Annotated in this window: 47 protein-coding genes and 1 tRNA gene (2 of these 48 only partly in view); 13 read left to right on the forward strand and 35 right to left on the reverse strand. The window is 38.8% G+C overall.

Annotated features, from left to right (window positions below):
- Positions 1 to 1,399, forward strand: partial view of a bifunctional 23S rRNA (guanine(2069)-N(7))-methyltransferase RlmK/23S rRNA (guanine(2445)-N(2))-methyltransferase RlmL gene (gene rlmKL / locus AC1M9L_RS02305; RefSeq protein WP_481591224.1) — the 3' portion only. The gene continues 806 nt to the left of window position 1, outside the view; only the last 1,399 of its 2,205 coding nucleotides appear in the window; the start codon falls outside the window, past its left edge; the stop codon is at positions 1,397 to 1,399.
- A gap of 49 nt (positions 1,400 to 1,448) precedes the next feature.
- On the opposite strand, the gene AC1M9L_RS02310 is transcribed toward rlmKL, so the two are convergent.
- The 5 genes from AC1M9L_RS02310 to clpB form a co-directional block, all read right to left on the reverse strand.
- Positions 1,449 to 1,883 (reverse strand): hypothetical protein, encoded by a 435-nt coding sequence (locus AC1M9L_RS02310; RefSeq protein WP_481591225.1) that lies wholly within the window; start codon positions 1,881 to 1,883, stop codon positions 1,449 to 1,451.
- A gap of 99 nt (positions 1,884 to 1,982) precedes the next feature.
- Entirely contained in the window at positions 1,983 to 3,125 is a 1,143-nt protein-coding gene (locus tag AC1M9L_RS02315) for a GNAT family N-acetyltransferase (protein WP_481591226.1), read from the reverse strand.
- Positions 3,126 to 3,135: 10 nt separating this feature from the next.
- Positions 3,136 to 4,659, reverse strand: a complete 1,524-nt coding sequence (locus AC1M9L_RS02320; RefSeq protein WP_481591227.1) for a GH3 family acyl-acid amido synthetase — start codon at positions 4,657 to 4,659, stop codon at positions 3,136 to 3,138.
- Positions 4,659 to 5,495, reverse strand: a complete 837-nt coding sequence (locus tag AC1M9L_RS02325; protein WP_481588431.1) for a hypothetical protein — start codon at positions 5,493 to 5,495, stop codon at positions 4,659 to 4,661. Before AC1M9L_RS02325 ends, AC1M9L_RS02320 begins: the two co-directional genes overlap by 1 nt.
- Before the next feature lie 204 nt (positions 5,496 to 5,699).
- The gene (gene clpB / locus AC1M9L_RS02330) at positions 5,700 to 8,276 is read right to left on the reverse strand and encodes an ATP-dependent chaperone ClpB (protein ID WP_481591228.1); all 2,577 of its coding nucleotides are present in this window, start codon (positions 8,274 to 8,276) and stop codon (positions 5,700 to 5,702) included.
- Positions 8,277 to 8,718: 442 nt separating this feature from the next.
- Here clpB and AC1M9L_RS02335 point away from each other — a divergent pair, with 442 nt between their 5' ends.
- Positions 8,719 to 9,207, forward strand: a complete 489-nt coding sequence (locus tag AC1M9L_RS02335; RefSeq protein ID WP_092766120.1) for a rhodanese-like domain-containing protein — start codon at positions 8,719 to 8,721, stop codon at positions 9,205 to 9,207.
- Positions 9,208 to 9,271: 64 nt separating this feature from the next.
- Here the strand turns inward: AC1M9L_RS02335 and AC1M9L_RS02340 are convergent, their stop codons facing one another.
- The gene (locus AC1M9L_RS02340) at positions 9,272 to 9,697 is read right to left on the reverse strand and encodes an OsmC family protein (RefSeq protein WP_180027588.1); all 426 of its coding nucleotides are present in this window, start codon (positions 9,695 to 9,697) and stop codon (positions 9,272 to 9,274) included.
- A gap of 149 nt (positions 9,698 to 9,846) precedes the next feature.
- Here AC1M9L_RS02340 and crp point away from each other — a divergent pair, with 149 nt between their 5' ends.
- Entirely contained in the window at positions 9,847 to 10,560 is a 714-nt protein-coding gene (crp, locus tag AC1M9L_RS02345) for a cAMP-activated global transcriptional regulator CRP (RefSeq protein WP_035265881.1), read from the forward strand.
- A 159-nt stretch (positions 10,561 to 10,719) separates the two neighbouring features.
- Entirely contained in the window at positions 10,720 to 11,769 is a 1,050-nt protein-coding gene (locus AC1M9L_RS02350; protein WP_180027586.1) for an NADP(H)-dependent aldo-keto reductase, read from the forward strand.
- Positions 11,770 to 11,885: 116 nt separating this feature from the next.
- Here AC1M9L_RS02350 and AC1M9L_RS02355 read toward each other — a convergent pair whose 3' ends face one another.
- The 5 genes from AC1M9L_RS02355 to gap form a co-directional block, all read right to left on the reverse strand.
- Entirely contained in the window at positions 11,886 to 12,662 is a 777-nt protein-coding gene (locus AC1M9L_RS02355) for a M48 family metallopeptidase (protein WP_481591229.1), read from the reverse strand.
- A gap of 102 nt (positions 12,663 to 12,764) precedes the next feature.
- On the reverse strand, positions 12,765 to 13,073 hold the full coding sequence (locus tag AC1M9L_RS02360) for a hypothetical protein (RefSeq protein WP_481591230.1): 309 nt from the start codon (positions 13,071 to 13,073) through the stop codon (positions 12,765 to 12,767).
- Positions 13,074 to 13,210: 137 nt separating this feature from the next.
- On the reverse strand, positions 13,211 to 14,530 hold the full coding sequence (locus AC1M9L_RS02365; protein ID WP_035265875.1) for an adenylosuccinate synthase: 1,320 nt from the start codon (positions 14,528 to 14,530) through the stop codon (positions 13,211 to 13,213).
- 70 nt (positions 14,531 to 14,600) lie between these two features.
- Positions 14,601 to 15,767: an ATP phosphoribosyltransferase regulatory subunit gene (locus tag AC1M9L_RS02370; protein WP_035265874.1), complete on the reverse strand. Its 1,167-nt coding sequence runs from the start codon at positions 15,765 to 15,767 to the stop codon at positions 14,601 to 14,603.
- Between the two features lie 227 nt (positions 15,768 to 15,994).
- Positions 15,995 to 17,026, reverse strand: a complete 1,032-nt coding sequence (gene gap / locus AC1M9L_RS02375) for a type I glyceraldehyde-3-phosphate dehydrogenase (RefSeq protein WP_481588434.1) — start codon at positions 17,024 to 17,026, stop codon at positions 15,995 to 15,997.
- Between the two features lie 368 nt (positions 17,027 to 17,394).
- Between gap and alaS the strand changes: the two genes are divergently transcribed.
- The 3 genes from alaS to csrA all read left to right on the forward strand — a co-directional run bounded on the left by alaS (position 17,395) and on the right by csrA (position 21,933).
- Complete coding sequence (alaS, locus tag AC1M9L_RS02380) at positions 17,395 to 20,088, forward strand: alanine--tRNA ligase (protein WP_481591231.1); 2,694 nt, start codon at positions 17,395 to 17,397, stop codon at positions 20,086 to 20,088.
- Between the two features lie 65 nt (positions 20,089 to 20,153).
- Positions 20,154 to 21,434, forward strand: a complete 1,281-nt coding sequence (locus AC1M9L_RS02385; RefSeq protein WP_092766113.1) for an aspartate kinase — start codon at positions 20,154 to 20,156, stop codon at positions 21,432 to 21,434.
- A gap of 244 nt (positions 21,435 to 21,678) precedes the next feature.
- Positions 21,679 to 21,933 (forward strand): carbon storage regulator CsrA, encoded by a 255-nt coding sequence (gene csrA / locus AC1M9L_RS02390; RefSeq protein ID WP_035265869.1) that lies wholly within the window; start codon positions 21,679 to 21,681, stop codon positions 21,931 to 21,933.
- 66 nt (positions 21,934 to 21,999) lie between these two features.
- On the opposite strand, the gene rnhB is transcribed toward csrA, so the two are convergent.
- On the reverse strand, positions 22,000 to 22,566 hold the full coding sequence (gene rnhB / locus AC1M9L_RS02395; RefSeq protein ID WP_180027870.1) for a ribonuclease HII: 567 nt from the start codon (positions 22,564 to 22,566) through the stop codon (positions 22,000 to 22,002).
- Positions 22,567 to 22,632: 66 nt separating this feature from the next.
- A complete protein-coding gene (locus tag AC1M9L_RS02400; RefSeq protein WP_481591232.1) occupies positions 22,633 to 23,013 on the reverse strand; it encodes a hypothetical protein in 381 nt (126 codons plus the stop codon).
- Positions 23,014 to 23,216: 203 nt separating this feature from the next.
- On the opposite strand from AC1M9L_RS02400, the gene AC1M9L_RS02405 reads away from it, so the two are divergent.
- Positions 23,217 to 23,774 carry a cytochrome b gene (locus AC1M9L_RS02405; protein WP_481591233.1) on the forward strand — a complete coding sequence of 186 codons (558 nt, stop codon included), beginning with the start codon at positions 23,217 to 23,219 and terminating at the stop codon, positions 23,772 to 23,774.
- 12 nt (positions 23,775 to 23,786) lie between these two features.
- Here AC1M9L_RS02405 and AC1M9L_RS02410 read toward each other — a convergent pair whose 3' ends face one another.
- The 14 genes from AC1M9L_RS02410 to efp form a co-directional block, all read right to left on the reverse strand.
- A complete protein-coding gene (locus AC1M9L_RS02410) occupies positions 23,787 to 24,110 on the reverse strand; it encodes a hypothetical protein (protein ID WP_481591234.1) in 324 nt (107 codons plus the stop codon).
- A 130-nt stretch (positions 24,111 to 24,240) separates the two neighbouring features.
- Entirely contained in the window at positions 24,241 to 25,239 is a 999-nt protein-coding gene (locus AC1M9L_RS02415) for an adenosine deaminase (RefSeq protein WP_481591235.1), read from the reverse strand.
- 72 nt (positions 25,240 to 25,311) lie between these two features.
- Positions 25,312 to 26,631 (reverse strand): NCS2 family permease, encoded by a 1,320-nt coding sequence (locus AC1M9L_RS02420; protein WP_481589776.1) that lies wholly within the window; start codon positions 26,629 to 26,631, stop codon positions 25,312 to 25,314.
- A gap of 451 nt (positions 26,632 to 27,082) precedes the next feature.
- Positions 27,083 to 27,199: a hypothetical protein gene (locus tag AC1M9L_RS02425; RefSeq protein WP_092766106.1), complete on the reverse strand. Its 117-nt coding sequence runs from the start codon at positions 27,197 to 27,199 to the stop codon at positions 27,083 to 27,085.
- 235 nt (positions 27,200 to 27,434) lie between these two features.
- Positions 27,435 to 29,639, reverse strand: a complete 2,205-nt coding sequence (locus AC1M9L_RS02430; protein ID WP_481591236.1) for an OsmC domain/YcaO domain-containing protein — start codon at positions 29,637 to 29,639, stop codon at positions 27,435 to 27,437.
- Between the two features lie 235 nt (positions 29,640 to 29,874).
- Entirely contained in the window at positions 29,875 to 32,106 is a 2,232-nt protein-coding gene (locus AC1M9L_RS02435; protein WP_481591237.1) for an NADP-dependent isocitrate dehydrogenase, read from the reverse strand.
- 565 nt (positions 32,107 to 32,671) lie between these two features.
- Positions 32,672 to 32,748 (reverse strand) — tRNA-Val (locus tag AC1M9L_RS02440).
- Between the two features lie 26 nt (positions 32,749 to 32,774).
- A complete protein-coding gene (locus AC1M9L_RS02445) occupies positions 32,775 to 34,787 on the reverse strand; it encodes a transglutaminase TgpA family protein (RefSeq protein WP_481591238.1) in 2,013 nt (670 codons plus the stop codon).
- A gap of 29 nt (positions 34,788 to 34,816) precedes the next feature.
- Complete coding sequence (locus tag AC1M9L_RS02450) at positions 34,817 to 35,722, reverse strand: DUF58 domain-containing protein (protein ID WP_481591239.1); 906 nt, start codon at positions 35,720 to 35,722, stop codon at positions 34,817 to 34,819.
- 10 nt (positions 35,723 to 35,732) lie between these two features.
- Complete coding sequence (locus AC1M9L_RS02455) at positions 35,733 to 36,692, reverse strand: AAA family ATPase (RefSeq protein ID WP_035265922.1); 960 nt, start codon at positions 36,690 to 36,692, stop codon at positions 35,733 to 35,735.
- Between the two features lie 98 nt (positions 36,693 to 36,790).
- On the reverse strand, positions 36,791 to 37,807 hold the full coding sequence (locus tag AC1M9L_RS02460; RefSeq protein ID WP_481591240.1) for a 2-dehydropantoate 2-reductase: 1,017 nt from the start codon (positions 37,805 to 37,807) through the stop codon (positions 36,791 to 36,793).
- A 125-nt stretch (positions 37,808 to 37,932) separates the two neighbouring features.
- Positions 37,933 to 38,235 (reverse strand): YbdD/YjiX family protein, encoded by a 303-nt coding sequence (locus AC1M9L_RS02465; protein WP_481588442.1) that lies wholly within the window; start codon positions 38,233 to 38,235, stop codon positions 37,933 to 37,935.
- A complete protein-coding gene (locus tag AC1M9L_RS02470) occupies positions 38,232 to 40,325 on the reverse strand; it encodes a carbon starvation CstA family protein (protein ID WP_481588443.1) in 2,094 nt (697 codons plus the stop codon). Before AC1M9L_RS02470 ends, AC1M9L_RS02465 begins: the two co-directional genes overlap by 4 nt.
- A 170-nt stretch (positions 40,326 to 40,495) precedes the next feature.
- The gene (efp, locus tag AC1M9L_RS02475; protein ID WP_035265851.1) at positions 40,496 to 41,065 is read right to left on the reverse strand and encodes an elongation factor P; all 570 of its coding nucleotides are present in this window, start codon (positions 41,063 to 41,065) and stop codon (positions 40,496 to 40,498) included.
- 347 nt (positions 41,066 to 41,412) lie between these two features.
- On the opposite strand from efp, the gene epmB reads away from it, so the two are divergent.
- Genes epmB through AC1M9L_RS02490 form a run of 3 tightly spaced genes read left to right on the forward strand, consistent with a single transcriptional unit; the run spans position 41,413 to position 46,406 of the window.
- A complete protein-coding gene (epmB, locus tag AC1M9L_RS02480) occupies positions 41,413 to 42,429 on the forward strand; it encodes an EF-P beta-lysylation protein EpmB (protein WP_481591241.1) in 1,017 nt (338 codons plus the stop codon).
- 12 nt (positions 42,430 to 42,441) lie between these two features.
- Positions 42,442 to 44,199, forward strand: coding sequence for a GTPase (locus AC1M9L_RS02485; RefSeq protein ID WP_481591242.1), 1,758 nt, complete (start codon positions 42,442 to 42,444; stop codon positions 44,197 to 44,199).
- Complete coding sequence (locus AC1M9L_RS02490; RefSeq protein WP_481591243.1) at positions 44,196 to 46,406, forward strand: EAL domain-containing protein; 2,211 nt, start codon at positions 44,196 to 44,198, stop codon at positions 46,404 to 46,406. The genes AC1M9L_RS02485 and AC1M9L_RS02490 overlap by 4 nt, the downstream gene beginning before the upstream one ends.
- A 55-nt stretch (positions 46,407 to 46,461) precedes the next feature.
- Here the strand turns inward: AC1M9L_RS02490 and rpmE are convergent, their stop codons facing one another.
- The 4 genes from rpmE to AC1M9L_RS02510 form a co-directional block, all read right to left on the reverse strand.
- Complete coding sequence (rpmE, locus tag AC1M9L_RS02495) at positions 46,462 to 46,686, reverse strand: 50S ribosomal protein L31 (protein WP_004971624.1); 225 nt, start codon at positions 46,684 to 46,686, stop codon at positions 46,462 to 46,464.
- Positions 46,687 to 46,902: 216 nt separating this feature from the next.
- Entirely contained in the window at positions 46,903 to 47,874 is a 972-nt protein-coding gene (locus AC1M9L_RS02500; protein ID WP_180027567.1) for a bile acid:sodium symporter family protein, read from the reverse strand.
- Positions 47,875 to 47,972: 98 nt separating this feature from the next.
- Positions 47,973 to 48,374, reverse strand: coding sequence for a lactoylglutathione lyase (gene gloA / locus AC1M9L_RS02505; protein WP_180027566.1), 402 nt, complete (start codon positions 48,372 to 48,374; stop codon positions 47,973 to 47,975).
- A gap of 9 nt (positions 48,375 to 48,383) precedes the next feature.
- Positions 48,384 to 50,561 carry an AmpG family muropeptide MFS transporter gene (locus tag AC1M9L_RS02510; protein WP_481591244.1) on the reverse strand — a complete coding sequence of 726 codons (2,178 nt, stop codon included), beginning with the start codon at positions 50,559 to 50,561 and terminating at the stop codon, positions 48,384 to 48,386.
- A 183-nt stretch (positions 50,562 to 50,744) separates the two neighbouring features.
- Here AC1M9L_RS02510 and AC1M9L_RS02515 point away from each other — a divergent pair, with 183 nt between their 5' ends.
- Positions 50,745 to 53,363, forward strand: a complete 2,619-nt coding sequence (locus tag AC1M9L_RS02515) for a Lon protease family protein (RefSeq protein WP_481591245.1) — start codon at positions 50,745 to 50,747, stop codon at positions 53,361 to 53,363.
- Positions 53,364 to 53,420: 57 nt separating this feature from the next.
- Here AC1M9L_RS02515 and grxD read toward each other — a convergent pair whose 3' ends face one another.
- The gene (gene grxD / locus AC1M9L_RS02520; protein WP_092766094.1) at positions 53,421 to 53,762 is read right to left on the reverse strand and encodes a Grx4 family monothiol glutaredoxin; all 342 of its coding nucleotides are present in this window, start codon (positions 53,760 to 53,762) and stop codon (positions 53,421 to 53,423) included.
- Between the two features lie 161 nt (positions 53,763 to 53,923).
- On the opposite strand from grxD, the gene AC1M9L_RS02525 reads away from it, so the two are divergent.
- Positions 53,924 to 55,135, forward strand: coding sequence for an acetylornithine/succinylornithine family transaminase (locus tag AC1M9L_RS02525; protein ID WP_481591246.1), 1,212 nt, complete (start codon positions 53,924 to 53,926; stop codon positions 55,133 to 55,135).
- 53 nt (positions 55,136 to 55,188) lie between these two features.
- Here the strand turns inward: AC1M9L_RS02525 and AC1M9L_RS02530 are convergent, their stop codons facing one another.
- The 3 genes from AC1M9L_RS02530 to surE all read right to left on the reverse strand — a co-directional run.
- Positions 55,189 to 56,121 (reverse strand): LysR family transcriptional regulator, encoded by a 933-nt coding sequence (locus AC1M9L_RS02530; protein ID WP_481591247.1) that lies wholly within the window; start codon positions 56,119 to 56,121, stop codon positions 55,189 to 55,191.
- Positions 56,122 to 56,224: 103 nt separating this feature from the next.
- Positions 56,225 to 57,064: a peptidoglycan DD-metalloendopeptidase family protein gene (locus tag AC1M9L_RS02535; protein ID WP_179998373.1), complete on the reverse strand. Its 840-nt coding sequence runs from the start codon at positions 57,062 to 57,064 to the stop codon at positions 56,225 to 56,227.
- 128 nt (positions 57,065 to 57,192) lie between these two features.
- Positions 57,193 to 57,671: the 3' portion of a 5'/3'-nucleotidase SurE gene (gene surE / locus AC1M9L_RS02540; RefSeq protein ID WP_035270482.1), read on the reverse strand. 292 nt of this gene lie beyond the right edge of the window; 479 of the gene's 771 nt are visible here — the last part of the coding sequence; the start codon falls outside the window, past its right edge; the stop codon is at positions 57,193 to 57,195.

Here is a 57,671-nt window from a genome sequence, read left to right on the forward strand (position 1 = left end):
TCCAAAATTCTATGCCTTTGACGCAGATTGGGAAGCAGTAAAAGCAACCAAAAATAATATCCGCGCTGCAGGATTTGAGGCATTGCTAGATCAAATTCAAATAGAAGAGCGCACCCTTTCTGATTGGCCAGATTTTAAGGCAGAAGGTAAATCTGTGGTCGTTGTCACTAACCCACCTTATGGTGAGCGTCTTGGTGATAAAGGCTCTAGCCGTTCATTCTATCTTGGTCTATCTGGCTTACTTCAAAAGAACTTTGCCAACCAAACTGCCGCAGTTATTGCAGCTCAAATTGAACAAGCAGACGTGTTGGCATTTAGCGAAACTCAAACGCTTCGCTTAATGAATGGTAAGCTACCTATTTATATTCGCTCAGGTAAGATTAAGCCACCTGTTGTGACACAACCTTTCTTAGCCAATTGGCAACCACTTCTATTCGATAAAATTGAAGGTGCTGAAGATTTTACAAATCGTTTGCAAAAGAATATGCAGAATTTGAAAAAATGGGCTGTAAAAGAAAATATCTATTGTTTGCGAATTTATGATGCTGATCTACCAGACTTCAATGTCGCCGTAGATCTATATGGTGACCGATTGCATGTTCAAGAATATGCCCCACCAAAATCAATCCATCCTGAAAAAGCGAAAAAACGTTTTAATCTTGCTTTACAAGCAATCCGTGCTGTCACAGGTTTAGGTCGCGATGCCATTTTTATCAAGACTCGTGCTCGTCAGGAAGGTAAAAACCAATACACCAAACAAAGTACTGCCTCTAAACGCTTTATCGTTCAAGAAGGCAAAGCGAAAATTTTGGTTAACCTGACAGATTATTTGGATACTGGCCTTTTCCTCGACCATCGCCAAATTCGCTTACGCATCGCTGCTGAAGCAAAAGGTAAACATTTCCTTAATCTATATAGTTATACCTCAACTGCAAGTTTACATGCTGCGTTAGGTGGTGCTGCGAGCACGACCAGTGTCGACCTTTCAAATACTTATTTGAACTGGTCTAAAGAAAACTTTGTCTTAAATGGTTTAACGGTTGATCATGCTGACCAACAACACCAGTTCTTTGCCAGTGATTGTTTTGAATGGTTAAAAGAAGGTCATGAACAATATGACTTGATCTTTATCGATCCGCCAACGTTCTCGAACTCTAAAAAATTCCATGGTACGTTTGACGTTCAACGTGATCACTTATCCCTGATTAAACGTGCAATGAATCGTTTAACCACTGGTGGTACGCTGTATTTCTCAAATAACTATCGTGGTTTTGAATTAGACGACGAAATCAAAGCGTTTTATGACATTGAAGAACTCACCCATGAAACAATTGGTCTAGACTTTAAACGTAATACTAAAATTCATCGTTCATGGAAAATTAGACACCTTCAAGCCTAATGATTAGAGAGCTTGACCAATAAAAACAGGGCAATTCGTTTGCCCTTTTTTATTTTCTTAAATTTTTTGAAGGTGAATATTCCTTTGTCACAGTAATGGTTGGATCTGTTGAAACATAGACAGTACGTGGTAGCGTATCATAAGGATAATACGTCAGTGGTTTAATGGTTTTGCTAATCTGCTCAGGATCTGCTTTTTTGCTCAATTCAAAATCAGAAACTGCATTTGAAACCAATTGCTTCTGATTAAATTCTTCTGCTTGAGTCTGAGCCAAATGTTGTTGATTTTGTATTTGTACCTCAGCGCTCTGTGATACTTCTTTTTTTAATTCTTGCACTAAATTTTCATTCAAATTCTGATCAATCACTTGCTGTTCGATGAGTTCAGATTCATCTAATTGCTGTGCAGTTGCCCATTGGAAACCACACATCAGCATGCTAGAAATTAAAATTGACCGTCGAAAAGTAACACTTATAAATTCCATTTTTTATCTCGAGAATTATTATTGTAATTTTATTTATATATTTATTAATTACAGCTAATCAAGTGCGTTCACCCGCATTCCGATGAACGCACTATATTCTTAAATACGACTCACTTCAAAGTAAGAGTATTTAGAACGATCAATCACGTCATAGGGTTTACTTTCATAACTATGAAGCGTGTGAACTGCTTTCATTTTATGTGATGAACACTGCTCTAGAACTTGCTTACGTGGATCATTCTCAACAACTGTCACACAAAATGATGTTTTACCCTGAGCCTTCACTAATGTGTTGACATTGGTCAGCATAAACTTTAGTACGTCTAACGCACTTGGATCACAGAGGAAACTATGCGTCATGAGATAATCAAAGGATTGCCCTTCTTTGGGAAGCGTTAACTGTCCAGTAATACGAGCATAAGTGTTATAGACAGGTTTTAACAGTTTTAACGTTGTAGAATAACTCGCCACTTTAGTTTGTTTGAAATCTTTTTGATCCCACAAACCAAATAAACCTACGATTTTATGATCTGAATTGAGCACTAAATGAAAGTCTTCTAATCTCAGCCCATACCAAAAAGGATGATTAGCTTCCAATAACTGTCTAAAGTCATAATCAGGTAAAAAATTATAATGGGAAGCCATGTCTTGTATAAAACCATTGACCGCATCAATCTTATCTATAGTCATTGTTTCAAGGCGAAGTTCAGCAGACTGCTTAAACTTAGGCACCTTAGAAATGGTAAAAGTGGTCATCGAATCAAAGATATAAGGTAAAGCATATCCTTCTCTTTCACGATGCATCATATTACGAGCTACTTTATTATCTTCTAAAATCACACTTTGAAAGATAATTTCACGAGGGAAACATTCAAAAATGTATTCCATAAATACATTAAACGCTTTTTTACCCCGAGCTGTAAGTTTGATTCGTAAATCTGATACATAGCGTAATTGTTCAGTGACGCCATTGATCCAATACGATTTCCAACCGATGTTCATCATGGCAATAATTTGATCAGGCTGATCTTGATGTACGACAACCAAAATTTCAGGCTTATTATATTGTGCATGTGTAGCACGAAAATAACTCGGTTTCCGCTCAAATGAAATCACCATACCGTTACTCGGCATACTTTCAGAAATCAGCTCAATCAATTGAGGATCATCTTGCTCCGCAGCATAACGTAGATAAAATTCAGGCGAGGTTTTTGATCGATATAGTAAATTTTGCTCTGTCATTTTTAAATTCTTAAATAAATTTCATTTTCTTCAACGGTTCTGGCTTGATATTCCCCTCAATCATGCCATTGCGCATTGCGATTGTCTTATATTCATGCCATGCATCTTCCACATGCATCACGCGTGCTTCTTCTAATTGCCCTAAATTACGTGCCAACTCATAGTGAAAATTTTGTTTGAGCAATTGATCTAACTGTTGATCGGACGGCTGCCCACTCACACTACCCTCAGAAAGCAAAACATAATAAGGTTTCGATTCAGTCTGTTCTATTCCGAGTAAACTAATGGGTAAAAAACCGTTTTGTTTAAATGTATCGATCACACTCAAAGCAACAGATTGATCAATCTTTTCTCCGACCAAATCAACTGTCATCTTTCGACCAAGAAATTTAAAGCACGGAATGCCCTGATAAAAAGAATCAACCAATAATTCATCATCAATAATGTAGCGTTTTAGGCCAGACCCTGTCGTAATAATCGGACTCACGATTTGACCTGGTTTGAGCTGCCAAGCAGGGTAAATTTGCTGAGTATCTAAATCTTGAAACTCATAAAAATGAGCTTGATACATCAAGGGATAATGATCATCTAAAGGTATAGTCACTACGCCTTCAGTGGCCCAAAGCCCTTTACCTTGAAAACTTACACCCTTAATTTTGGTTTTTAAAATTTGTGCCCAGTGCTGTGCGCTTGCGGTATCCCAAGATGAAATTAAAAATAGCTTTGGCCACAATTTTTTCCAACAAGTCGGATCTTCCAAATCTAATCGTTCTAGAATCTGGCTACGTTTTACTGATTTTTTGATTTTTAAAAAATCTAAACTTTGACGACTCCACTGACCAGTCGATAAAACCTCAACGATTTCACTCTTATTTTCTTGGATAATTTCGATCAGTTGCAGTGCAAAAGTTGGGCTCCACACTGAAATCATGCCGAGATTTTCATCTCTGACTAAATATACAGCCGTAGCGAACATCGCATCTTCAGCAGTTTCTGCCAAAGCAATGTCAGCAGGCACGGCCTGCGTAATTTGAGTTAAAATTCGTTTTGAAAAAGAAAGTAAGGCACTATCATCATTTAAATTATGAGTGGTCGTCAGTTGACGCTGGCTTTCAGGCAACCAAGATACAGACCAATAGTGTGTTGTACGTTTTAGTTCAGGATAACGACGATATAAACTCGTGAGCCATAAACCAATCGCCTGATCTATTTCACCTAAAAATTGTTGGGTATATGGAATAAATTTGAGTGCTTCACTTGAACCACTTGTAGGCTGGAATCGGATAATTTTACTTTTATTAAGTAAATTTACGCCTTGATTACGTGATGCTTCAACTTTCTGCTTCCAATCAGCATAACGTGTTACTGGAAAATGTTGAGCAAACGACTCATATTCCATCTTTGGATCATCACATATAACTTTTAATTTATCACGCTGAACTTTTTCCAATTGATCAGCGTATTGATAAAAGTCTTTAAATGATTTTTTACAGGCCAAATTTAAAACTTGATGAGCTGCAAATATCACAGACATTAGGCCACCTTAGAATCTTGATCTTGATCTTTGGTTTGAGCCGATTTAGATAATTTATCTTTATTCAGATTCGACTTATTTTTTTTGAGCGATGATTTTTTCACAAACCTTACCGCTGTTTGCAAAATATCAACCCAACGCAGCTCACCAATACACGGTAATTCAGTACCTTGAACCCAAGATGGATTGCATTCCTCAAAAAACTCAATTTTACGATTTTTCTGGCGCATTTCTTCTGTTATTGGGGCCACATCAGGTTTCAGACACTGATAGTTTTCTCCAAAATCAATCAGCTTTGATTCATCATCATAGTATTCTGCAAAATACTCACGACAATACGCTTCAACATAATCTTTTAAATATTCATCTTTATTTTCTGGATTTGGATAATAGTGATAATAATTATTTGCAAGAAGTAAGTAGGTCTTAAAGCCCTTTGAGATCAGCATCCAATAGATCGGTACACCCGTATGACGTAATTTGAAGGTCATTACATAACGAAACATCGCACGTTGTAATGCTCGACTACCCCAATACGCCTCCTCAATAATGGTATCACCACTAAAAAAAGCATGGGCAGTTTTACCATTCACGGTAAAATTTCGCTCCATTACAGTTGAGAAACCCACTAAAAAATCTTTTTTGGGTTCTCGAATGATAAACACACCAGTCTTTTCCAGAAGGTCTCTTTCAAAAATTTCAAAGACTGTATTTGAATAATAGTTACTGTAAATATTGAACATCTTTTCAATATCACGGGGTTTTAAATCTTTTACCTTAACAAACTCACTATAAGGTTCTTTTTTTAATTTTCGGAGTCGTTTTAATTCTAGCATATTGATCCCATTAAGCTAAACAATGAATTCCTTTTGTGAATCAATAAACAAATTAAACATTTATTCACAAAAATATTGAGTGCAATCTTATACTTAATAGATTTGAGTAGCAATTTTATTAAAAAATAAATTTATTATTTTTAAATCACTTAAATGAAAAAAAACCTGAACTAATTCAGGTTTTCTAAGTTTGTTTATTAAATTCTAATTTAATTTAAGTTTACTAAAACTCAAATTTCCATCAGTGCTTTGTATAACAATTGTATCTCCTGGCAAAAATTCTCCCGCCAAGATTTTTTGAGCCAATGTATTTTCAACCTTTTGTTGAATAGCACGTTTGAGTGGTCGAGCCCCATAGATTGGGTCATATCCTGCCTCAATTAATTCATCGAAAGCAGTGTCATCTACAGTCAAACTTAAATCACGATCAGCCAAACGAGCACGTAAGCGATCTAACTGAATATCCGCGATACCTCGAATCTGCGATTTTTTCAGTGCATGGAAGATTACAAGTTCATCAATTCGGTTAATAAACTCTGGTCTAAAATGCTCAGAAACAGCAGCCATCACAACACTGCGTACATCTTGTTCCGTCGCCATGTCACCTAATTCGCGCACTTCATTTGAACCTAAGTTTGAAGTCATGACGATCACTGTATTTTTAAAATCCACCACACGCCCTTGCGAATCAGTCAAGCGACCATCGTCAAGTACCTGAAGCAGAATGTTAAATACATCTGGATGAGCCTTCTCTACTTCATCAAATAACACCACGCTATAAGGCTTACGGCGTACTGCTTCAGTTAGCACACCACCCTCTTCATAACCAACATAACCAGGAGGTGCTCCCACCAAACGACTAACAGAATGTTTCTCCATAAATTCAGACATATCGATACGGATCATGGCATCGTCACTGTCAAATAAGAAGTTTGCTAAAGCTTTAGTTAACTCAGTTTTACCGACACCTGTTGGACCTAAAAATAAGAATGAACCACTTGGGCGATTTGGATCTGAAAGTCCAGCACGTGAGCGTCGTACAGCATTAGAAACTGCAACTACCGCTTCATCTTGGCCTACGACGCGGTTATGTAAAAATGTTTCCATACTGAGTAATTTTTCACGCTCACCCTGTAGCATTTTTGCTACAGGAATTCCTGTAGCTGCACTTACAACTTCGGCAATTTCATTGTCCGTCACTTTATTACGCAATAATTTAGGTTCAACTTTCTCTTCAGATGCTTCTTCACTGAGTCGTTTCTCCAAATCAGGAATTACTCCATATTGAAGTCGTGCCATTTCAGCTAGATCATTTTCACGTTGTGCCTTTTGCATCGCAATACGTGCTTGATCAAGCTCAGCCTGAGTTTGTTGATCGCCTTGCACTAAACGCTTTTCAGAAATCCACACTTCTTCAAGATCGCTGTATTCCTTCTCCACTTCAGCAATTTGTTTTTCTAAGTGTGCAACTTCAGCTTTACTTCCTGCATCTTCATCTTTTTTTACAGCCTCAAGCTGTAATTTTAATTGAATAAGACGACGCTCTAATTTATCTAGAGACTCAGGTTTTGAATCAAGCTCCATCTTAATTCGAGATGCTGCCTCATCAATTAGATCAATCGCTTTATCTGGTAGTTGACGATCTGTAATGTATCGATGTGACATTTTAGCTGCAGCAATGATGGCAGAATCTAAGATTTTAACACCATGATGTACTTCATAGCGCTCTTTTAATCCACGTAAAATCGCAATCGTGTCTTCAACACTAGGCTCATCAACCAATACTTTTTGGAAACGACGTTCAAGTGCTGCATCTTTTTCAATGAATTGTCGATATTCATCTAATGTTGTAGCACCTACACAACGTAATTCTCCACGTGCTAAAGCAGGCTTCAACATGTTACCTGCATCCATTGCACCGTCGCCTTTACCTGCACCGACTAGAGTGTGCAACTCATCGATAAACAGAATAATTTCACCATCATGTTTAGCAAGATCTTTTAATACTGCTTTTAAGCGCTCTTCAAATTCACCACGATATTTTGCACCAGCTAAAAGCGATCCAAGATCAAGTGATAAGACACGTTTATTTTTTAAACTTTCAGGCACTTCTCCATTGACGATACGCTGTGCTAAACCCTCAACAATGGCAGTTTTACCAACACCCGGTTCACCAATCAAAACAGGATTATTTTTTGTACGGCGTGATAAAACTTGGACTGTTCGACGAATTTCATCATCTCGCCCAATCACTGGATCAAGCTTGCCAGAAAGTGCTCGCTCAGTGAGATCAATGGTGTATTTGTTTAATGAATCACGTTGATCTTCATGATTGTTACTCATGACTTTTTCATCACCTCGAACTTTAGTTATCGCCGCTTTTAAACCTGCAGATTGAACACCAACCGCATTTAAAATAGTTTTGGTTGCACCTGTTTCTGCTAAACCAAGTAACACCCAATCTGTTGAAAGAAACTCATCACCCGATTTTTGTGCATAACTATCTGCTAAGTTAAGCGCTTTAACCGCATCTGGACTCAGATTAATATCACCAGTTGGATGAGCAAGTGTTGGTGCATCATCAAGCGCCTGTTGCAACTTTGTGCTTAATTCTCGTAAATTCGCCCCTGCCTGCTGCAACAAACTCATATTTGATGGCTCTTCAAGCAGGGTCGATAGTATATGGATGCCTTCAATCGCTGTATGATCCTTGCCCATTGCTAAAGATTGCGCATCAGATAAGGCTTGCTGTAAGCGATTTGTAAATTTTTCAAAACGCATTATTATTTTCCTCACAACAAATTTGGTACTTGCTTAGTTAATGGGTGAGAAGCGTCATATTTCAAGTCGGTTTTTTAATTATTTTCTTATATTTCAATTATTTAAAAAATAAAGATAGATTATAATTATAATATTTGTGCTGCTCATACATTTTTCAATACCACTTCACAATTTTTTCATGGTGATTATGATATTTATCTAATATTCACTAGATATGACAAAGAAAATATATTCCCCGTAAACGGTCATTATTGTTCTCAAATCATCACATAGGAGTACGCCGAACTTATATCGACTTAATCGGTACATGTTGTGCAAAATCATTCAATATGAATTTATAAGATAAACAATCAATTTTATATTTATTTAAAGAATATAGATAAAACTTATAATAATCACCGTTTTCCATAAACGGATGATTTAATCATTCAGGCATACTTACATGAATCATTTTATAAATCTCTCAGAAAATAAAGTTCATCAAGATAAAATTAAATTTATTTTATCTGAAGCAAAAAAAAATGTAGAAGATCATACACTCCTTTTTGCAGGCTCTTTAAAACCCCAAGATGCGTGGCTTTTGTTCCAATCCCAACAAGCGATCATTATTGATGTCAGAACACATGAAGAGCGAAAATTCGTAGGTTATGTCGAACATTCAGAACATATTCCTTGGCTGACAGGCATCTCACTTGAACGTAACCCAGAGTTTTTAGAGAAGTTACAATCTTTTGTTAATGTATATGATATCATTTTGCTCATGTGCCGTAGTGGAAAGCGCTCCGCGGCAGCAGCGAGTGTGGCGTATAATGCTGGTTTCACAAACGTATATAATATCGATCAAGGTTTTGAAGGTGATTTAGATCCCAACTCCCATCGTGGTACTTACAATGGCTGGCGATTTCACAATCTGCCATGGGTACAAGAGTAAAATTGATTCGCTCAACTTACATAAAAAAAGCAACCTTAAGGTTGCTTTTTTCAACTCGATAAAATCAAGCTTCGGCTTCAATGATTTCAAAATCATGTGTAATTTCAACACCGCCATCTGAAAGCATTTTACTTGCTGAGCAATATTTTTCTGCAGATAGCTCAACCGCTTTAGCAACTTGCTTTTCTTTAACTGCTTTTCCTGTAACCACAAAATGCAAATGTATCTTCGTGAAAACCGCAGGAATTGTGTCTGCCCTCTCGGCTTTCAACTGACATTGAACACCCATCACATCTTGTCTAGATTTTTTTAATATGGTCACAATATCGAACGAAGCACACCCACCAAGCCCCATTAATATAAGTTCCATCGGACGTGGACCACGGTTTTCACCACCGTAAGCTTCAGCACCATCCATGATAATTTGGTGACCGCTTTCAGATTTTGCTTCAAAAGCAACATTCTCTAACCAATGTACGCTAGTATGCATTGCAACTACCTAAAAAAAACTATAAATTTACTTAGGACTGTACACTAGCATATATTGAGCTGATAAGGAATTTCACCTCTTATGCTTCACGTGGCAAGTTTATTTAGGTCTAAAGATCTAGTTACTATCCAAATCGGAATTTAAAAAGCATGACTTCTAATTTTTCACAACTTAGTACAGATGCTTTGTCGCCAGGTCAATTACCTGAATCTGTCAAAGCTTTGCTCAAGCGTGCGCACATCAATAGATTTCCAAAACGAACTTCAATTATTGATGCGGGCTCAGAGTCGAAATCTCTGTATCTAATTTTAAAAGGGTCGGTTTCAATTATTTTACGTGAAGATGATGAACGTGAAATTGTTGTAGCCTATTTAAACCCAGGGGACTTTTTTGGAGAGATGGGATTATTTGAAAGTAATCCTCAGCGTACTGCAGAAGTACGTACACGTGATGTATGTGAGATTGCTGAAATTTCATATGCTAACTTCCATGAAGTAAGTAAGCAGTATCCAGATCTTAGCTATGCGGTGTTCGCACAGCTCGTTCGTCGCTTAAAAAATACAACTCGAAAAGTAACTGACCTAGCATTTATTGATGTATCGGGTCGTATTGCACGTTGTTTAATCGACTTGTCAGCTCAACCTGAAGCAATGATTCTTCCAAATGGACGCCAAATTCGTATTACTCGTCAAGAAATTGGTCGTATTGTAGGTTGTTCACGTGAAATGGTTGGTCGTGTTCTTAAAACACTTGAAGAACAAGGCATGATTGAAACTGATGGTAAAGCTATCTTAATTTTTGATTCATCATTAGAAGCAGTAAATTCTGTTGAAGAAGACTTTGACAACAATGATGATGAATAAATTTTAATCTGATCTACATTCAAAAAAGCAAATCTGACGATTTGCTTTTTTATTGCCTTTTTTCTGAAAACTTTCGAATTTATTTTACATACGTTTTGAATCTTAGATTAGGTATGATTTCAATATATCAACTTAAAAAATACAGCAAGGATGTTGAGCATGAAATTTAATCGACTTGGGCAAACAGATATACACGTTCCCGAAATTTGTTTAGGAACAATGACCTTTGGTGAGCAAAATAGCCAGTCCGAGGCTTTCCAACAACTGGAATATGCACTCGAGCGGGGGTTAAATTTTTGGGATACTGCAGAGATGTACCCAGTACCACCTAAAGTCGAAACTCAAGGCGCGACGGAAGAAATTATCGGCAATTGGATTCAGCAGCGCGGCCAACGTGATCAACTTTTTCTTGCTTCAAAAATTGCAGGTCCAGGCCAAGGTGGTAGCAATATTAGAGGCGGCACAACTCGCTATACTGCCAGCGACATCAGCTCAGCCTTAGACTCAAATCTTAGACGCTTAAAAACTGACTATATTGATCTTTATCAGCTGCATTGGCCTCAACGCCCAACCAATATGTTTGGTCAATTGGGTTATACCAATCACCATGCTCACAGTACACTAGATATCACACCACTCGAGGAAACCTTATCTGCCCTTCAAGCGGAAATTAATAGAGGTAGAATTCGTTATATCGGACTCTCCAATGAGACACCATGGGGAACCATGAAATTTCTACATTTAGCTGAAAAGTTAGGGCTGTCTAAATTTGTTTCTGTACAAAACCCCTATAACTTATTAAATCGTACCTATGAAATCGGCATGTCGGAGATTGCTAAATTTGAAGGCATCGGTTTACTGGCCTATTCACCGCTCGCTTTTGGCTATTTAACAGGAAAATTTAGACATGGTGCGAGACCTGCAAATGCCAGAGTCACCTTATACTCTAGATTTGTGCGTTATAGTAATCCTGAAAGTGAATGGGCAACTGAACAATACGCCCTCTTAGCAGAAAAACATGGACTGACATTAACGCAATTGGCGTTAGCTTTCATTAAGCAGCAGTTCTTCGTGACCAGCACAATCATTGGTGCAACCGATTTAAATCAACTCAAAGAAAATATTGATGCTTTTAATGTGTCATTGTCAGAAGAAATACTTCAGGAAATTGAGATCATCCATAAACAACAGCCAAATCCAGCACCTTAAGTGTCTAATAAATTCGATTTCAATACATTTGAATCAAAGCCATACTGTGATAACAATTTACTAAGTGGTGAATATAAAAAAAGGATGCTAACGCATCCTTTTTTAGCTTTATTCTTTTAACGGCGACTTTGGTTATAAATCGCTTGAGCTGCAGGTAAGTTTTTACGCATCGCCTCAATTCGTTGAGCATTTGAAGGGTGTGTTGATAAGAAAGATGCATTGCCACCATTACTTGCTTTAGCCATTTTCTCCCATAATGTAATCGCTGCTTGTGGGTTATAACCAGCTCGAGCCATTAACATTAATCCACCCTGATCAGCACGGCTCTCCAAGTTACGTGAATAAGGCAACCCTACACCCAGTTGAGAACCAATTTGTGCAACTGCTGCGCCACCTTGACCTACCCCAGCTGCACTTAAACCAACACCTAAAGCCAAGTCAGTTAAAGCTTGAGCACCCAATTTACTTTTTGCATGCTCTTCCAAAGCATGGATCATTTCATGTCCCATGATGGCCGCAATTTCAGCATCTGTTAAATTTAAACGTTCCACAATACCTGTATAAAAAACAACTTTACCACCCGGCATGACAGAAGCATTTAATTCACTTGATTTAATTACAGATACCTGCCATTGGAATGACTGACCCGTTTGATTCATTTGATCAGCATATGGACGCAAACGATTGTAGACATTGGTAATACGCTTATAGGTATTTGAGCTTGTATCCAATAAGCCCTTGCTGCGAGCTGTATCAATGGCTTGCGAGTAACTTTGTGCAGCAGCTGCATTTAATGTCGCTGAGTCCGCACCCGCCATATCCGCAAATGTTGTACACCCTGAAATCGAGATTACCGCAGATGCTGTAAGACCGAGCAATAATTTGTTCTTCATTATAATGTTCCAATCTACTTGAAAGTACTTGTTCATAATTATAGACAAACTCAACTAAGCTTAATATCTCATTTTTCTTCACTTTTTTATTTGTTATGTAATTTAGTAAACAAATTGATAACTGATCCAAAAGACCAAACAAAAAATATTAAGCACGAGATAGGTTTGACTCCACGGTTTTAAACGAGTTTCAAGCTTCTCATCTTTACGTTTAAAAAATAAATAGGTGTTCTGAATTAAAATAATAGGGACCAATATGCAAGCGATCATAATCGACAGCCCAATAAAGACTTGGTAGACCACATCTTCGGCTACTGTTTGAGATCGAATTATCATCATCGCAATCGTGGGTGCCCCCCCCATTGCAAATAACAACGAATAAAACATTGTTCCAGAAGTATTTTTATGCATCCTGCACACTCTATTATTTTATACATTCGATTTTAACAATCTCTAAGATTCAGCACAGCCAATTTTTATACAACTTTGGTCGTTGTTTAGATCAAAAAAAGCCCTGTGATATCACAGGGCTTTTTTAAAACTTTTAATTAAGCTTCAAACGGGTGACGAAGAATAATGGTTTCATCACGGTCTGGACCAGTTGATACGATGTCGATTGGACATTCGATTAACTGTTCAAGTCGCTTAATATAGTTGATTGCTGCTTCTGGCAATTGGTCTAAAGATTTAGCACCAAAAGTAGACTCAGTCCAACCAGGCATTGTTTCGTAAATTGGTTTTAAAGTTTCAAATGCAAGTGCATCAGAAGAACCTACGCAGCCCGAATCTGCAGCTTCATAACCTACACAAATTTTGATTTCTTCTAAACCATCAAGAACGTCAAGTTTAGTCAAGCAAATACCCGAAAGTGAGTTTACTTCTACTGAACGACGAAGGATTTCAGCATCGAACCAACCACAGCGACGTTGGCGACCAGTAGATGCGCCAAATTCTGAACCTACAGTACCAAGGTGCTTACCAATTGCATCACCAACATCGTTTGCAGCATCATAAACCAACTCAGTTGGGAATGGACCTGCACCTACGCGAGTTGTATAAGCTTTGGTAATACCCAATACATAGTCAAGGTGTAATGGACCAAGACCAGAACCAGAACTCACACCACCAGCAGTCGTATTTGAAGATGTTACGTATGGATAAGTACCATGGTCAACATCAAGAAGTGAGCCTTGAGCACCTTCAAACATGATGTTGTCACCGTTCTTACGATATTTATGCAATTCGCCAGTAACATCAACAACCAGTGGAGCAACAACTTCACGCCATTGATCACATAACGCAAGCACGTCTTCAAGCTTAACCGCTTCTACACCGTAGAATTGTGTTAATTGGAAGTTATGGTATTCAAGTAACTCTTCAAGCAATGCTTTGAGATGATCACCACCACGCACTAAATCAGCGACACGAACCGCACGACGTGCAACTTTATCCTCATAAGCTGGACCAATACCACGACCTGTTGTACCAATCTTGGCATTCCCACGTTTTTTCTCACGTGCTTGGTCTAATGCAATATGGTTTGGCAAAATTAATGGACAGTTTGGAGAAATACGTAAACGTTCTTTAACTGGCACACCTTGCTCTTCAAGAATCGTCATCTCTTTGATTAACGCTTCAGGAGAAAGCACTACACCGTTACCAATTAAGCAAAGTACGTTTTCACGTAAAATACCAGATGGAATGAGGTGTAAAACAGTTTTCTTACCACCTACGACGAGAGTATGACCTGCATTGTGTCCACCTTGATAGCGAACAACTGCAGCCGCTTGATCTGTGAGCAGGTCAACGATTTTACCTTTACCTTCGTCGCCCCATTGGGTACCAAGTACCACAACATTCTTGCCCATAATAGCCTCATTGCATCATGCTGTTAAAATTGAAGAACATGATTTGAAATTTAGTATTCAAATCAGGTGATTAAATCTGTTCGAGTTTCCACTCACCCGCTTGATTCACCAACTGGTGAGTCGCGTTAGGTACTGAATTCAACTCATCTTGACCAAGCAACTGCACAACGCTTTTACCTTGATCACGTAATCCTTGAATTGCTTTGACTAGGTCAGCATTATTGCCCTTAGGTGCAACGATCACTTCCAATGCTTTAAATTGACCAGCGCTTAAAGCGTATAAGTCACATGAAAAGCCAGTTGCTGGACGTGCACGACCAAAATGCTCACCAATACCATCATAACGTCCACCTTGAGCTAATGGCGCAGCACGATTTGGTGCATACACTGCATACATTAAGCCAGTGTGATAGTGATATGAACGAAGCTCTACTACATCGATACCAATATGCAGATTTGGCCAACGTTGCTGAATCGCATCTTGTGTGCTTTGAACTGCATTAAATGCTTCTTGGAATGCCGAATCTTCTAAGATTTCTTGGCTTAAATGTGATTTTAAAGCGACTAAATCACTTGCATAACGACCAAGCGAATAAAAATCAGATCCGAATTTAAGTTGTTGCGTATATTCAGCAAGTTCTGGCAATGCTTTACGCTGATATAAATCAGATAGATGCGACTCTGTAGCTTTGTTCAATCCTGCATGTTTAACTAAGCTACGGAATAGACCAACGTGTCCAATATCTAAATGGATCGCCTCAGTTACACCTGTATTTTTTAATAATTCCAACATAACATCGATCATTTCGACGTCAGCATCGATACTGTCTGAACCAAACAACTCAGCACCGAGCTGTAAAGGCGCACGTGTGGTATTGAAACCTTGTGGTTTGGTATGAAGTACCGTTCCAGCGTAGCAATAGCGTGCAACACCTTCAACTGGATACACGTGTGCATCAATACGCGCCACCTGAGGCGTCATATCTGCACGCACACCAAGTAAACGACCTGAAAGTTGATCGATTACTTTAAATGTGGCTAAGTCTAAATCTTGATTCGATTCTGAAAGAGAAGATAGAGATTCGATGTATTCAATAAATGGCGTGTACACCAATTGATAACCTCGAGCTGCGAGGAAATCTAACGCGGTACGACGCAAAGTTTCAATAACTTGCGCTTGCTCTGGTAATACATCAGCTACACCATCAGGTAATAACCATGTCTCTGAAATGGGCATGTTGTAAACCTAAATTCTGTCAGCGCGGAACAAATCCGCATAAAAAAATCGGGAACACACCCGATTTCTCCTAGTCTATCACGATCAACCCCCATGTGCATCAGACTTTTGAATAATTAAATCGGAATTTTAGATTATTCATAAGCTTCTATTGGTAATTCTGAACGCACTAGCAGTTGATCTATGTTATAGACTTAAGCCTTTATAAAAGACACAGCATTTCAGTTTCATGACTGATCTGGAAATGAATGACATAAATCTAGTAAACGATTGGTATATCCCCACTCATTATCATACCAAGCATAGACTTTAGCTTGCTTCCCGACCACCATGGTTTGAGTTAAATCTACAATGAGTGAAAACGGAGAATGATTAAAGTCAGATGATACTAAAGGCTCATCTGTTACCGACATAATTTCCGAAAATTGCTCTCGTGCTGCTGAAATTAACGCTTCATTTAACTGATGGTCTGTAATTGGCTGTTGCGCTATAAATGTCAAATCAATAGCTGCCACATTAATGGTAGGAACACGAATTGAGTAACCATCTATTCGCCCTTCCATTTTTGGCATGACACGTTTGATTGCACCTAGAGCAGATGAAGTCGTTGGAATAATGTTTTGCCCAGATGCCCTCGCACGACGTAAATCGCGGTGAACATGATCTAAAACGGATTGATCCGCTGTAACAGCATGAATTTCTGTCATTAACGCACTTTCTATGCCAAAGGCATCGTCAATAATTTTGACCAGAGGAACCAATGCTTGTGTCGTACATGAAACACTCGAAATAATCTGATCCGTAGTTTTAACCTCTGTATGATTTACCCCGTAGACAATTGCAGCATCAACCGTATCAAAAGGTGCAGCCCCAATTATCACACGTTGAGCGCCAGCATTGAGATGGCGTGTCGCTTCTGCTCGAGATCTAAATAAACCAGTACACTCTAAAACAACATCAACGTTTAAACGCTTCCATGGCAGTTGATCAGGTTCTGTTTGACAGTGGACTTCAATAGATAATTTTTTTTGATAGGCATAAATATTGAGAAATACTTGCTCTGCAACATAACTCAACTCCACTTCCCCATGAAATCTTCCATGTGTGGTGTCATATTTAAATAAATGAATTAAAGTTTCTACATCAGCCACATCATTAATCGCAACGATTTCAAAATTGAATTGTTTTGGATTTTCAAACCAAGCTCTTAAAACATTTCGCCCGATTCGTCCAAATCCATTAATTGCGATACGCTGCATATGTAACCTTCAACTCTTTAATACAAGTTCTTGAAAGCTCTATGTTAAAGTATTTCTAAAATATTCAGTAATAAATAATGGTCTTATGACTACTCAATATTTTTGATTGATCTTCGTGCGAGATACACTGCTTAAGCATTTGAAAATGATCTCAACACCAATAATGATTAAAATTTCACCTAAAATCAGAATTAAAGAGAATTGTCATTAAAACACTTTAAAATCATTGGTACAGGTGGCAAATTCCGTTATAATTTGGCGTTTTTAAACTTTTAGCCCGATATGCTGGGGTGAATTTTTTTGTGAATTCGCACTTTATTTCCCAGACATATTATTTGCCAATACAGAATTAATGGAGTGACTTGGTTGTGAGTACTCGTTTTATGACATCAGCTGAAATTCGTGAAGCATTTTTGCGTTACTTTGAATCGCAAGGCCACACACGTGTCGCGTCGAGTTCTCTAGTTCCTGCCAACGACCCAACTTTGCTCTTTACAAATGCTGGTATGAACCAGTTCAAAGATTGCTTCTTAGGCCTAGAAAAACGAGATTATGTACGTGCAGTGTCATCACAAAAATGTGTTCGTGCTGGCGGTAAACATAACGACTTAGATAACGTGGGCTACACAGCTCGTCACCATACGTTTTTTGAAATGTTAGGTAACTTCTCTTTCGGAGATTACTTTAAACGTGACGCGATTAAATTCGCTTGGGATTTCTTAACCAATGAAAAATGGTTAGGTCTACCTAAAGACAAATTATATGCAACGGTTTATCACACTGATGATGAAGCATTCGACATCTGGAACAAAGAAATCGGTCTAGATGAGTCTCGCATTATCCGTATCGGCGACAACAAAGGCGGTCAATACGCTTCAGATAACTTCTGGGCAATGGGCGATACAGGTCCTTGTGGTCCATGTTCTGAAATTTTCTATGACCATGGCGATCACATTTGGGGCGGCTTACCAGGCACACCTGAAGAAGATGGCGACCGCTTCATCGAAATTTGGAACAACGTATTCATGCAGTTTAACCGTACTGCTGATGGCGTACTCCATCCGCTTCCTGCTCCGTCTGTCGATACAGGTATGGGCTTAGAGCGTATTTCTGCTGTTTTACAACACGTCAACTCAAACTACGAAATTGATCTATTCCAACACCTATTAAAAGCTGCAGCTGAAATTATTGGTTTAGATACTGCTGAACTTGAAGCGAAAGCGCAAGCGGAAGGCAAACCAGTTGAATACCCAGCATCACTTAAAGTCGTTGCCGACCATGCACGCTCGTGCTCATTCCTAATCGCTGATGGCGTAAACCCATCAAATGAAGGGCGTGGCTACGTTCTACGTCGTATCATCCGTCGTGCAGTTCGTCATGGTAACAAGTTGGGTGCGACAGGTTCATTCTTCCACAAAATGTTAAAGCCTTTAATTGAGGTGATGGGCGCTGCCTATCCTGAACTTGAAGCACAACAAGCGCGTATCGAAGCGCAACTTTTAAAAGAAGAAGAGCAATTTGCTAAAACCTTAGAACAAGGTTTGAAATTGCTTGAGGGCGAACTTGCGAACTTAAAAGGTTCTGTAATTCCAGGCGAAGTAGTATTCAAACTTTACGACACGTACGGCTTCCCAACTGACTTAACGGCTGACATCGCACGTGAACGTGATTTAACGATTGACGAAGCTGGTTTTGAAAAAGAAATGGCTGCTCAACGTCAACGTGCACGTGATGCGGGTAAATTCGCAATCGACTACAACAGCGTTGTAAAAGTTGAAGGCGAAACTCAGTTTGACGGCTACGATGCAACTGCTGGTGAGGGTCAAATCATCGCAATCTATAAAGATGGCGAACAAGTTGATGAAGTCGTTGAAGGTGATGAAGCTTTAATCGTTCTAAACCAAACACCTTTCTATGCAGAAAGCGGTGGTCAAATCGGTGATACAGGTATCTTTAAAAACGATACAGGTATTTTCGAAGTTCAAGACACGAAAAAATCTGGTGGTGCGTTCGTTCACCAAGGTATCGTGACCATGGGTAACTTTAAAGTTACTCAAAATGTAGAAGCAACAGTTAAAGCAGACATCCGTGCAGCAACAGCACGTAACCACTCTGCGACTCACCTTCTACATGCTGCACTTCGTCAAATCTTGGGTTCACATGTTCAACAAAAAGGTTCATTGGTTGCTTCTGACGTGTTACGTTTCGACTTTGCCAATGATCAACCCGTGACATTTGAACAGATTCAAGAAATTGAACGTCTGGTAAATGCTGAAGTGATTGCCAATACGCCTGTAACAACCGAACTCCTTGACATCGAATCTGCAAAAGCTAAAGGCGCGATGATGTTGTTTGGTGAGAAATATGGCGAAGAAGTTCGCGTACTTTCTATGGGTTCAATCATTGAAGAGAAAAACTTCTCGATCGAACTTTGTGGCGGCATTCACGTAAAACGTACAGGTGACATTGGTCTGTTCAAAATCACTTCTGAAGGCGGTGTTGCTGCAGGTGTACGTCGTATTGAAGCAGTTACAGGTTCGAAAGCAATTGAGGTGGCTCAAAAAGCTGATCGAGACATCAACACGATTAATGGCTTATTGAAAGCACAAAAAGATCAAACGATTGAGAAAGTTGAAGCCTTAGCGGACACAGCATCAAGCTTACAAAAGCAAATCGATCAATTGAATCAAAAACTTGCACATTTACAGGCGGGTGAACTACTTAGCCAAGTTAAGGAAATTGCAGGTCGCAAAACGTTAATCACGACTGTTCAAGGTATGGATGCGAAATCACTTCGCAATCTACACGACGGTGTGAAATCAAAATTAGAAAATGCTGTGATTGTCCTTGCAGGTGTAGAGGGTGACAAGGTGAGCTTGATCGCATCTGTAGCTAAAGACTTCACAGCTTCTATAAAAGCAGGTGACATCATCAAACACTTAGCAACTGAGCTAGGTGGTAAAGGTGGTGGTAAGCCTGATTTGGCACAAGGTGGCGCGCCACTTAACGAGAAGTTTGCTTCTGTCATGGCAGAATTAACTGCTTGGCTAGCTGCAAAATAAAACTTCACCTTTTGTGTAACTGACCTTGAACAACTCTTCAAGGTCATGGTTTATATGGAACAACTATGGCATTAATCGTTCAAAAATATGGCGGTACTTCAATGGGTACTCCTGAGCGCATTTTAAATGTTGCTCGTCGTGTAAAGCGTTGGCATGATCACGGCCACAAGGTTGTGGTTGTTGTATCAGCAATGAGTGGTGAAACTAATCGCCTACTCGCTTTAGCGAAAGCCATTACCGACACCCCTGACCCACGAGAATTAGACCAAATGGTTTCAACGGGTGAACAGGTAACGATTTCAATGTTAGCAATGGCACTGAATTCTATCGGTGTGGAAGCGAAATCTTTGACTGGACGCCAAGTTGGTATTAAAACTGACAGCTCATTCACAAAAGCACGTATTGAATCAATTGATACAGATGTCATGACTGAACAATTGGATGCTGGTCGTGTCATCGTTGTTGCAGGTTTCCAAGGTTTTGATGCTAATGGAAACACAACAACTTTGGGTCGTGGTGGTTCTGATACTTCTGGTGTTGCATTAGCAGCTGCACTCAAAGCGGATGAATGCCAAATTTATACAGATGTGGATGGTGTATATACAACAGATCCACGTGTTGCACCAAAAGCGAAGAAAGTTGATCGTATTTCTTTTGAAGAAATGCTTGAAATGGCTTCTCTTGGTTCTAAAGTTTTACAGATCCGTTCTGTTGAGTTCGCGGGTAAATATCAAGTCCCTTTACGCGTACTCTCTAGCTTCGACAATGAAAATGATGGCGCATTTGACGAAGAATTTAAAAACAACGTCGGAACACTTATCACTACTGAATTGGAAGACAACATGGAACAGCCAATTATCTCTGGTATCGCATTTAACCGTGACGAAGCTAAATTAACTATCTTAGGTGTGCCTGATCTTCCTGGTATTGCATCTAAAATTTTAAAACCGATTGGTGATGCTAATATCGAAGTGGATATGATCATCCAAAACGTTGAAGAAGATGGTACAACTGACTTCACATTCACAGTCAATCGTGGCGAACTTGCTAAAGCTAAAAAAATTCTTGAAGAAACTGCTCAAGCAATCGGTGCTCGTGAAGTTGCAACACGTGATGATATTGTAAAAGTATCTATCGTAGGTGTTGGTATGCGCTCTCATGCTGGTGTTGCAAGTAAAATGTTTACAGCACTTGCTGATGAAGGCATCAATATCCTGATGATTTCAACTTCTGAAATCAAAATCTCTGTTATTATTGAAGAAAATTATTTAGAGCTTGCTGTTCGCTCACTTCACACTGCGTTTGGTCTTGACCGCGAACATGGTGAGTCTAGCGCACGTGCTTAATTTTCTGCCATGAGTTAGCAGAAACAATGCATACTTGATGAAGAAATATTCAGAGCCACTATAGTTTTTCCTATAGTGGCTCTGTTATATTAGGTCTAGAGGTTTATGGGATAATTTCAATAGTCCTGTGCGAATGGTTAAATTCGTCACATTTATCTATTAAAATATTTCGTGGTGCCGAGGTTGTTATTTTCACTTTTTGAAAAAACTATCGCAGGTTTAGCGTTTAAGCAAGGAGATAAACATGCTGATTCTCACCCGTCGTGTTGGTGAAACATTAATGATTGGGGATCAAGTCAGTGTCACTGTACTTGGTGTAAAAGGTAACCAAGTGCGAATTGGTGTGAATGCGCCTAAAGAAGTATCTGTACATCGTGAAGAAATCTATCAACGAATTCAGCATGAACGTGCGATGCATGAGCACTTGCAACATCTTGACCAAGATTACCAACCTTCTTACGAAGAAGAGAATTACACTCAAAATGATTTCAATCGTTGATTAGAAATGATTTTGTGACTAAAGCGGCTAAATTTAGCCGCTTTAAATTTTTGGTGTTTAAGCTGTTTAAAGTCCCAATGATTTGCGTACTGGACCAAAACTACGCCTGTGCTCTTCAACCACGCCAAACTGTGCAATAGCTTCAAAATGAGCTTTGGTCGGGTAGCCTTTATGTTTTGCAAAACCAAACTGAGGATATTTAGCATCAAGTTCTAACATTTGATGATCACGTGTCACCTTAGCCAGGATACTGGCAGCAGAAATTTCTGGATGTAATGCATCTCCTCCAACTACAGCATCACAACTCATACTCAATCCTTGGGGAATTTTATTACCATCAACCAATACATGTTGTGGTTGCACAGTCAATTGTTCAACGGCACGACGCATTGCCAACAACGAAGCATTCAATATATTGAGTTCATCAATTTCTTGATGACTCGCTTCAGCGATAGCCCAAGCTAGTGCTTTTTCTTTGATCTCTATAAATAATTTTTCACGTTTCTTTTCACTGAGTTTTTTAGAATCATTTAACCCAAGAATCGGATTGTTAGGATCCAAAATTACAGCAGCCGCAACGACCGATCCCACCAGTGGACCGCGCCCTGCTTCATCAGCACCAGCAATCAACATCATTTTCCTAATTTATCCTTAAAAAAATAGGCCGATCAAAATCAGCCTATTCATATATCTTTAAAATTAACGTACAGCTTCAGCTACACATTCATTAATAGTTTTAGTCACGATATTGCTGACGATTGTTGCACGTGCTGTTGGATCAATCGCTGCTGTAGCCAAATCAACCGTAGTTACGCTTTGAGGAGCTTTTTCACTTACACATCCACAAATTTCACCTTGGATATTTTCTTTCTGCTGTGCAGTCATTAATTTCGTTGCAGTTTTCCACGCAGAAATATTGTTCAATTCAGTTGTGCATTTTGCATTGATCGCAATTTTAAGTGCAGCCGAACCTAACTGTTGAGTGGTATTTGCGGCAGGTGATGATGTCCCTGTTGTACCTGTAGCACAAGCTCCGAGCACTAATGTCATTGGTGCGAGTAAAGCGATTAATTTTTTCACAGTATTGTCCTTATGATCTTACGAATTGAGCTATTTTGCCTAATGTAACATCATGAAGAAATAGATTTTTTGTATTTCCCGACTATATGTTCAGTTATAAGTCGCATTCCGTTGCATATTTTCAACACTGTGTCCCATTTCAATACTTATAAATAATTTATGCTTAAATTATTATGTGCGAAATTCAATCATAAGTTTATATCATGAATAATAAATCCAAATATTACACACGTACAGCTCAAATCTTGCATTGGGTCATGGCGATTATTTTTATCACGGCGTGGGCGATCGGCTTTTATAGCGGCAATTTTTTAAGTTATGAAGTAGATGGTAGCTTCAAAGGTGACGTCATCACGCTTCACAAAAATATTGCAACCACCATTATTTTTCTGGTCGTGGTTCGTATCTTTTGGCGCTACACTCATCCTGCACCCGAGTTACCAGAGACAATGTCTCCCCTCATGAAAAGACTCTCACATTTAGGGCATCTTGGACTTTATTTTATGCTTCTGGCTTTACCAATTACGGGTTGCTTATGGAGTTGGAGTCTCGGCTACCCTGCACCAGTATTATTCTTATTTGATCTACCTGCTTTAATAGGTGAGAATCCTCAAGTAACTGAAATTGTAAAACCACTTCATATTTGGATTTCTTGGGCTGCAGGTTTACTTTTACTCGGACATATTGCTGCGGCATTAAAGCATCACTTTATAGATAAAGATCATGTCTTAGACAGCATGACCAAACAACCTAAAGATTGATTGAGTACGGCTCTAAATTTCTGAGTGAGATTTAGAGCTAATCACACATGCTTTTAGGCTATTCAACATGGCTTTTCGAATGACTTCTTGCTTGATATCTTCGTTAACTGTTGCTTTGGCAAGTTCCTGAGCCGGAATATCTTTTAAAGCATGATTTGATACACAATCACAGGTTTCTAATTTTAATTTCTTTTTGTTTTCTTCATTCATTAAATATGTCGTTATTTTCCATATTTTTGAATGGTCGACTTCACGCTCACATTGATACTGGATGACAGGCTTTAATATACGCTGTGTAAATGTCGTATTTGCATTCGCGATAACTACGGGCAACATTAGCAGACTCAAGCAAAACAAAGACTTCAATTTCAACATCACATTCGGCTCTATTGTTTAAAGCATATTAAACCAAAGGTGGGATTTTGCCCCCACCTTCCAGTATTTCACATAAACAAGTTTAACTGTTTTAAATTGCGAGAATTTTATCTTTCCACTTTTGTTTTTGCACATCGGAAATAAACGATGCTTCAAATGAATTTATAGCGAGTTGCTTTAATTCATGATTTGTTAAATCTAAGGCCTCAGCAATCGCAATAAAGTTATCATTCATATACCCACCGAAATAAGATGGATCATCTGAATTGACGGTTACATGCACACCCTGCTGTAACAAACGGCGAATATTATGATCTGCCATATCATCTACAACACAAAGCTTTAAATTTGATAATGGACAAACCGTTAAAGGCATTTTTTCAGCAATCAAACGCGCCAACAACTTTGGATCTTCTTCAGAGCGTACGCCGTGATCAATACGATTCACTTTAAGTAAATCCAAAGCTTCCCAGACATATTCTGCTGGACCTTCTTCACCTGCATGAGCAACAACCAAAAATCCTTCATCACGTGATTTTGCAAATACCCTTTCAAATTTAGAAGGTGGATGCCCAACTTCACTTGAATCTAACCCTACCCCAATAATTTGGTCTTTGTAAGGTAAAGCCTGTTCAAGTGTTTCAAATGCTGCCTCTTCACTCAAATGACGTAAGAAACACATAATCAAATGCGTTGTGATGCCTAATTTTACCTCAGCATCGTGGCAAGCTCGTTTTAAGCCTTTAATTACCGTTTCAAATGACACACCACGATCCGTATGGGTTTGCGGATCAAAAAACATTTCAGTATGAACCACTCGATCTTCTGCACATTTTTCAAAATATGCCCATGCAAGATCATAAAAATCTTGCTCATTGATCAATACATTCGCACCTGCATAGTAAATATCTAGAAATGATTGCAGATTGTGAAAATTATAAGCCTGTTTGACTTCTTCAACTGATTGATATGGGATTGCAATTTCATTGCGCTGAGCAATGGCAAACATCAACTCAGGTTCAAATGTCCCTTCAATATGGACATGAAGCTCAGCTTTAGGTAAAGCTTTAATTAACTCAACACGGTTCATTGCTACTCCTCATGAAACCAAAAATAAAAAGGGTGCAAACTGAGTTTACACCCTTTTAAAAACTGTTAAAAATTAGCCGCCAAACATTGCAAATTTTAGCGCCCATAATACTGCGATAATCCATACCATATATGGTACTGTAGATGCTTTACCTGTAAGTAACTTCACCAACGCATAACTGATAAAGCCCATGGCAATACCATCAGCGATTGAGTAAGTGAACGGCATAAACACGATCGTTAAGAAAGCAGGAACCGCTTCAGTAATATCATCCCAATCAATATGTGTAATACCCTGAATCATCAATACCCCTACAAAGAGTAAGGCTGGTGCAGTTGCAAATCCAGGAACAGATTGAGCCAACGGTGCTAAGAACAAACAAGCAATAAAAAGTAAGCCAACTATTACCGCTGTAAGACCTGTACGCCCCCCTGCTGCTACACCCGCAGAAGACTCAATATATGGTGTCGTTGATGATGTACCTAATGCAGCACCAGCAACAATCGCTGAAGAGTCGGCAAACAGAGCTTTCTTCAAACGTGGTAATTTACCATCTTTGAGTAAACCAGCACGATGTGAAACACCAACCAGCGTTCCTGTTGAATCAAATAGATCAACTAAGAAGAACACAAAAATTACACCGATTAAACTTGCGGTAAATAAGCCTTCAAAATCCATTTGCATGAATGTTGGTGCAATTGAAGGAATTTGACCAATCACACCTTTAAATTCACTCAATCCTAGGAATGTTGAGATTGCAGTCAGCACTAAAATACTAATGATAATCGCACCACGTATTTTAAAGTGATGCATAACAACAACCATCAAAAAACCGAATAAGGCTAAGAGAACGGTTGGTTGTTTTAAATCACCTAAACCCACTAGAGTCGCAGGATTATCCACAATGATGCCAGCATTTTTCAAAGCGATTAATGCTAGGAATAAACCAATACCACCACCAATAGCCAATTTTAAAGACATTGGAATGGCATTCACGATAGCTTCACGAATTTTAAACATACTGATCGCGATGAAGACCAGACCAGACACAAATACCGCAGCTAAAGCGGTTTGCCAAGGCACACCCATTCCTAAACATACCGAATAGGTGAAATATGCATTTAAGCCCATACCCGGAGCCAATGCGATTGGGTAATTGGCAATAATACCCATGACAAAACAACCAATTGCTGCTGCCAAACATGTCGCAACAAATACCGCACCATGATCCATTCCTGTTTCAGACAGAATCATTGGATTGACAATGATGATGTAGCACATTGTCAGGAATGTCGTCATCCCTGCAATCATTTCAGTTCGAAAAGTTGTTTTGTTTTCGCTTAGTTTAAATAAGCGTTCAAGCAAACCCGCTGAAGAATTTGGATTTGTCATTGTCGAGCCCCTGCTTAAGATCGAGCGAGTCGTAAAAATTATTTAGATCATTTATTCAATGATTCATTGGCAAATGTAGCTCAGATGACGCATTCAATAAACGTACCAAAATGACATTTCCGATAAATTGAAGCACAATTAAAAAAGCTGCAATAAAGCAGCTTTGATATGATGATCTATCAATTGAACAGTCGCTAGACAATTCGATCTATCGGGATATATTTTTAATTATAACATAGACTGAATTTGAAGGGCTGAATACACAGTCATAGGTTATAAAACGCTAAAATTTAATCTTTATTTAAATCACGTTAAAAAATATAAATTTAAATATACCCCTTAAAAAATCACTGATGATTTTTAGATCATTTAATTTTAAATGGTAGAGTAAATTAAGCTTGCTAACAGTGAATACTTTCTAAATTTGCACTCTTACCGATCAATATGAACATTATTTCATTTGGAGGTATTCCCAAATTAGGTAACCTAATCCAAAGCCCAAACAGGAATACGCAGTAATAATAAAGAAAACGAAACTTGCTTTATTCTTTTTTTTCAAGAAATTCATAATGCTCGCCTTAAGTTAACTCGTCATGCACTATGATAATGCATTTAGCTAATAATACCAGTTAAATAGAATTATTTCCCTTAAATATCAATAAATTACTATTTTTAATAAATACTATCAGTACTTTTCATAACAACTTCATTTTATGATAAAAAATTGAGCACCCTAACTAGATGCATCGATTTGCTGATCTTTAAAATAAAAAGGCCACTCTTCATAGTGGCCTTTCATTCGATCAGTTTTGTTGAGAAACAAAACGTGCTCTGGCAGCATGAAGCTTCTTATAGCTCTCAATAAGTTTTAAATGACGATCGAGACCTTCAAGTTGCATATTGGTTGGCGTCAATCCATAAAAACGCACATCACCTTCGATTGAGCCTATTGCAGCATCAACTCTCTCATCACCGAACATACGTCTAAAATTCGGTTCATAGTCTTCAATTTCCATTTCTTCATCTAACAACACTTCTAATACAACATCCATGCATTGATAGAATAAGCCTCGTTCTACGGTATTGGTGTTGTATTGTAAGAACTGTTCTACTTGGTCTTTCGCTTCTTCGAAATTTTCCAAAGCTAAGTTAATTAATAGTTTTAATTCAAGAATAGTTAACTGACCCCACACCGTATTATCGTCAAATTCAACACCAATCAAGGTAATAATATCGGTATAGTCATCCACTTCAACTTCTTCAAGTTTCTCTAGCAAAGCTTCGAGCTGTTCATTATCTAAACGATGTAAGTTAAGAATATCTTCTCTAAAGGCTAAAGCTTTATTGGTATTGTCCCAAACCAGATCTTCAACCAAATACACCTCAGAATATCCTGGCACCAGAATTCGGCATGCAGTTGCACCTAAATGTTGGTATACAGCCATGTAAACTTCTTTACCCATCTCTTTTAGGATATTGAACATCTTTTCAGCTTCTTCAGCGTTTGTATTTTCACCTTGACTGGTGAAATCCCACTCTACGAAATCATAATCAGATTTCGAACTGAAGAATCTCCAAGACACAACACCCGATGAATCAATAAAGTGTTCCACAAAGTTATTTGGTTCTGTCAGTGCATGGCTATTGAAAGTAGGACGTGGTAAGTCATTTAAACCTTCAAAACTACGACCTTGTAAAAGCTCTGTTAGGCTGCGTTCTAATGCAACTTCAAAGTTTGGATGAGCCCCGAATGATGCAAAAACGCCACCCGTTCTTGGATTCATTAATGTCACGCACATGACTGGGAATTTCCCACCTAATGAAGCATCTTTGACCAGCACTGGAAAACCTTGCTCCTCAAGCCCCTTAATACCCTCAACTATTTTTGGGTACTTTGCTAGAACATGTTCAGGTACATCTGGCAGGGTAATTTCACCCTCTAAAATTTCGCGCTTCACTGCACGTTCAAATATTTCAGATAAACATTGTACTTGTGCTTCAGCCAAGGTATTTCCTGCGCTCATACCATTTGACAGATACAAATTTTCAATCAAATTTGAAGGGAAATATACAATCTCACCATCCGACTGGCGTACAAAAGGTAACGAACAAATACCTCTCGCAGTATTGCCAGAATTTGTGTCGTACAGATGTGTGCCTAATAATTCATCTTCAGGATCGTAAATTTCAAGTGTATATTCATCTAAAATTTCTGATGGCAATTCACCATTTGGACCTGGTTGGAACCACTTTTCATCAGGGTAATGCACAAATTCAGCATTTGCGATTTCTTCACCCCAAAATTGGTCGTTATAGAAGAAATTACAATTCAAACGTTCAATAAACTCGCCTAATGCAGACGCTAAAGCACTCTCTTTCGTTGAACCTTTACCATTGGTAAAGCACATTGGCGCTTGTGCATCGCGAATATGTAAAGACCATACGTTTGGCACAATATTTCGCCAAGATGCAATTTCAATCTTCATTCCTAAGCCCGCCAAAATTGCAGACATATTGGCAATCGTTTCTTCAAGCGGTAAATCTTTGCCCGGAATAACAGTCACATTTTCCTTGGCAATATTTGGCATAAGTAAAGCTTGAGCATCCGCATCAATGCTTTCAACTTCCTCAATAACAAATTCAGGACCTGTTTGAATGACTTTTTTTACAGTGCAACGGTCGATTGAACGTAAAATACCTTGTCGATCCTTCTCAGAGATATCTGAGGGTAATTCGACTTGAATTTTAAAAATTTGTTTATAACGGTTTTCTGGATCAACAATATTATTTTGGGATAATCGAATATTTTCTGTAGGAATATCTCGTGCAGCACAATACACCTTTACAAAATAAGCTGCACATAATGCTGAAGACGCAAGAAAATAGTCAAATGGGCCTGGCGCAGATCCATCACCTTTATAACGAATAGGTTGATCGGCAATAACCGTGAAATCGTCGAACTTTGCTTCCTGTCGAAGATTGTCGAGATAATTGACTTTGATTTCCATGCGGGCACCTACAGAACTTATCCAAACAGCTAGATAAGTTAAAAATAAATTAAAACGCATTGTAATCAGAAATGCTTGCAAATTGAATGAAAGTTTTTTAAATCCTCCCCTTAAGCTCTCTCTAATTGGGCGTTATCAGTGTTTTATTTACAAAAATTTTAATAAAAAAAGCTGGTACCGAAGTACCAGCTTTTTTTAATCCGCCAAACTGAAATTCAGTTCAAATTAAGTGTTATTAGATGCTTGCAATAGCAGCATTTAAAGTTGCACTTGGACGCATAACTGCATTTACTTTCTCTTGATCGATTGCGTAGTAACCACCGATATCAACAGGTTTACCTTGAACTTCTGCAAGTTCAGCAACGATCTTCTCTTCATTTTCAGCTAAAGTCTTCGCTAAAGTAGAGAATGTCGCTTTTAATTCAGCATCTTCGTCTTGAGCTGCTAATTCTTCAGCCCAGAACTTAGCTAGATAGAAATGGCTACCACGGTTGTCTAACTCACCTGTACGACGTGATGGAGATTTGTCGTTGTCAAGTAATTTACCAGTTGCAGCATCCAATGTTTTCGCAAGAAGTTTAGCTTTAGGGTTGTTTTCTTTAATACCAAGCTCTTCAAGTGAAACAGCGAGTGCAAGGAACTCACCTAAAGAATCCCAACGTAAGTGGTTTTCTTCAACAAGTTGTTGTACGTGTTTAGGTGCTGAACCACCTGCACCAGTTTCGTACATACCACCACCCGCCATTAAAGGCACGATAGACAGCATTTTCGCAGAAGTACCAAGCTCCATAATTGGGAACAAGTCAGTGAGGTAGTCACGTAGAATGTTACCCGTTACAGAGATTGTATCTAGACCACGAGCAACACGTTCAAGTGTGTAACGCATTGCACGTACTTGAGACATGATTTGGATGTCTAGACCATCTGTATCGTGATCTTTTAAGTATTTTTGAACTTTCTTGATCAATTCGTTTTCGTGTGGACGGTATGGGTCTAACCAGAAGATTGCTGGCATACCAGAGTTACGTGCACGTGTTACAGCTAGTTTTACCCAGTCGCGGATCGGTGCATCTTTCACCTGACACATACGCCAGATATCACCTTCTTCCACGTTTTGAGACATTAAAACTTCGCCAGTTTCGATATCTGTGATGTTAGCTACACCAGCTTGCGCGATTTCGAAAGTTTTGTCGTGTGAACCGTATTCTTCAGCTTTTTGAGCCATTAGACCAACGTTAGGTACAGTACCCATTGTACGTGGGTCAAAGTTACCATTCCACTTACAGAAGTTGATCATTTCTTGGTAAATACGTGCAAATGTAGATTCAGGCATTACTGCTTTACAGTCGTAAGGCTTGCCGTCAGCACCCCACATTTTACCACCACCACGGATCATTGCAGGCATAGAAGCATCTACGATCACGTCGTTTGGAGAATGGAAATTAGTGATACCTTTTGCTGAATCCACCATTGCTAAAGCAGGACGGTGTTCTTGACATGCGTGTAGATCTTCGATGATCTCTTCACGTAAAGAAGTCGGTAAAGTTTCGATCTTCTCGTAAAGACCAGCCATACCGTTGTTTACGTTAATACCTAGTTCGTCGAACAGTTTACCGTGTTTTTCGAACGCTTCTTTGTAATAAATCTTCACACAGTGACCAAATACGATCGGGTGTGAAACTTTCATCATGGTTGCTTTAACGTGTAAAGAGAACAAGATGCCCGCTTCTTTACAATCATCTAATTCTTTTTCATAGAAGTCACAAAGCGCTTTCTTGCTCATGAACATTGAATCGATGATTTCGCCGTCTTGCAGTGCAACTTTGTCTTTAAGAACGATAGTTTCACCAGAATTCGTGATCAATTCCATTTTCACATTGCGAGGACGATCTAAAGTCATAGACTTTTCGCCGTGATAGAAGTCACCTTCATCCATGTGAGAAACGTGAGTTTGTGACCACTGTTTCCACTCACCCATAGAATGTGGGTGTTTTTTCGCATAGTTTTTAACAGCAGCAGGCGCACGACGGTCAGAGTTACCTTCACGCAATACTGGGTTTACTGCTGAACCTAAGCATTTACCAAAACGTGCTTTAAGTGCTTTTTCTTCTTCAGTCGTAGGATTCTCAGGATAATCTGGAATTGCATAGCCTTTTGATTGAAGCTCTTTGATACATGCAGTCAACTGAGCTACAGATGCACTGATGTTTGGAAGTTTGATGATGTTTGTGTCTGGATCTTGTGTAAGACGACCTAATTCTGCAAGATTGTCTGATACTTTCTGCTCTTCGCTAAGGTATTCAGAGAATTCAGCGAGCACGCGTGCTGCAACTGAGATGTCAGTTTTTACAATCTCAACACCAGCAGGCTTAGTAAAGGTCTCAATGATCGGCAGTAGTGAGTAAGTCGCCAGTAATGGCGCCTCGTCGGTCAGTGTGTAGATGATAGTTGACTTTCCACCAGCCATATATAGCCCCTTGCTTTGGATTGAGTTACAGAGCACCGAACTTTTGGTCCAGTCTCTTAGAACCGATTTGCTTAAATTAAAACGTTGAGAGTATCGTTCTTCGTCGCATTTCAGTCAATGAAATAAGCTTTTAGTACGCTATTTTGATGAAATAACATACAAAATAGTATCCATCTTTAGTTTGATAATACTGTATGAATTTCATTACTTCTGAATGAAAAGTGAAGAACTGGTAATGAACGTTGATCTCAACTTCCCTGTAATATGAACATTATACGTGTCTCATATTTAAACAGGATGGCAAAAGCGTACATTTCGGGCGTTATTGTAAGTGTTAATGTACCGGTATATTAATAAATTACGGAAATACCCAATATTTAGATTAAAGCATTTTGGGTATTTATACTTAAAATATATAATTTAATATCAAATTTAGAGATTTTTGAAACGAAATTTTTCTTGATAGAGTAAGTGATAACGAATACTTTACTTTTAAATAAAGAAGTAATGTCTTGCTTACGAAAAAAGGGCTTAAGTAAAATACTTAAGCCCTTTTTTTAAATCTTGGTAGGTATATCCAGACTCGAACTGGAGACCTCTACGATGTCAACGTAGCGCTCTAACCAACTGAGCTATACACCTAGAATGCTTCGCATCTTATGCAAAAATCACTTGGCTGACAAGCCTTTTTCATATTTAACCAAAAGATATGAACAAGTTTTAATCATTGACTTAAAATTTGCGAACTCTTGTTTAGAAATACTCGATTGTGAATAACTTAAGTGCTCGTACAGAATGATAATTTCGAGGAAAACAGCTCTATCATTTTGACTTAAAGGTGATGAAATTCTTTCTAACCATTGTCGAACCGTTTCGTAAGAATAACGGCGATTGTGAAGTCCTAATTTTCTATTAAAAACATGAAGTACCCAGTCGATTTGTGAATAGTGTTTTCTTTTTTTCCTCAACATCCATAGTGCATAACATCCTAATATGCTCAGTGAGCTTGCAAGGATAATCACAAACACTGAAGCAACTGAATGAATTCCAAATTTTGTCATCCAACTCTGCTGTTGATCAGCGTTATATCCAACAACTTTACTTTGCCATTGATAACTTGCGTAATCACTCCATACGCGAATTTTTGTCAAAAAAGGATATTTTGTAACTGACCAATTTTTATTCTCAGAGTAAAGTGTTTGATTATTTTGAATTAAACTTTGCATTCCCTGGTCAATACGCTCTGGAGCAATCATTGCAGTGGGATCAATCCTCTGCCATTGACCTCCAAAATATACTTCAGTCCAAGCATGTGCATCTAACTGCCTCACTTCCCAACTTTTTTGGTCTGGCGCAAATTGACCTCCTTGATAACCAGTCACGACTCGGGCAGGAATACCGACATAACGCATCAACATGACAAAACTAGAAGCAAAATGCTCACAAAATCCATGTCGTGAATTAAACAGAAATGCATCTATCCGATCACCATTCAAAACACCGGGAGATAAAGAATACTGAAAGCTATTTTGCTTAAACCAGTCTAAAACTTGCTGGATATAACGCTCTGGCTGCTCTCCACTTTTAATAAATAAGTCCCACGCTAAACTTTGACTTTTGATATCACTCTGATGGAGATACTGGGTGTAATACTGAGTTTGAAACTGACTAAGTTCATGATTTATTTTCGTCTCACGCCCTAACCAAACTAAGTTTATGGGTTGAGCCGTTTGAATAGGTCGTTGAGCTGAAATACCACCGTCATAACGGAGATAATAATTTCGTTGTTGAGGTACAGATTGCTCTAATCCCATGATCCATTCTACAGAAGAATCTTTAGCCAAATACTGATAATCAACTTTTTGATTTAAATTAGAAAGTTGATAAGAGTTTAACTCATTTAGCCCTCTATTAAATCCATGACTCGTCCATTTTTGACCATCATATTTATCTAAGACCAAAGCTCGCCAATACATTTCTGAACGCTTCGGTAATTTTGTGATATCACCAATAATACGAAATGCCAATTCATTTGACTGAGACAGCTCAGCAATGTCACCTGGGGACATAGAATCACTGATTCCTGTCATCCCCTTATTTTGTTGAATGGGGATATGCCAGAGCGGAGGTAATCGTGGAAAAAAAATAAAGAGTAGTATAAAAAAAGGAATTGCCAATCCGATGAATTTACCGACATGAATGACATCGTGCTTTAAGCCATTTTTAGTTTCAGGAGTGGACAGAAACTCCGCGGTTTGAATTCTATACAGTCCTACAAAACAGCTCACTAAGCACAGCACCACTCCCAAAGCAACATACAACGTTTGACTGTATAAAAACGTACTTGCCGCCACGAATAAGGCAAAATTAAAAACGATGATCAAATCACGTTTTTTTTGGGTTTCTAATGCTTTTGCAAATAGAAAAGTTGTCAGCGATGCTACCCCAGCCTCAACACCAACAAAGGTATGGTAATGCAGATAAATCGCGCCAAGTGCAATTGCTGTAAAACTAAATTTTATTGCTTTGGAGACATTTTTTTTACTTTTTTGAATATGCCATAAATATATAAGCTCAATACAGAGCACCAAAAATAAAGCATAAGGTAGATAAATAATCTGGATAAATAAAATGAGTGCCAAACTCAATAGCATGGATTGTGAAACTTTAGGATGTACCATATATCAAAACCTATTTTCTATTTCACACTTTATGCCTGAGCAAGCAGAATTTTAGCCTGCTTGATATGCTCAGCTCCAAATCCTTGATTCAATTCGGCATGAGGTAACACCAGCTTAAAAGGAATTTGTAATTGCTCACACTGCTCCACCACACCCATCATATATTTGAGCTTTTCTTCATGCTCGACTGATGGCATATGATGATAATGAATATCAACACATCGATCCTGTTGATGCTCTTCAAAAACTTTAATATACAAACCTTGTCCACGAGCAGCCTGCTTCCAAGATACACTTTGTAATGAGTCGCCGACCTGAAAACTTCTTAATTCTTTAAACTCATCTTTTTCCTGATCCAATACAAATGCATTTGAAAAGCTTGTATTCGGATTTATTTTGGCTTGAGGCGCAATCCATGCATGTCGCCCATGAAAGATAAAAGTCCAAGCTCGAACAAGACCAAATGGATACACTGAAGCAATGTGTATATCGGGATAGTTATACTGTCCTCGTTGATCAACCTGAATCTGAATAACACATTCAGACTGTTTTTGGTCAATGTGAATATGCTGTGTCTCAGAATCGATGGAGATCGATAAATAACGTGAATATGAATAAGGTTGATTCAAGTAGATTTTAAATAAAATCGAGTGCCCTACCTGTCCGACTTCATCAGTATTGATGTCTATCTCAAGACCATGCAATTGTTTAAAGGTGATATAAAAACTAATGCATAAGATCGCACTAATTAAAAAGCAGAAACCTAATATCAAATTATTGGCATAGTTAATACCCGCAATAAATGTGATAAAAATCAACACAAGATATAAGAAACCTTGCTGATAAATAAAAATCAAAATATCGCGTTGACCAATTTTTTTACTCTGCTCAAACCGAAATCTTTTTTCTAACCATTGCTTCCAGATACTGGTCACCTGCATAACCTCAAATCAATTTAACCTGATTCATTAGGGAGACCGTCTCATCCTCACTCAAGTTTAATCGATGAGCGCATACTGCTGAAAATACAGCTTTTACATCATCAGGAATGACAAAGGCTCTGGCATGCACGATCGCTCTCGCTTGTGATGCTCGTTTTAAAGCCAATAATCCACGCGTCGATAAACCATGCGCACTTTTTCGTGTTACCGCAGCCAAATCCAATAAATAGTCTTGAATTGCATCACTTAAATGGACTTGATGAGTCAAAGATTGCAATCTCAGTATTTCAGTCTCATTAAATACATGGATCAACTGTGCGATTAATTTGGCACGTGATTCTTGTTGAAGAAGTATTTTTTCTGCATGGCGAGATGGATAGCCAAGAGATAACCGCATGAGGAATCTGTCTAACTGAGACTCTGGTAGTGCATAAGTCCCGCTTTGAAAGAGTGGATTCTGAGTTGCTATCACCCAAAAAGGCTGAGGTAAAGCATAACGCTGTCCATCAATCGTGGCGTAGCCCTCTTCCATCGCTTCTAGCAATGCACTCTGTGTCTTAGGACTACAGCGATTAATTTCATCTGCCAAAAGAACTTGGGTAAAGACAGGTCCGTACTTAAATTCAAACTGATGCTCTTTTTGATTAAAAACATTCACGCCAATTACATCACTGGCGAGCATATCATTGGTAAATTGGATTCTTTGAAATGATAAACCTGATAATGATGCCAAACTACTGGCCAATGTGGTCTTACCCAATCCAGGTAAGTCTTCAAATAAAATATGACCACCTGCAATTAAACTACATAAAGCCAATTCAGTTTGCGTATTTTTATCCAAAACAATTTGATTGATTTGTTCTAGAAATAATGAAATTTTGGGAGTAAATGATTGAATCTGAGATTCTAACTCAGGCTGTATAATATCTTTTGATTGAACACTCTGCTTCATTCCCCAAATCATCATTTACATTTCCAAAACTATATATTTCTACCATACAGGTTTTTTTTATTTTCTCAAATATTTCTAATAATCAGTGTATTAAAGAATCAGTATCAAACTTAATGCTGAATAAGCTTCAACTGTGTGAGCATCTCTTCAGGTCCAATTTGAAGGCTTGAATTATTGTTTTCCGCCAGCTTGATCTGTTCAATAAAATAGCTGTTGATCGGTGCATTCCCCCCGAGTGTATTAGCAAGTCTGACCACTTCACCATTAATCCAATCAACCTCCGTCGTGCGCCCTAAATTCAGATCATCCTGCATAGATGAACGAGCTAGTGGATCAATGGCTAACATTTTGCGACTGATCAACTTAAACAACCAATTAGGAAGTCGAAGAATATGAGGAATGATGTTCGCTGTTACAGGCGTTAATTGTGCGGGTTTAATATTTGCCTGCTTTAAAATTTGAAGCGTCTCTAACTGTGCCTGAGCAAGGCACTTTCTATACATTCGATTAGTAAGTTGATTTCTTAAAGTTAGACCAGATAAAGCGTTAATCGAATTGTTCAAGTTGAATAAGACTTTAGCCCACTGTACCTCTAACATATCATCACGGAATTCAACTTGCAGTTTCGCCGCATCTAACACTATTTTTAGCTGATTACTTTCTACAAATTTTTTTATCATTAATGTTCCATCAGAACCTTGATGGAAATGAGACGGTTTGAGTTCTGCGACATTAAATGGAACCATTCCTTCCATAATCTCCCATTCTGGCAGCATTTTTTTTAACCGTGGAACATTACTCACCCCATTTTGAAAACTGATGAGACTCGGTTTATTGAGAGTGTCACAGCTTCGTATTTCAGATGCCACTTGCTCTGTCGCTGCTGATTTTACACAAATCATGACTAAGTCCGTGTCTAAGACTTCTGCTAGATTTGTTGTAAGTCTTAATTGATCTGGAGTGAGCTTATGATGGTAGCCGTTTAAATCACTGAGCTCCAATCCATTTTGGCTTAATTTTTGATAGCTTCTTTCCCTACAGTAAAATGTCACCTGATGGCCTGCTGCGACCATTCTTCCACCGATATAACAGCCAATCGATCCTGCACCATAAATTCCAATTTTCATGTTTTTATCCTTTGTTATTGATCAAGAGTATACGAGTTTCAGAACAATAAATTTGTCAGGTTTTATACAATTAAAACAAATAAAAAACGACACCTCAGTGCCGTTTTTTATTTAATATTAGAAAATTAACATGGACATTTTTTCATACCGCCTGCTGCACTTGGATAGCGTGCATCGACACAATAGCGATGAAAAGTTTTTTCATCCATTGGCTCTAGGTCAGGGTGATGCTTTTTCATATGCTCTACATAGTTTTGGTAATCTGGGACACCCACCATTAAACGAAAACTTTGTTGTAGCCGCTGCCAAATCAGTTGAACTGTTTTGATTCCATTCAACATTAAAAACTTCTTCGGCTGAGCCAAAATCGTGAATTTAATGATTTTACCCAATGCCAGCTTTTGACGAATTTGTTCTTTCAAACTCATTTGGTCTCTCCTGCAGGGACTTGATCAGTATAAATTGCTTCAGCTTCCTGAGCCGTTGGCTGCGGATTTGCTAAAGCACGACGAATCACTTTAATGGCAGCAAACAACATCACCACAGCAACAATCATAAAGAATGCACATAACGCAGCATTAATCTGATTAGATAAAGCAACAGTTTGCATTTCCGCAATGGATTTCGCAGGCGCTAAAATTTCGTTTCGCTCAATAGCCGCATTGAAACGATCTGCTTGTGCCAAGAATCCGATTTTTGGATTTTCATGGAAGATTTTTTGCCAACCAGCAGTCATCGCTGTAATGAATAGGAAAATCGTTGGAACAATGGTGACCCACACATATTTTTCTTTCTTCATCTTGAACAAAATGACAGTTCCCAGCATCAGTGCCATCGCAGCTAAAATTTGGTTACCAATACCAAATAATGGCCACAAACTATTGATACCGCCCAGTGGATCAACTACGCCTTGATATACAAAGAACCCCCAGCCTGAGACTGCAACGGCAGTACCAATCAAGTTGCCCACAAACGACTTAGAGTTTTTAACCGCAGGGACAACGATACCCACAGTATCTTGAACCATAAAACGGCAAGCACGTGTTCCTGCATCAACAGCAGTTAGAATAAATAGCGCTTCAAACAAGATCGCAAAGTGATACCAAAATGCCATCATTTCACGACTATTAAAAATTTCAGTGATGATGTGCGCCATACCAATCGCAAACGTCGGTGCACCACCAGTACGAGAAAGAATTGTGCTTTCACCAACCTCTTGAGCAAGTAGTGTTAAAGCTTCAGGTGTAACCACAAATCCTAAATTACGTACCGCCTCTGCGGCACTTTCAACCGTCGTTCCTATCACCGCAGCTGGTGAGTTAATGGCAAAATAAACACCTGGATCCAAGATCGTTGCACAGATCATCGCCATGATTGCGACAAATGATTCCATCAACATACCGCCGTATCCGATCATCCGGATATCGCGTTCATTATTTACGAGCTTAGGTGTAGTTCCTGATGAAACCAATGCATGGAAACCTGAAATTGCACCACAGGCAATGGTAATAAATAAGAATGGGAAAAGTGATCCAGAGAATACAGGTCCCGTGCCATCTACGAAGTGGGTAATTGCAGGCATTTTTAATTCAGGCATCGCAAATACGATACCCAATGCTAAACCTGCAATCACGCCAATTTTCAAGAAAGTCGATAAATAATCACGTGGAGCCAATAACAACCATACTGGTAATACAGAAGCGATGAAACCGTAGATAATCAATGCCCATGTTAACTCTGTACCCGATAAAGTGAATAATTGCCCCCAATAAGGATGTTGAGCAATATTTTCACCGTAGATGATACCGAGCATCATCAGTACAAAGCCAATGATTGAAACTTCGGCAATCTTTCCTGGACGGATATATCGCATATATACGCCCATAAATAATGCAATTGGAATGGTAGCAGCAATACTAAACACACCCCATGGACTATTGGTTAATGCTTTAACCACTACGAGTGCAAGCACAGCAAGGATAATGATCATTACCCCTAATGCACCAAGCATCACAATAATTCCTGCAAATGAACCCAGTTCTTGTTTTGCCATTTCACCCAGTGAACGTCCGTCACGGCGTGTAGAAATAAATAAAACTAGAAAATCTTGGACTGCACCAGCCAGTACAACACCGACTAACAGCCAAATCGTTCCTGGTAAATAACCCATTTGCGCAGCAAGAATAGGCCCAACTAACGGACCAGCACCTGCAATCGCAGCAAAGTGATGACCAAACAAAACACTTTTATTTGTAGGCACATAATCTAGACCATCCGCTAGACGGTGCGCAGGTGTTAAACGCCGAGCATTTAACTCGAATACTTTATTAGCAATAAATAAACTATAAAAACGATATGCAATACTGTAGACACAGACTGCAGCGAGTACGAGCCAAACTGCGTTGACATGTTCTCCACGACTAACCGCTAATATTCCAAAGGATACTGCACCGATTATGGCCACAATAATCCAAATCAATTTCGAAGTCATGGATGACTTCGGTTGTATTTGATCCATATCAAACCCTCATTATTTCGTATTTGCAATCAGCTCAATTTTATTATTCGTGTTACTGCTGTTTTCCCTTGCGACTATACTCCTCAATAATTCTTCTTTACCTTAGACCTTGGCATTAAAAAAGGGATGATTGTCATCATCCCTTTCGATAATAGTATAAATTTACACCATTATGCACGTTCTAAGTATTCACCAGTACGTGTATCAACACGAACGCTTTCTTCTTGTTGAACGAATAATGGAACACGTACTACAGCACCTGTTTCAAGTTTCGCTGGTTTACCACCACCGCCAGAAGTATCACCACGTACGCCTGGATCAGTTTCAACAATTTTTAATACCACGAAGTTAGGTGCATTCACTGTTAAAGGAACACCATTCCATAACATGATTGTGCATTTTTCGTTTGAATCGTCTTTCAACCATTTCGCAGCATCACCCATTGCAACTTTGTCAGCCGCAATTTGCTCGAAAGTCACAGGATCCATGAAGTTCCATAGTTCGCCGTCGTTGTATAAGTAGTCCATTTCTACTTCTACGATATCTGCTGCTTCTAAAGAATCACCAGATTTAAATGTTTTTTCTAATACTTTACCTGATTTAAGGTTACGTAATTTAACACGGTTGAACGCTTGGCCTTTACCTGGTTTAACGTATTCGTTTTCCATGATTGAGCATGGGTTACCATCAAGCATTACCTTAAGGCCAGACTTGAAATCGTTCGTAGAATAATAGGCCATGAGAGGCTCACTCCAAACTTACTAACTTTAATCTATTAATGCGATGGGCTGCTACACTGTCATTTAGCAAGGCTGACAGGTGCATGATATGCCACATGCACATGCATTTATGTTGCGTATTCTAAATGACCAACCTACTCTGCCGCAATGATAAATTCCGAAATACAACGTTTAAGCTGTCTAAGTTCCATGCAGAACTACTGTTGTAGACTTAATTTGATCATCTTTAGGCTTGAGTATTTTCATCCCAACATTCAATAAAGAAGGCTTAATCAGGACACAACTGAGTTTTTCAATGGGTTTTGATTTAAAATGAAGCCTTTCATCTCCCTCTAAATTTAAACTGTATGACCCACTATTTGTATCAAGAGCAACATTGGCAAAATCAACTCAGCGATTTAATCACTGACCCACATGAGCTCATTGAACTCTTGGAATTGCAACCTGAAGATTTAATACATGGTGCAATTTTGGCATCAGCCCAATTTAAATTAAGAGTCCCTCGCGCCTTCGTCGCGAAGATGCAAAAATCTAATCCTGATGATCCACTGTTACTTCAAGTACTCCCTCATCATCTGGAGTTAAATGAACATCCTGATTTTGTGACAGACCCCCTTGATGAGGAGGCTGCCAATTTAATTCCAGGTGTATTACATAAATATCAGTCACGTTTTTTACTGACTTTAACAGGTGCATGTGCTGTTCATTGTCGTTATTGTTTTAGACGTCATTTTCCATATCAAGAAAATTTACCTAAAAATGACGACTGGAAAAAAATACAAGACTACTTACTCACTCATCCAGAAATCAATGAAGTGATCTTAAGCGGAGGGGATCCCCTAACACTTTCAAATCGTAAACTTGCCGTTTGGATCGATAGATTAAGTTCAATTCCACATCTTAAAATTTTGCGTATTCATTCTCGAGTTCCAATCGTTATCCCAAATCGGCTTGATGATGAACTTATTTCTCTGTTAAAAAACAGTAGGCTACGTATTATTCTAGTGGTACACTCAAACCATGCTACTGAAATTGATGACTTTACCGCTTCGAAATTAATGCAAATTTCACAACAAAATATTTTGGTGTTGAATCAAGCTGTGTTATTAAAAGGTATTAATGATCATCCTGATATTTTGGTTGATCTAAGTCATCGATTATTTGATGCGCGTGTGATGCCTTATTATTTACATGTGTTGGATAAAGTGAAAGGTGCTCAGCATTTTGAATTACCAAGTGAATCTATTGATTCAATCTATAAAGAGGTTTTGGCAAGGTTGCCTGGATACTTGGTTCCAAAGCTGGTTAGAGAAATTGCGGGAGAACAGAATAAAACACCGCTTTATGGAGTTGCCACTTTTTAGAGACTCATTCACATGCTTCAGGCTCAGATTTCAGAAATTTTTCACTATCCTACTGCCTTGACTCGAGATCAACTGAGTTTTGCAAATGCAAATGTTCAGGACTTGGGTTTTTGGGCATCTCAACTTTCAATTATGCAATTAGGTGACACCTCTGAAGCGGTGTTAAAAGCCCTATATGAAATCGCTGAACTCAAATGTTCGGAAACATTGCGCTTTGATCTTATTCAAGCGCTACACCCTTTGATCGAAAATATTTTAGAGAGACTTGAAAAAAACTTTTTAAATCAAGGTCTTTTTCTATCTGACCGTAACAAAGATATTATAGAATTAACCACTCGCTTGAGAACATTATTTGCTGATATCTACATAGATATTGCACAGCGCAGTGAAATGCAGCTAAAACAACAAAAGTTTTCTATTTTGAAGTTTGCTCAAAAGCGTAATGTGAAAACTGCACGACTCCTTTCCAGTTATTACGCTCTTCAACAATTGGGTTTATTGCTAGTACAACAACAGATGCTTTATCGTTCTGCCTTGTCTAAGCAATGGTTAATGACCCATTATCTGTATGATTTGGCATTAAAAAACCAAGAACACACGGTCAATATTAATTTATTGCAAGGCACTCATCACGCTTTAAAAAATATTCAACAGTGCTATGCCCAAGTCTTATTATTAGAAATATTTAATACTCACCAAATTCGTCCTTCTGAGATCTACGCGCTCTATCAATGCACAGCGGATTGGGCACAATTAGTGCAAGTTTTACCACGCGAAACCGCTTTATCTCGTTACGTCATTGATACCACTAAAGATCATCCGCCAGTTTACAACCGAAAACACCATGAGAGTTTTAAACCTAACATTTTCGTGGCGACACAATCGTTGCTTGAGCATGTCAACTTAACCATTCAAAAGGACAATGAATATTTATCTAAGAAAGAGAAAGCATATTTAACTGCGCCTCTTAAATTTCATGTACAAAATGTTTTAGGCTCGACCATTGAACGCAGACATGAACGTTATGAACATTCCGCTCAGTTACAACTCTGTTTCAGTTTACTTACCGCTCATTATTATCTCTCTAAAACCAAAACTTTTAGCGAAACCTTACGACTAACACCGCCTAAATCAAAATCAGAAGACGAGTTTGCATTTACATATTTAAATGACTACCCAGATGCCTATACAGACAAATCAAACAAGGTTCTAGATAAACAGGCACGTCAAATCCATGCGGCTCAAGTTTTAGATATCAGTTTAAATGGTTATCGCGTACGTTGGTTAGAAGAAGAAGCACCTCCAAATTTAAGAACTGGTGAATTTATCCTGATCAATGAGGGAGTGAACAGCAAATGGAAAGGTGGTGTAATTCGTTGGATCAAACAATCTGTTAAAAAAAGCTATGAACTTGGGCTTGAAGTGATTGGACCCGACATCCACCCTTGCGCCGCAAAAGTTTATACAGATCGAAGTTCTTTTAATTATCATCCATGTTTATTTGTACATACCTTGAAGATTGATGCTCCAGAGCATTCTCTTATTTTGCCAAATTTACAGTTTTTCAAAGAACAACAATCTATTTATTTACGCTTAACTGATCAAGATATCAAAGTAGAATTGATAAAGACCATGCTCATCACACAAAGTTTTGTTCAATTTGAATTTGAATTATTTAACGATGAGCAGCAATATCTGATTGATGAATTTTTACAACATCAAAACCTTGAATCAAATCGTTTTCAAGATGTATGGGAAGCATTGAAGTGAAAAACCTACTTCTATCAACACAATTAAAACAATCTGGAATGCGCTTACTCATTGTCGATGATAACCAGATTCGTTATAACCATATTATCTCTTTACTCGAAAAACGCGAGTACAAGGTAGAAGCAGTGCTACTCGATGATCAAGTGAGTCTTGAAAAGCAACTTCATTTAGATTGGGATTTAATTCTGTTTGGTCGTGCCTATGAACTGACCTTAACTCATTTTCTTCGACTGCTTGCAGATTCTGATAAAGCTTTTACCCCAACACTTTATCTAGCTCCAGAAGCGCTAGAAATGTCTGAAGTAAAACTCATTTCGATGGGCATCTACGATGTTTTAAATATTGATCAACCTGAACAATGTTTACTTAAAATTATTCGAGCATTGGCTTTTAGTCGCTTACAAAAAAATCAGATGCAATTAACGGATGAACTGAAACACAATGTTCAAATTAAACAAAATTGGATCGAAGAGCATAAAAAAGCAGTTGCAATCATAGAAGAAGGGATTGTCGTTGAATGCAACCATGAGTTTACGCATTTATTTGGCTTCAACACGTTTGATGACGTTATTGGATCCCCGCTCATTGATTTAATACAACCTGAGGATATTCAATCTTTTAAAGCACGATTTAAAAAATTAGCTTTCGGTAAATTTGAGTATGGACCTTTTGAACTGATTTCTCTTAATCCACAGTTAACACATCAAAATCCAGTCCAAATTGAATGTAATCCTACAGATCAAAATCAAATCATTGAAATTACGATTTCAACGCATTTTCAACAGGATGATCAACCATTTAGTCCTCAACTTGAGACTGCACCTCACCAAGACAGTAGAATTGCACCACACACAACATTGGCAAAAATTTTACAACATCTTGAAGAACACCCTGCTCAAGAAAATGCTTTAGTCATCTTCAGCCTAGCCAGTTGTCCAGACTATATCTTGAGTTCTGATTGGGATACTTTTAAAGGCTATTTCGGCAAACTTTCAGACTTTATTCTCGAACAGACCAATGGCGCTGTATTTAAAATTGAAACAGCCCTGTATGCCACTATCATTCAAGCTGAAACGATTAAAGTTCTAAAATCAAGACTCTCTGCGCTACATGCGCTTGAAAAACCTAGGCTCGTCAATCTGGGAGATCAAACCTATCAACAGCATGTCAAAATTGGTTATAGTCTCTTCAAACTGTCAGATTTAAATGTAGTTAATTTTGAACAGCTCATTGCAAATGCTTATAACACACCCCTACCCAATTTATTGAGCAATGATGCTGCTTTAGAGACAACGCTTGAAGAAATTGAAGAGATTCATTTTGAAGTTACTCAAGCAGATGAGCCGACCTCTATTCAGTTGAATACACCTTCTTCTGAAGTAGAGCCTGATCATTCAACAGAATTTGTATTTCAAGCAATTGAAGAACCTGTACAGTCAGACGAAGTTCACGGCGATATCCTAGTACATCTTCGTAAAGTTCTTGAACGCGATCAAATTACGCTAAAGTTCCAACAAATCTATGATAAAGAAGACACTAGTCTTAATACCTATGAAGTAAGCAGTGGGTTTATTTTTGAAAACCAATGGATTCAATTGGATGATATTGAAGAATTGGTGGATGACCCTGAGTTGTCTATTAAAATTGACCGATGGATTTTGGTTGAAGCAGCAAAGCAACTGCACAATTTTTTAACACAATATCCTGAAGCTAAACTGATTATTAATTTACGACACCATGTTCTTTTAAAGCATCATCAATTGGCAGAATTAATTTCAAAACTGCTCATGATTGTAGGCGCAAAAGCACCTCAACCACTGATTTTACAGTTTAAAGAAAAATACATTGCTCAACATTTAAATGAAATTCTGCCTGCGATTGAGGTATTGAGAGCGCAAGGTGCAGATATTGCAGTTTGTGAGTTTGGATTAAGTAAATGTAGCGATCTCATTCTCAAAGTTGCCAATATTCATAATTTCACGCTGCATGAAGAATTCACAGATGATTTAAATACTGAAGAAGGTATTGAACGTTTTAAACAAGCGATTGAATACTTCAATAGTCATCGATCAGTCAATTTATTACTCAAAAATCTCAATGATATGAATAGCTTTGCCAACGCGTGGAATGTCGACGTGAGATTTTTACAAGGTGATTATTACCAGCGTAAATTGGATCAGCTCATGAATGTTCAAGATCAAAGTTAAATCCGAATTTTGGACATAAAAAAACAGGCTGAACGCCTGTTTTTTATTTTGGGTATTAACGTTTGATAGAACGTGACATACCAGCAAAACGTTGTTTGAACTTGTCGATACGACCGCCAGTGTCAACGTTCTTTTGCTTACCAGTGTAGAATGGGTGGCAAGCTGAGCATACGTCTAGGTAAAGTGTTTCTTTACCAACAGCTGAACGAGTTTCGATTACGTTACCGCAAGAGCAAGTAGCAACTAATTTTTCGTATTTTGGGTGAATATCGGCGCGCATGGTCGATTCTCCATAGAGTTAAGAAGGCTTTAGCTGTCATCGCAATTGATCACTCTCTTCATCCATTACAACAGATGCAGAGGAAAGGCTGAAATACAGCAGATCAACACCATAACAGACCATTCTTTTGGCCCACCGAGACGGCTTCCGTCAGAGCTAAGCACAACAAGTGGACGATATTATACGCCACTTTATTTCAGATAGCGAATTATTCCTTTAAGACTTTTCAATTTGCTTGGACCAATGATTCGCAATAATTCCGCACACCATTAATTGGATCTGATGGAAAATCATAATTGGTAATATGATCATCCCCATAGGTTGTCCAATGAAAAGAATTTGCGCCATAGGCACTCCACTTGCGAGTGTTTTCTTAGAACCACAAAAAAATACGGCGATTTGATCGGCACGATTAAATCCAAACCACTTTGGGGCGTGATAGGCTAAAAGCATAATCAAGGTCAGAAGCACAGAGCATGCAATAATTAACCACATTAAGGTCACCCCACTGACTTCATTCCATAGACCTGCTACGACTGCACTACTGAATGCGCCATACACCACCAAAAGAATTGAGCCTTGATCAAAAGTTTTGACAATACTCGGGGCTTTTTGAATCAGTGGAAAGACGATAGGACGCAATAATTGTCCCAAAATAAATGGAACCAATAACAGCAGAATAATTTTGACGATCGCACTGGTTGGATCAAACCCATGATTAGACTGACCTAAAATAAATAAGGTGACTAATATAGGTGTGATAAACATACCAATAATATTAGAGAATGAAGCACTACATACAGCACTTGCGACATTACCACCTGCTACTGAAGTAAATGCAATAGAAGACTGAACTGTTGAGGGTAAGAAGCACATAAACAAGAAGCCCCAATACAGTTCTTGTCCAAGTAGCGGTAGCAATACAGGTTTAGCCATTAACCCTAGAATTGGGAAAACTGCAAACGTCAGTGCAAAGACCAAACTGTGTAATTGCCAATGTTTAATGCCTTGAATCACCGCCTCACGTGATAACTTTGCACCATGTAAAAAAAATAGGATTGCAATTGCAATCGTGGTGAAATAAGAAAAATAGTGAGCAGCAACACCTGAAATTGGCATCAGTGACGCTAAAATCACCATAACAAACAGCAATATCGTGAAACGATCTAACGCTAAGAGCTTTAGCACCCCATATCCCTCTTTTTATTCTCTAATTTGAAAATAAGCCCAATACTCATCGATTGGGCTTATCTTTAAAATTTTACTCACCAATCAGCGAGTGAAACTTAATTATTTCTCGCATTACTGTCTTGTTGAATAAGTTCAATCTTGTAACCATCTGGATCTTCCACAAAAGCGATTACGGTTACGCCGCCTTTCATTGGTCCAGCTTCACGGACAACGTTACCACCACGTGCTTTGATTTCTTCACACGCTTTATACGCATCATCCACTGCGATCGCAATATGACCATACGCATTACCCAGCTCATAGCTGTCTGTATCCCAGTTATGCGTTAGCTCAAGAACAGTATTGTTTTCTTCATCACCATAACCTACAAAGGCTAAAGTGAATCGACCTTCTTCATAATCGCGTTTACGAAGCAAAGTCATACCGAGTACTTCAGTATAGAACGTCAATGAACGCTCTAAATTGCCTACACGTAACATGGTATGTAACATTCGCATAAAATTTACCTATTGATTGAAAGATGTACTTTTCAACTGATTTAACAATTTCGCCACCCAAATAACAAGTAACAAAATAGGTAAACCCATTAAAAAAGTCATAAAGAAGAATGATGAATAACCGAAGTTTGTCACTATTGTACCTGAATAGCCACCAATCATCTTTGGAAGCAATAACATCAATGAACTAAAAATTGCATATTGCATTGCTGTAAATGAAACGCTAGTCAAACTCGATAGGAATGCAATAAATACTGCACCAGCAAGTCCTGATGCGAGATTGTCAAATACAATGCCCATCACCAGCCACACCTTGCTATAAGGGACAACCACTTTACCTTTGAGTTCGACTATTTGATCACTATCAACTTGAACAGCTGGAAGATCAGATAAAGTCATACGTGATTTCGGCTGGATCGTTGAAACTGTTTTATAAATATGCTCTTGGGTTAATTCATGCGCCTGACCTGCATGCTGCACAACCGCTTGCACCGTAAATTTAGTGTGGTCTTTTAGACTGTCTCCCGGGACGACCACGCTCCAATTATTTTGATCCAACTTCGCAGGTATCACTTGCTGATTTGAAATATGAATATTCAGTATTTGTAGTGTGCTGTCAGCTTTTAAGTTCGAGAGTTGACCGCGAATAATGACATCCTTGCTTAACTCATCTTGGTAGAGAATATCGTCCCCTCCAATGGCTTGGATGAAAATCTGAGAATCATCTTGACTCGAATAGCGTTGAAGCGGGATTTCAACACTCAGGGCTTTATCATAACCATCAGGGGTGGATAACACTTGAATACTATGATGTTCAGCAAAATTAGATGCAGGGAGCTTTAAAGACCAGTTCCCTACTTCATCAGGAGTCACTTGATGCTGTTGACTTCCCATTTGTACCAAGACTTGATTAATCGTTGGTCCAGATTTTACGAGCCCCACAAAGATGAGATTGGTCGTGCTGGCAACAATAGCGCCCACCAACATCATTTTCATAATGTTATAACGCTGAGCTAATAAGCCTCCAAGGAAGCCACCTAAAATTACAAAAAAAATGGCGAAAAACTTGTTAAACCAAGCGATTTCTTCTTTATCAAAATTCAAATCAAGATAAAAAAGATTGGCGACCACCCCAGCGACAATATCTGAAATTCGATAAAAACCAATGAGTAATAAAATAGCTAACGCAACTTTCAAACCATAACGTTTGAAGAAATCTAAAATCGGTGATAGCCATGTCTCGACGACTATTTTTTCATCAATGAGTTTTGCTCGGGTTAATCCAAAAACGACCAACACAGCCAACGCCACACTCGCGAAGAAACGTAAAACTTGCCCGATAAATGACAAAAAATTACCATCAATATTTAACTGTGAAATCCAAGCACCAAATTGGAGAAACCCACAAACGAAGACTACTGTTGAAATCACAAAGACGATAAATAACTGAAAATAATCCTTTGCTTGATATTGATGAGGTTCTTGATTTACTACCGGTTCATGAATCACTAAAGTCGTCATAATCCCGATCATCATCAATCCAGCCATGAGCAAATAGGTGGACTGCCACGCCTCATAAATATAGTTACCCATGGCTGTACCAAGTGATGCAGCGAAGAGTAATGCACCGAGCTGAGTTACGATGGTCGCAATTCGATAACCTGCGTTATAAGTCGAAGCCATAACCGTCTGAACACTCGTATCTTGTGTCAACTCAATACGATAAGCATCCACAATAATATCTTGTGTCGCTGATGAGAATCCGAGAAAGATTGCGGATATCGCCATGAACGTTAAACTTGAAAATGGCCCTACACTTCCTCCATGAATACTCGGATCAGTAAATGCCATTGAACAAATAGCAATTGCGACCAAAATCTGTGAAACCAACAACCACCCTCGTCGTTTACCCAATTTCCTTGTTAAATAAGGCAATGGTAATCGGTCAATCAAAGGTGCCCAAATGAACTTGAAGGCATAAGCTAAGGCTGCCCATGAAAACATGGTAATGGTACTACGCTGAATACCGGCTTCACTCAACCAGAAAGATAGAGTTGAAAAAATCAGAAAAATTGGGATACCTGATGAGAAACCCAAAAAAAGCATAATGATCGCGCGTCGATCAAGAAAGGCTTTAAATGCCGAAGTCCATCCAGCTGATTCTGGTGACGAAGATTGTGATGTCATTGCGTTGTTATTTTCAGTGAAAAGTACTCTCGCTATTCAACTCTGTAATGCGCTTGGTTTCAATATAATTTACGCAAACTTCACCGAGTATTTCATCAATTTGATCTATCTCAACTTGATATTTTTGGCTAAACCTGTATACCTTAAACTATCAAATGTAAATTATAGTTTTGGATTTCACCTGTGACCCAGAGACACGATCAAATTAGTTCCACCGCAGTAGCTTTAACCACGACATCCACAAACTTAGAACAAAACTCGCAACACAAGCTCCTATCCGTATTTGAACTTGAAGCCACGCAAAACACCTTGAATGCAACAGCACTCAAACCAGAACAACTGACGCATATTCCAAATTATGACAATATTCCTGCGTCTACAAAACGTATCAAGCCTCTTAATAATTTTTTAGGACAAGATCGTGCTAAAGCATCTGTAGAAGCAGGCATTGCCCTTCCATACTCAGGTTATAACATCTTTGCTGTGGGTACGGCAGGGTTGGGTAAACGCACCATGATCAAGCGCTTACTCCAACAACATGCCAAAGATATGCCTACACCGGATGATTGGGTTTATGTATACAACTTCAAAAATGCACGCAACCCAATTGCGCTTAACTTTCCTGCAGGACAAGGCGCAAAGTTTCAAAGTACGCTACATCAAACATGGCAAACCATTTTCAAACAGCTCGAACGTCGTTTTAGTGCTGAAACGTATCACAATCGGATAGAAAAAATTCGTTTAACGACAGGTCATGAACAACAACAAGCTTTGATTGAGCTCACCAAAGAAGGTGAAGAGCTTGATTTAAAGTTGATCAGTCGTAATGAAGAACACTGCTTTATTCCTGTTCATATTAAAGACAATAAAATTCAAGAGATGTCTCAAGATGACATCAATGCACTGAGTAGCAAAGAACGTTCTGAAATTGCGTCCAATATCCGTTATATGGATAAAAAGCTTGAGCGTTTAGGTTTACAAATTGGTGATCTTGAAGATGAAGCACGTGATATGGTGTCTGAGTTGAATCGTGACATTGCAAAACAAGTCATTATTCCTCGCATGGAACATATTTTAAATAAATTTCCAGATATCAAACATCTTGAACAATACTTAAAATTATATGCTCAAGATATTATCGACAATGTGGAAACCGTACTAGAACAGGAAGAAAGTGATTTTTCACCTGCATTATTTAACCGTGTCCCTGCGCGTTATCAAGCAAATTTAGTCATTAGCAACAAGCCAAATTCTGGGGCACCAGTCATCTTTGAAGATTTCCCCACACATTACAACTTACTTGGCCATGTTGAACAATTAACGCAAAATGGCACTATCAGCACTGATTTCACTTTAATACGACCTGGTGCACTGCATCGTGCCAATGGTGGTTTTTTAATGCTTGAGGCTGAGCAGCTTTTAGAACAACCTTATGCATGGCAAGGACTCAAACGAGCGATTAAGTCTGGTCAAATTAAACTCTCATCTCTAGAGCACATGCTAACGCTGACGGGCAGCATTTCAATTGAGCCAGCATCGATTCCATTACAATTGAAAGTCATTTTAATGGCTGAACCAGAAATCTATTATGAGATTCTGGAGGTGGAGCCTGAGTTAGGAAGTATCTTTAAAATCAGAGCTGATTTTACTGACACATTACAACGTAATGACGAAAATGAACAAGCTTATATGCATTTGATTGCAGACTATGTTCAATCCTCTAAACTACTTCCATTTGATCGTTCTGCCTTGGCTGCTTTACTGACCGACTCAAGTCGTCAAGCAGAGGATCAGAGTTCGTTGTCACTACATGCCTTAACTTTAGGTGATCTGATTCATGAATCTCATCACCATGCATCCAAATCTAATGCAACTATGGTGACAGCAGAACATATCGGCACTGCGCTCAAACACCGCCAATATCGTCTAGGTTATTTACGAGAGTTGTACTGGCAAGATTTATCTCGTGGTACACAGCTTATCGAAACGCGTGGTCATCGACTCGGTCAGATAAATGCTTTGTCCGTGATTCACTACGCCGATGTCGAATTTGGCCTACCATCACGCTTGACTGCTTCAGTGTATCAGGGTGGCGGCGATATTTTAGATATCGAACGTAGCGTGGAGTTAGGCGGTTCACTTCATGCTAAAGGTGTACTATTAATGTCGTCTTTCTTAAAGGCACATTTCGGACGTGAACAAACCTTGCACTTCTCTGCCGCTTTGGCTTTTGAACAAAGTTATGGTCAAGTCGATGGTGATAGTGCAACCGTTGCAGAACTCTCCGCTTTAATTTCTGCGATCAGCCAACTGCCGATTGATCAGTCATGGGCGATTACAGGTTCAATGAATCAACTGGGTCAAGTACAACCGATTGGTGGCGTCAATGCCAAAATCGAAGGTTTCTTTGATGCATGTAAACTTCAAGGTTTAACAGGCAAACAAGGTGTCATTATTCCACGTCAAAACATGCAGCATCTAATGTTACGTCAAGATGTGATTGATGCTGTCGAGGCCGGTCAATTCCATATTCATGCCATCAACACAATTGATCAAGCACTTGAGATTCTCATGGCGCGTCCTGTCGGAGAATTAAATAAAAAAGGTCGCTATACCAAAGGATCAATTTACGCTGCTGTCATGGAGCAGCTAGAATATTGGCAAGCCATTGAAGATGGCGCTGAAATTGAAGAAGAGCCAAAGAAAAAGAAAAAAAAGAAGAAAAAAGACAAAGCTAAAAAAGATAAAGCGATCAATGCTGAAGAACAACCTTCTCAACTCGCTGATGAGACTTCAAACTAATTTGAAGTTTTCAAAATAAAAAAAGCACCCATCGGTGCTTTTTTTATTGCCCTTAAATTAAGCTTCAGGCGCTGGGCTATATTGCTCCACGAGCGTTTTTAATTCGCCTGTTTGGAACATTTCTAGCATAATATCACTACCACCGATCAACTCACCATTGATCCATAATTGTGGGAATGTTGGCCAGTTTGCAATTTGTGGCAAAGTCGCACGAATGTCTTGGTTTTCAAGAATATTTACATAAGCAAATGGGCGACCAATTTGGCTCAATGCTTCAACTGCACGTGCAGAGAAACCACATTGTGGGAACTGTGGTGTGCCTTTCATATAAAGAAGAACTGCATGTTTTGCAATTTGATCACGAATTAACGCTTCTGTATCACGCACTTGTTCAGTCATTGATTAAATCCTCAACTATTCTGCCTGCATTATACCTAAAACCGCCGTAAAGAGTATGGATTGCTAAATTTTTCCAGTTTAATTTGCAATTAGGCTTTTAATCTTAAGCAGATTTTGCTTAGATAAACTTTTATTTTCCACCTAACAAATACGAGTTAGACATGAACAATATCACCCTCGCTCCAGTTCAAACTGATCAACCATCTCATTTGATGCCTGTATTCAGCCGTCAACCGATCAGCTTTGTGCGTGGCCGAGGTTCGTATCTTTATACAGCTGAAGGTACAGAATATTTAGATGCGCTGACTGGCATTGCAGTATGTGGTCTAGGTCATGCACATCCAGTTTTGGCAGAAGCAATTGCAGAACAAGCGGCGACGCTTATTCACACCAGTAATATTTATGAAGTACCTTGGCAGACTGCAGCTGCGCAAAAGTTAGCTGAAGTATCTGGTATGGAAGAGATTTTCTTCTCGAATAGTGGTGCTGAATCAAATGAAGGTGCAATTAAAATTGCGCGTAAATATGGTCATATGCAAGGTATTGCTCTTCCGAAAATCATTGTAGCTGATCATTCTTTCCATGGTCGTACAATGGCAACACTTTCTGCGACAGGCAATAAAAAAGTACAAGAGGGTTTTGGCCCGCTCGTTGAAGGTTTTATCCGAGTACCTTTTGGCGACATTGAGGCAATTGAAGAAGCAGCAATCAACCATCCAGATATCGTCGCGATTCTCGTTGAACCGATCCAAGGTGAAGGTGGTGTAAATACTGCCCCTCAAGGTTTTAGTTATCTTGAAGAAATTCGTCAAATCTGTAATCAACATAATTGGTTGATGATGCTAGATGAAGTTCAAACAGGTAACGGTCGTACAGGAAAATATTTCGCGTATCAACATACCAATATTATTCCTGATGTCATGACGACAGCTAAAGGCTTGGGTAATGGTTTCCCAATTGGTGCAGTGATGACTCAAGGTAAAGGTGTAGGTATTCTTACTGCAGGTAACCACGGATCAACTTATAGTGGTACTGCATTAGGTTCGCGCATTGTCTACACGATTATCGATTTGATGCAAAAAGAAAATATTGTTGAAAATGCAGCAACAATTGGCCAATACTTAGCCGATCAATTCCGTACACAACTTGCAGATCAAAACGTTATTGTTCGCGGCTTTGGTATGATGATTGGTATTGAATTACCAAAACCATGCGCAGAGTTGGTGGATATTGCACGCATAGAGCACAATCTAATTATTAATGTCACCGCAGGTAATGTCGTTCGTTTGTTGCCAGCGTTGAATATGAATCAAGAACAAGCTGATGATTTATTAAAACGCTTAGTTCCAGCGATTAAAAACTTCTTGGCTTAAGCCAAGATCAATAAAAAAGCCGCATATTGCGGCTTTTTTATTAAGAAGAACACTTAAGATGCTTCTTGGAATACTCGACCACCAGGCAACTGGCTGAAATATTGTTTTAAAGCATCTAGGCAGCGATGAATTTTCATTGGTTGTTGTTCACGTTTTAATGTCATTGCATTCAAAGTGTATGCAGGTAACTTCCATTCAGGTAAAACTTCAACCAATGTGCCATTCATTAATTCTTTTTGCACATCCAGATATAATAATCGCGCAATGCCGTGACCATTTTGGCACAGTGATTTAGCGACATAAACATTGTTTGTCTGTAAACGATTTTCCATGGACACATTTACCAATTCACGCGATGTACTGTGTTCAAATGTCATCATTTGCTGATTTTTTACAATATTTACTGGAATCAAATCATGCTGTGCTAAATCTTCAGGTCTTGAAATAACTGCATTTTGATTCAAATAACTTGGTGAAGCCACCAAGATTTGATCCACACGTGCAAGCGGCAGACAAGATAAGTGATTAGACTCATCCACGCGAGAACACATTCTCACTGCAATATCGATTCTTTCTTGAATCAAATCGACAAATTGATTTTCAACTTCAAAGTGAACGGTTAAACCACGATGTGCCGAAATCCAATGCGACAACGCAGGAACTACATGGGTTGCACCGAGTTCTGGCGTTGTTGCAATACGTAAATCACCAACTAAATCGTCTCGTAACTCATTAATTCGAATTTTACCGCGCTCTGCTGCAGCGAGCATTTCTTGACAGCTATGAAAAAAGGCCTGCCCTGCTTCCGTTAAACTTAGTTTTCTTGTGGAACGGTGCAGAAGTGTTACTTCCATTTCTTGTTCTAGTGAACGAATTTGCTGACTAACCGCACTCGTCGTAATGCCTAAATCTCGAGCAGCACCACTGAAAGAGCTTTTTTCAACAACACATGCAAATACGCCCATCGAGCGAAGTTGATCTAACATAAATTTCCCTCTGAAATTATGAGATGCTTCTCTAATTAACAAAAATTAACAAAAGCAACTCATTGTATTATACGAAGAAATTGTTAAATTGCACTAAATATCTTCAGTTGATTGGCAAAATATTTGCTGGATTGATTGGCTTACCATCTAAACGAACTTGAAACTCAAGCATCGTACGGGTTGCACCACTCGAGCCCATTTCTGCAATTTGTTGCCCTGCACTTACGTTTTGCCCACTCTTCACTAACATCCGGTTATTGTGCGCATACGCAGTGATATAACCATCAATATGTTTAATGAGCACCAAATTACCATATTCTTTTAAACCATCAGCAGCGTAAACCACTTGACCATCAGCTGCTGCAAAAATTGGATCACCAACATTGCCACCAAAACGTAATCCCTTGACATTACTTGCCACATTGAAGTTTTCGATGACTGGACCATTCGATGGTTTCACCCAGCGTAATGAAGTTGCTTTAGTCGAAGTCGTCGGTACTGCAGCAGTTACCGCTGGTACTGGTGTGGTTTGTGGTGGTGGCGTAACCACAGCTGGTTTTGTTGGTAACTGAATGGTTTGACGTTGAATCTGAGTTTCAGTCGCTGTCAAAGGACGCGTGGTCGAACGTGTCACTTGTCGATTGCCAGAGGGTTTTAATCTTAAAGATTGATTTACATAGATGCGATAAGGCGGTGCAATATCATTCATCTCCGCAATGCTCAAATAGCTCAATCCATAACGTGCCGCAATTTTACTTAAAGTGTCGCCAGAACGAACTGTATAGAAGTCAGGAGCAACCGCATAACGAGCAGAATTGTGGATTTGGGGTTTCGATGCACAGCCCGACAAACCAAGAAAAGAAGCGACAGCAACCGCGATCAATGCTGAGTGAATAGATGGTTTAGACAACTTCAAAACTGTTTTGGGTCTGGCCAAAAGCATGATTTCCCTCTCTGACAAAAGATTAAAAAGACTGAATTCGGCTTAAGAGTAGCAAAATTAATGCTAAATTCACCGTTTCAAATATATTTTTCACAAAGTTATAACACATCCTACATGTGGTCATTCAATTAAAGCTCTAACTGAGATTCAAGTGAAGCCAACACCTGATAGTTGGTAGCATCCATTTGGATCGGTGTCACACTGACATATCCATTTGCAATGGCATAAAAGTCTGACTGATAACCCAGTTGGCTTTTTTCGGGATCTGTTACGGCCTCTCCAGCCAAACCAATCCAAACAACTTGACGGCCTCTCGGGTCAACTTGTGTGGTAATCGGTTTCGTTTGTTTTCTTCTTCCTTGATAAGTCACTAATGTCCCTTTTATTTCAGCCGTATCCGGAATATTAATATTGAAAATATGACGCGGTGGTAACTCAGGCAAACCATTTTTAATAAACTCATATACCCAATTTGCAGCTTGTGCATAATCTTGAGCATCTTGATACGAACGAACATTTGGACCAGCCAATGAAACTGCGATTGCAGGTTGTTTCATGAGTCGGCCTTCAAACGCGGCCCCAACTGTACCTGAATACAACACATCAT

The organism is Acinetobacter sp. ANC_7511, assembly GCF_056779975.1.

Coding starts and splice junctions, on each gene's coding strand:
- AC1M9L_RS02310 (WP_481591225.1), bottom strand. CDS start 1,883: ATGGAATTTATAAGTGTTACTTTTCGACGGTCAATTTTAATTTCTAGC.
- AC1M9L_RS02315 (WP_481591226.1), bottom strand. CDS start 3,125: ATGACAGAGCAAAATTTACTATATCGATCAAAAACCTCGCCTGAATTT.
- AC1M9L_RS02320 (WP_481591227.1), bottom strand. CDS start 4,659: ATGTCTGTGATATTTGCAGCTCATCAAGTTTTAAATTTGGCCTGTAAA.
- AC1M9L_RS02325 (WP_481588431.1), bottom strand. CDS start 5,495: ATGCTAGAATTAAAACGACTCCGAAAATTAAAAAAAGAACCTTATAGT.
- clpB (WP_481591228.1), bottom strand. CDS start 8,276: ATGCGTTTTGAAAAATTTACAAATCGCTTACAGCAAGCCTTATCTGAT.
- AC1M9L_RS02335 (WP_092766120.1), top strand. CDS start 8,719: ATGAATCATTTTATAAATCTCTCAGAAAATAAAGTTCATCAAGATAAA.
- AC1M9L_RS02340 (WP_180027588.1), bottom strand. CDS start 9,697: ATGCATACTAGCGTACATTGGTTAGAGAATGTTGCTTTTGAAGCAAAA.
- crp (WP_035265881.1), top strand. CDS start 9,847: ATGACTTCTAATTTTTCACAACTTAGTACAGATGCTTTGTCGCCAGGT.
- AC1M9L_RS02350 (WP_180027586.1), top strand. CDS start 10,720: ATGAAATTTAATCGACTTGGGCAAACAGATATACACGTTCCCGAAATT.
- AC1M9L_RS02355 (WP_481591229.1), bottom strand. CDS start 12,662: ATGAAGAACAAATTATTGCTCGGTCTTACAGCATCTGCGGTAATCTCG.
- AC1M9L_RS02360 (WP_481591230.1), bottom strand. CDS start 13,073: ATGCATAAAAATACTTCTGGAACAATGTTTTATTCGTTGTTATTTGCA.
- AC1M9L_RS02365 (WP_035265875.1), bottom strand. CDS start 14,530: ATGGGCAAGAATGTTGTGGTACTTGGTACCCAATGGGGCGACGAAGGT.
- AC1M9L_RS02370 (WP_035265874.1), bottom strand. CDS start 15,767: ATGCCCATTTCAGAGACATGGTTATTACCTGATGGTGTAGCTGATGTA.
- gap (WP_481588434.1), bottom strand. CDS start 17,026: ATGCAGCGTATCGCAATTAATGGATTTGGACGAATCGGGCGAAATGTT.
- AC1M9L_RS02385 (WP_092766113.1), top strand. CDS start 20,154: ATGGCATTAATCGTTCAAAAATATGGCGGTACTTCAATGGGTACTCCT.
- csrA (WP_035265869.1), top strand. CDS start 21,679: ATGCTGATTCTCACCCGTCGTGTTGGTGAAACATTAATGATTGGGGAT.
- rnhB (WP_180027870.1), bottom strand. CDS start 22,566: ATGTTGATTGCTGGTGCTGATGAAGCAGGGCGCGGTCCACTGGTGGGA.
- AC1M9L_RS02405 (WP_481591233.1), top strand. CDS start 23,217: ATGAATAATAAATCCAAATATTACACACGTACAGCTCAAATCTTGCAT.
- AC1M9L_RS02410 (WP_481591234.1), bottom strand. CDS start 24,110: ATGTTGCCCGTAGTTATCGCGAATGCAAATACGACATTTACACAGCGT.
- AC1M9L_RS02415 (WP_481591235.1), bottom strand. CDS start 25,239: ATGAACCGTGTTGAGTTAATTAAAGCTTTACCTAAAGCTGAGCTTCAT.
- AC1M9L_RS02420 (WP_481589776.1), bottom strand. CDS start 26,631: ATGACAAATCCAAATTCTTCAGCGGGTTTGCTTGAACGCTTATTTAAA.
- AC1M9L_RS02425 (WP_092766106.1), bottom strand. CDS start 27,199: ATGAATTTCTTGAAAAAAAAGAATAAAGCAAGTTTCGTTTTCTTTATT.
- AC1M9L_RS02430 (WP_481591236.1), bottom strand. CDS start 29,639: ATGGAAATCAAAGTCAATTATCTCGACAATCTTCGACAGGAAGCAAAG.
- AC1M9L_RS02435 (WP_481591237.1), bottom strand. CDS start 32,106: ATGGCTGGTGGAAAGTCAACTATCATCTACACACTGACCGACGAGGCG.
- AC1M9L_RS02445 (WP_481591238.1), bottom strand. CDS start 34,787: ATGGTACATCCTAAAGTTTCACAATCCATGCTATTGAGTTTGGCACTC.
- AC1M9L_RS02455 (WP_035265922.1), bottom strand. CDS start 36,692: ATGATTTGGGGAATGAAGCAGAGTGTTCAATCAAAAGATATTATACAG.
- AC1M9L_RS02460 (WP_481591240.1), bottom strand. CDS start 37,807: ATGAAAATTGGAATTTATGGTGCAGGATCGATTGGCTGTTATATCGGT.
- AC1M9L_RS02465 (WP_481588442.1), bottom strand. CDS start 38,235: ATGAGTTTGAAAGAACAAATTCGTCAAAAGCTGGCATTGGGTAAAATC.
- AC1M9L_RS02470 (WP_481588443.1), bottom strand. CDS start 40,325: ATGGATCAAATACAACCGAAGTCATCCATGACTTCGAAATTGATTTGG.
- efp (WP_035265851.1), bottom strand. CDS start 41,065: ATGGCCTATTATTCTACGAACGATTTCAAGTCTGGCCTTAAGGTAATG.
- epmB (WP_481591241.1), top strand. CDS start 41,413: ATGACCCACTATTTGTATCAAGAGCAACATTGGCAAAATCAACTCAGC.
- AC1M9L_RS02485 (WP_481591242.1), top strand. CDS start 42,442: ATGCTTCAGGCTCAGATTTCAGAAATTTTTCACTATCCTACTGCCTTG.
- rpmE (WP_004971624.1), bottom strand. CDS start 46,686: ATGCGCGCCGATATTCACCCAAAATACGAAAAATTAGTTGCTACTTGC.
- gloA (WP_180027566.1), bottom strand. CDS start 48,374: ATGCGAATGTTACATACCATGTTACGTGTAGGCAATTTAGAGCGTTCA.
- AC1M9L_RS02510 (WP_481591244.1), bottom strand. CDS start 50,561: ATGACATCACAATCTTCGTCACCAGAATCAGCTGGATGGACTTCGGCA.
- grxD (WP_092766094.1), bottom strand. CDS start 53,762: ATGACTGAACAAGTGCGTGATACAGAAGCGTTAATTCGTGATCAAATT.
- AC1M9L_RS02525 (WP_481591246.1), top strand. CDS start 53,924: ATGAACAATATCACCCTCGCTCCAGTTCAAACTGATCAACCATCTCAT.
- AC1M9L_RS02530 (WP_481591247.1), bottom strand. CDS start 56,121: ATGTTAGATCAACTTCGCTCGATGGGCGTATTTGCATGTGTTGTTGAA.
- AC1M9L_RS02535 (WP_179998373.1), bottom strand. CDS start 57,064: ATGCTTTTGGCCAGACCCAAAACAGTTTTGAAGTTGTCTAAACCATCT.